This window comes from Nonlabens xiamenensis (assembly GCF_003865345.1).
Classification (GTDB): domain Bacteria; phylum Bacteroidota; class Bacteroidia; order Flavobacteriales; family Flavobacteriaceae; genus Nonlabens; species Nonlabens xiamenensis.
In genome coordinates, this window is the sequence record NZ_RMVE01000003.1 from 173,015 (window position 1) to 230,685 (window position 57,671).

The 57,671-nt window shown below is 41.2% G+C and carries 50 protein-coding genes and 1 riboswitch (1 of these 51 cut by a window edge); of the genes, 28 read left to right on the forward strand and 22 right to left on the reverse strand.

Annotation, left to right across the window (positions count from 1 at the left end; translation table 11 throughout):
* From EGM47_RS09230 to EGM47_RS09250, 5 genes are all read right to left on the reverse strand, one after another.
* Window positions 1-91, reverse strand: partial view of an OmpA family protein gene (locus EGM47_RS09230; RefSeq protein WP_124980522.1) — the start only. The gene continues 596 nt to the left of window position 1, outside the view; only the first 91 of its 687 coding nucleotides appear in the window; it begins with the start codon at window positions 89-91; the stop codon falls past the left edge of the window.
* A 32-nt stretch (window positions 92-123) separates the two neighbouring features.
* Window positions 124-603: a lipocalin family protein gene (locus tag EGM47_RS09235; protein ID WP_124980523.1), complete on the reverse strand. Its 480-nt coding sequence runs from the start codon at window positions 601-603 to the stop codon at window positions 124-126.
* A 325-nt stretch (window positions 604-928) separates the two neighbouring features.
* Window positions 929-1,123, reverse strand: a complete 195-nt coding sequence (locus EGM47_RS09240) for a cold-shock protein (RefSeq protein ID WP_124980524.1) — start codon at window positions 1,121-1,123, stop codon at window positions 929-931.
* Window positions 1,124-1,428: 305 nt separating this feature from the next.
* Window positions 1,429-1,857, reverse strand: coding sequence for an Hsp20/alpha crystallin family protein (locus tag EGM47_RS09245; RefSeq protein ID WP_124980525.1), 429 nt, complete (start codon window positions 1,855-1,857; stop codon window positions 1,429-1,431).
* 108 nt (window positions 1,858-1,965) lie between these two features.
* Window positions 1,966-2,376, reverse strand: coding sequence for a tellurite resistance TerB family protein (locus EGM47_RS09250; RefSeq protein WP_124980526.1), 411 nt, complete (start codon window positions 2,374-2,376; stop codon window positions 1,966-1,968).
* A gap of 76 nt (window positions 2,377-2,452) precedes the next feature.
* Here EGM47_RS09250 and EGM47_RS09255 point away from each other — a divergent pair, with 76 nt between their 5' ends.
* Together EGM47_RS09255 and EGM47_RS09260 are read left to right on the forward strand one after the other, a co-directional pair.
* Window positions 2,453-3,757 carry a DUF2254 domain-containing protein gene (locus EGM47_RS09255; RefSeq protein WP_124980527.1) on the forward strand — a complete coding sequence of 435 codons (1,305 nt, stop codon included), beginning with the start codon at window positions 2,453-2,455 and terminating at the stop codon, window positions 3,755-3,757.
* A 101-nt stretch (window positions 3,758-3,858) separates the two neighbouring features.
* Window positions 3,859-4,131: a hypothetical protein gene (locus tag EGM47_RS09260; RefSeq protein ID WP_124980528.1), complete on the forward strand. Its 273-nt coding sequence runs from the start codon at window positions 3,859-3,861 to the stop codon at window positions 4,129-4,131.
* 70 nt (window positions 4,132-4,201) lie between these two features.
* Here the strand turns inward: EGM47_RS09260 and EGM47_RS09265 are convergent, their stop codons facing one another.
* The 4 genes from EGM47_RS09265 to nadC all read right to left on the reverse strand — a co-directional run bounded on the left by EGM47_RS09265 (window position 4,202) and on the right by nadC (window position 7,189).
* Window positions 4,202-4,633: a DUF2147 domain-containing protein gene (locus EGM47_RS09265; RefSeq protein ID WP_124980529.1), complete on the reverse strand. Its 432-nt coding sequence runs from the start codon at window positions 4,631-4,633 to the stop codon at window positions 4,202-4,204.
* Between the two features lie 169 nt (window positions 4,634-4,802).
* Window positions 4,803-5,369, reverse strand: a complete 567-nt coding sequence (locus tag EGM47_RS09270; RefSeq protein ID WP_124980530.1) for a chalcone isomerase family protein — start codon at window positions 5,367-5,369, stop codon at window positions 4,803-4,805.
* A 28-nt stretch (window positions 5,370-5,397) separates the two neighbouring features.
* Entirely contained in the window at window positions 5,398-6,330 is a 933-nt protein-coding gene (locus tag EGM47_RS09275) for a YihY/virulence factor BrkB family protein (protein ID WP_124980531.1), read from the reverse strand.
* Entirely contained in the window at window positions 6,323-7,189 is an 867-nt protein-coding gene (gene nadC / locus EGM47_RS09280; protein ID WP_124980532.1) for a carboxylating nicotinate-nucleotide diphosphorylase, read from the reverse strand. The genes EGM47_RS09275 and nadC overlap by 8 nt, the downstream gene beginning before the upstream one ends.
* A gap of 58 nt (window positions 7,190-7,247) precedes the next feature.
* Here nadC and rlmH point away from each other — a divergent pair, with 58 nt between their 5' ends.
* From rlmH to EGM47_RS09305, 5 genes are all read left to right on the forward strand, one after another.
* The gene (gene rlmH / locus EGM47_RS09285; RefSeq protein WP_124980533.1) at window positions 7,248-7,721 is read left to right on the forward strand and encodes a 23S rRNA (pseudouridine(1915)-N(3))-methyltransferase RlmH; all 474 of its coding nucleotides are present in this window, start codon (window positions 7,248-7,250) and stop codon (window positions 7,719-7,721) included.
* Window positions 7,722-7,800: 79 nt separating this feature from the next.
* Window positions 7,801-9,978, forward strand: coding sequence for an endonuclease MutS2 (locus EGM47_RS09290; RefSeq protein ID WP_124980534.1), 2,178 nt, complete (start codon window positions 7,801-7,803; stop codon window positions 9,976-9,978).
* Window positions 9,979-10,383: a thiol-disulfide oxidoreductase DCC family protein gene (locus EGM47_RS09295; RefSeq protein WP_124980535.1), complete on the forward strand. Its 405-nt coding sequence runs from the start codon at window positions 9,979-9,981 to the stop codon at window positions 10,381-10,383. It begins immediately after the preceding gene.
* Window positions 10,384-10,572: 189 nt separating this feature from the next.
* The gene (locus EGM47_RS09300; RefSeq protein WP_124980536.1) at window positions 10,573-11,241 is read left to right on the forward strand and encodes a hypothetical protein; all 669 of its coding nucleotides are present in this window, start codon (window positions 10,573-10,575) and stop codon (window positions 11,239-11,241) included.
* A 9-nt stretch (window positions 11,242-11,250) separates the two neighbouring features.
* A complete protein-coding gene (locus EGM47_RS09305; RefSeq protein ID WP_124980537.1) occupies window positions 11,251-11,790 on the forward strand; it encodes a hypothetical protein in 540 nt (179 codons plus the stop codon).
* Here EGM47_RS09305 and EGM47_RS16320 read toward each other — a convergent pair.
* Both EGM47_RS16320 and EGM47_RS09310 read right to left on the reverse strand, forming a co-directional pair.
* Window positions 11,784-11,957 (reverse strand): hypothetical protein, encoded by a 174-nt coding sequence (locus tag EGM47_RS16320; RefSeq protein ID WP_164510853.1) that lies wholly within the window; start codon window positions 11,955-11,957, stop codon window positions 11,784-11,786. The genes EGM47_RS09305 and EGM47_RS16320 overlap by 7 nt on opposite strands.
* Window positions 11,958-11,981: 24 nt before the next feature.
* Window positions 11,982-15,704: a metallophosphoesterase gene (locus EGM47_RS09310; protein ID WP_124980538.1), complete on the reverse strand. Its 3,723-nt coding sequence runs from the start codon at window positions 15,702-15,704 to the stop codon at window positions 11,982-11,984.
* A gap of 41 nt (window positions 15,705-15,745) precedes the next feature.
* Between EGM47_RS09310 and EGM47_RS09315 the strand changes: the two genes are divergently transcribed.
* Window positions 15,746-16,945, forward strand: coding sequence for a Pycsar system effector family protein (locus tag EGM47_RS09315; protein WP_124980539.1), 1,200 nt, complete (start codon window positions 15,746-15,748; stop codon window positions 16,943-16,945).
* Here EGM47_RS09315 and EGM47_RS09320 read toward each other — a convergent pair.
* A complete protein-coding gene (locus tag EGM47_RS09320; protein ID WP_124980540.1) occupies window positions 16,926-19,307 on the reverse strand; it encodes a GAF domain-containing protein in 2,382 nt (793 codons plus the stop codon). The two genes, EGM47_RS09315 and EGM47_RS09320, sit on opposite strands and share 20 nt — an antisense overlap.
* 115 nt (window positions 19,308-19,422) lie before the next feature.
* Here EGM47_RS09320 and EGM47_RS09325 point away from each other — a divergent pair, with 115 nt between their 5' ends.
* Entirely contained in the window at window positions 19,423-20,556 is a 1,134-nt protein-coding gene (locus tag EGM47_RS09325) for a TlpA disulfide reductase family protein (protein WP_124980541.1), read from the forward strand.
* A gap of 21 nt (window positions 20,557-20,577) precedes the next feature.
* On the opposite strand, the gene EGM47_RS09330 is transcribed toward EGM47_RS09325, so the two are convergent.
* A complete protein-coding gene (locus EGM47_RS09330; protein ID WP_124980542.1) occupies window positions 20,578-21,213 on the reverse strand; it encodes a rhomboid family intramembrane serine protease in 636 nt (211 codons plus the stop codon).
* 48 nt (window positions 21,214-21,261) lie between these two features.
* Between EGM47_RS09330 and EGM47_RS09335 the strand changes: the two genes are divergently transcribed.
* Entirely contained in the window at window positions 21,262-22,173 is a 912-nt protein-coding gene (locus EGM47_RS09335; protein ID WP_124980543.1) for a lysophospholipid acyltransferase family protein, read from the forward strand.
* Here EGM47_RS09335 and glmM read toward each other — a convergent pair.
* Window positions 22,133-23,527, reverse strand: coding sequence for a phosphoglucosamine mutase (glmM, locus tag EGM47_RS09340; RefSeq protein WP_124980544.1), 1,395 nt, complete (start codon window positions 23,525-23,527; stop codon window positions 22,133-22,135). The two genes, EGM47_RS09335 and glmM, sit on opposite strands and share 41 nt — an antisense overlap.
* Before the next feature lie 58 nt (window positions 23,528-23,585).
* Between glmM and EGM47_RS09345 the strand changes: the two genes are divergently transcribed.
* Window positions 23,586-24,191 carry an acyl carrier protein phosphodiesterase gene (locus tag EGM47_RS09345; protein ID WP_124980545.1) on the forward strand — a complete coding sequence of 202 codons (606 nt, stop codon included), beginning with the start codon at window positions 23,586-23,588 and terminating at the stop codon, window positions 24,189-24,191.
* 144 nt (window positions 24,192-24,335) lie between these two features.
* Here the strand turns inward: EGM47_RS09345 and EGM47_RS09350 are convergent, their stop codons facing one another.
* Together EGM47_RS09350 and EGM47_RS09355 are read right to left on the reverse strand one after the other, a co-directional pair.
* Window positions 24,336-25,442 (reverse strand): OmpA family protein, encoded by a 1,107-nt coding sequence (locus EGM47_RS09350; protein ID WP_124980546.1) that lies wholly within the window; start codon window positions 25,440-25,442, stop codon window positions 24,336-24,338.
* A gap of 156 nt (window positions 25,443-25,598) precedes the next feature.
* Window positions 25,599-26,606: a threonine aldolase family protein gene (locus EGM47_RS09355; protein ID WP_124980547.1), complete on the reverse strand. Its 1,008-nt coding sequence runs from the start codon at window positions 26,604-26,606 to the stop codon at window positions 25,599-25,601.
* Window positions 26,607-26,774: 168 nt separating this feature from the next.
* Here EGM47_RS09355 and prfB point away from each other — a divergent pair, with 168 nt between their 5' ends.
* The 3 genes from prfB to EGM47_RS09370 all read left to right on the forward strand — a co-directional run bounded on the left by prfB (window position 26,775) and on the right by EGM47_RS09370 (window position 31,053).
* Window positions 26,775-27,881 carry a peptide chain release factor 2 gene (prfB, locus tag EGM47_RS09360; RefSeq protein ID WP_124980548.1) on the forward strand — a complete coding sequence of 369 codons (1,107 nt, stop codon included), beginning with the start codon at window positions 26,775-26,777 and terminating at the stop codon, window positions 27,879-27,881.
* 118 nt (window positions 27,882-27,999) lie between these two features.
* Window positions 28,000-30,459: an outer membrane beta-barrel family protein gene (locus EGM47_RS09365; RefSeq protein ID WP_240642378.1), complete on the forward strand. Its 2,460-nt coding sequence runs from the start codon at window positions 28,000-28,002 to the stop codon at window positions 30,457-30,459.
* A gap of 96 nt (window positions 30,460-30,555) precedes the next feature.
* Window positions 30,556-31,053: a hypothetical protein gene (locus tag EGM47_RS09370; protein WP_124980549.1), complete on the forward strand. Its 498-nt coding sequence runs from the start codon at window positions 30,556-30,558 to the stop codon at window positions 31,051-31,053.
* 136 nt (window positions 31,054-31,189) lie between these two features.
* On the opposite strand, the gene EGM47_RS09375 is transcribed toward EGM47_RS09370, so the two are convergent.
* A complete protein-coding gene (locus EGM47_RS09375; protein ID WP_124980550.1) occupies window positions 31,190-31,372 on the reverse strand; it encodes a hypothetical protein in 183 nt (60 codons plus the stop codon).
* Between the two features lie 212 nt (window positions 31,373-31,584).
* Between EGM47_RS09375 and fumC the strand changes: the two genes are divergently transcribed.
* On the forward strand, window positions 31,585-32,979 hold the full coding sequence (fumC, locus tag EGM47_RS09380) for a class II fumarate hydratase (protein ID WP_124980551.1): 1,395 nt from the start codon (window positions 31,585-31,587) through the stop codon (window positions 32,977-32,979).
* Window positions 32,980-33,471: 492 nt separating this feature from the next.
* Here the strand turns inward: fumC and EGM47_RS09385 are convergent, their stop codons facing one another.
* Entirely contained in the window at window positions 33,472-35,508 is a 2,037-nt protein-coding gene (locus tag EGM47_RS09385; RefSeq protein WP_124980552.1) for a dipeptidyl-peptidase 3 family protein, read from the reverse strand.
* 198 nt (window positions 35,509-35,706) lie between these two features.
* Between EGM47_RS09385 and EGM47_RS09390 the strand changes: the two genes are divergently transcribed.
* Genes EGM47_RS09390 through EGM47_RS09400 form a run of 3 tightly spaced genes read left to right on the forward strand, consistent with a single transcriptional unit; the run spans window position 35,707 to window position 39,025 of the window.
* On the forward strand, window positions 35,707-37,458 hold the full coding sequence (locus EGM47_RS09390) for an ATP-binding protein (RefSeq protein WP_124980553.1): 1,752 nt from the start codon (window positions 35,707-35,709) through the stop codon (window positions 37,456-37,458).
* Window positions 37,455-38,090, forward strand: coding sequence for a response regulator transcription factor (locus tag EGM47_RS09395; protein ID WP_124980554.1), 636 nt, complete (start codon window positions 37,455-37,457; stop codon window positions 38,088-38,090). The genes EGM47_RS09390 and EGM47_RS09395 overlap by 4 nt, the downstream gene beginning before the upstream one ends.
* The gene (locus EGM47_RS09400) at window positions 38,087-39,025 is read left to right on the forward strand and encodes an alpha/beta hydrolase (protein WP_124980555.1); all 939 of its coding nucleotides are present in this window, start codon (window positions 38,087-38,089) and stop codon (window positions 39,023-39,025) included. Before EGM47_RS09395 ends, EGM47_RS09400 begins: the two co-directional genes overlap by 4 nt.
* 60 nt (window positions 39,026-39,085) lie before the next feature.
* On the opposite strand, the gene EGM47_RS09405 is transcribed toward EGM47_RS09400, so the two are convergent.
* Window positions 39,086-41,050, reverse strand: coding sequence for a TonB-dependent receptor plug domain-containing protein (locus EGM47_RS09405; protein WP_124980556.1), 1,965 nt, complete (start codon window positions 41,048-41,050; stop codon window positions 39,086-39,088).
* Between the two features lie 127 nt (window positions 41,051-41,177).
* A riboswitch (cobalamin riboswitch) is annotated at window positions 41,178-41,380 on the reverse strand.
* 173 nt (window positions 41,381-41,553) lie between these two features.
* Between EGM47_RS09405 and EGM47_RS09410 the strand changes: the two genes are divergently transcribed.
* The 3 genes from EGM47_RS09410 to EGM47_RS09420 are packed head-to-tail and all read left to right on the forward strand — an operon-like array spanning window position 41,554 to window position 44,483.
* Window positions 41,554-42,705: an ABC transporter substrate-binding protein gene (locus EGM47_RS09410; protein ID WP_124980557.1), complete on the forward strand. Its 1,152-nt coding sequence runs from the start codon at window positions 41,554-41,556 to the stop codon at window positions 42,703-42,705.
* 9 nt (window positions 42,706-42,714) lie between these two features.
* The gene (locus tag EGM47_RS09415; RefSeq protein ID WP_240642380.1) at window positions 42,715-43,722 is read left to right on the forward strand and encodes an iron ABC transporter permease; all 1,008 of its coding nucleotides are present in this window, start codon (window positions 42,715-42,717) and stop codon (window positions 43,720-43,722) included.
* Window positions 43,722-44,483, forward strand: coding sequence for an ABC transporter ATP-binding protein (locus tag EGM47_RS09420; protein WP_124980558.1), 762 nt, complete (start codon window positions 43,722-43,724; stop codon window positions 44,481-44,483). The genes EGM47_RS09415 and EGM47_RS09420 overlap by 1 nt, the downstream gene beginning before the upstream one ends.
* 73 nt (window positions 44,484-44,556) lie before the next feature.
* On the opposite strand, the gene EGM47_RS09425 is transcribed toward EGM47_RS09420, so the two are convergent.
* The 3 genes from EGM47_RS09425 to EGM47_RS09435 all read right to left on the reverse strand — a co-directional run bounded on the left by EGM47_RS09425 (window position 44,557) and on the right by EGM47_RS09435 (window position 47,445).
* Entirely contained in the window at window positions 44,557-46,014 is a 1,458-nt protein-coding gene (locus EGM47_RS09425) for an aminoacyl-histidine dipeptidase (protein WP_124980559.1), read from the reverse strand.
* Between the two features lie 196 nt (window positions 46,015-46,210).
* Window positions 46,211-46,891, reverse strand: a complete 681-nt coding sequence (gene mnmD, locus EGM47_RS09430) for a tRNA (5-methylaminomethyl-2-thiouridine)(34)-methyltransferase MnmD (RefSeq protein WP_124980560.1) — start codon at window positions 46,889-46,891, stop codon at window positions 46,211-46,213.
* On the reverse strand, window positions 46,891-47,445 hold the full coding sequence (locus EGM47_RS09435; protein ID WP_124980561.1) for a DUF4920 domain-containing protein: 555 nt from the start codon (window positions 47,443-47,445) through the stop codon (window positions 46,891-46,893). Before EGM47_RS09435 ends, mnmD begins: the two co-directional genes overlap by 1 nt.
* An 88-nt stretch (window positions 47,446-47,533) precedes the next feature.
* Here EGM47_RS09435 and EGM47_RS09440 point away from each other — a divergent pair, with 88 nt between their 5' ends.
* The 7 genes from EGM47_RS09440 to EGM47_RS09470 all read left to right on the forward strand — a co-directional run bounded on the left by EGM47_RS09440 (window position 47,534) and on the right by EGM47_RS09470 (window position 57,413).
* Entirely contained in the window at window positions 47,534-48,595 is a 1,062-nt protein-coding gene (locus EGM47_RS09440) for a branched-chain amino acid aminotransferase (protein ID WP_124980562.1), read from the forward strand.
* A gap of 216 nt (window positions 48,596-48,811) precedes the next feature.
* Entirely contained in the window at window positions 48,812-51,775 is a 2,964-nt protein-coding gene (locus EGM47_RS09445; protein WP_124980563.1) for a T9SS type B sorting domain-containing protein, read from the forward strand.
* A 133-nt stretch (window positions 51,776-51,908) separates the two neighbouring features.
* A complete protein-coding gene (gene uvrB / locus EGM47_RS09450; RefSeq protein ID WP_124980564.1) occupies window positions 51,909-53,909 on the forward strand; it encodes an excinuclease ABC subunit UvrB in 2,001 nt (666 codons plus the stop codon).
* Between the two features lie 189 nt (window positions 53,910-54,098).
* Window positions 54,099-55,439, forward strand: coding sequence for a hypothetical protein (locus EGM47_RS09455; protein WP_124980565.1), 1,341 nt, complete (start codon window positions 54,099-54,101; stop codon window positions 55,437-55,439).
* A gap of 138 nt (window positions 55,440-55,577) precedes the next feature.
* Entirely contained in the window at window positions 55,578-56,492 is a 915-nt protein-coding gene (locus EGM47_RS09460; RefSeq protein WP_206052155.1) for a septum formation inhibitor Maf, read from the forward strand.
* Window positions 56,489-57,046 carry a mechanosensitive ion channel family protein gene (locus tag EGM47_RS09465; RefSeq protein ID WP_124980567.1) on the forward strand — a complete coding sequence of 186 codons (558 nt, stop codon included), beginning with the start codon at window positions 56,489-56,491 and terminating at the stop codon, window positions 57,044-57,046. Before EGM47_RS09460 ends, EGM47_RS09465 begins: the two co-directional genes overlap by 4 nt.
* A gap of 43 nt (window positions 57,047-57,089) precedes the next feature.
* The gene (locus EGM47_RS09470) at window positions 57,090-57,413 is read left to right on the forward strand and encodes a translation initiation factor (RefSeq protein ID WP_124980568.1); all 324 of its coding nucleotides are present in this window, start codon (window positions 57,090-57,092) and stop codon (window positions 57,411-57,413) included.
* Window positions 57,414-57,671: the final 258 nt, after the last annotated feature.

The window sequence follows — 57,671 nt, forward strand, 5'->3', positions numbered from 1 at the left end:
TTCCACGTTGCTGTTTGTTTGTATTCTGAAGGGATTGACAACTTGTTGCCAGTAATATAGATAAGGCAAATATTGCTATTCTAGTTTTCATAAGTTTTGATTTAATATTATATAGTTTTTGGTTTACTCAGAGACCTTAATAAAATTCATATTGACATTGATTGACTTTCCGTATATGCTGGCTGGAATGGTCCATGTCATAGCATATTCAGAAAGGTTCGACACCTGAACACTATAACCAGCATTAGTTTCAGATTTGTAATCATCACCGGTAACTTTGATCAGTAGGTTTCCTTCAACAAAGTCCTCATTACCAGGAACAGTCCAGATGAATTTACGTTCTCCGGTATTGCAATTGATGTCATTAATTGTATAGGTACCACGATTATTATTGGCCACAAAATACCAGTCGCTGCCTTCAAAACAGTCGGCAGACACATCCTGTAATAAAATGGTTTCTGCATCTTCTACACCATCATAAGTGACACTTTGGATGGTCCAGTTCCCCCTAACGGTTCGTTCTTTTTGCTTAACTGCATTGGTAGTACTTCCACAACTTATGAGAAATAAGCTTAGCACAATTCCAAATATTGATTTTTTCATGATTAATATAATTTTCAATCAAAATTAAATAGGTGTAGGAAAGAAAAATGAGATATTAACCAAGTTTAACTAAAATAGGTTAAGATATTGTAAATTAAAGAGAGTTCAAATACGCATTTGAAAACCTGGCGGTGAGACTGACCAACCTTGTAAGAGTGAATATATTTTTATACCTCCAGATGTGACGAATTATCGGTAAGAAATTGTAGCTTAAAAGAATGAAGCAACCATCAACCTACCTGCCAATGAAGAAATGTAGAAGATTTAGGGCAAAAAAAAGACCCATCAAATTTTGATGGGTCTTGAAAATGATATAATGGTGACCTTAGTCGATCACTCTTACATTAACGGCATTAAGCCCTTTTCTTCCTTCTTTAAGTTCAAATTCTACTTTGTCGCCTTCACGGATCTCGTCGATAAGACCTGTTGCGTGAGCAAAATGCTCAGTTCCGGTTTCTTCTTCAGTGATGAACCCAAAACCTTTGGCGTCGTTGTAAAATTTTACGGTACCTGTACTCATGATAAAAATTTATAATTAATTAAGGTACAAAGATAGTTTTTAATAGATCAGCATCAACATTTTAACTCAATTATTTGAAAATATATTTCAAATCGTTAAATTCCTTTATAAATCTTAGCCATTTTACGCCATCTAATGATACCCTTTAAAATTTAACGCTTCGTTTGAAAATAGCTAGACATCCATTGGAGCAAATATCTCTCTGTTATCGTTATTCCCATTTTTTGCGTTTATCTGAATTGCTTTTAAAAAAATAAGTCCAATCCGCACTGGCGAACTGGACTTATCGTATTGGTGATTTCGTCTTATTTAAGAGATATCATCCTTTTAGGTTGAGGTAAGGCTTCTTCTTTTTTAGGAAGACTAATACTCAAGATTCCATTTTCATAAGAAGCGTCAATCTTGTCCTGATTAATGCTCTCAGGCAGGTTAAAGCTTCTTTTAAAAGATTGCTTGTGGAATTCCTTACGAGTAAATTGCTCGGTTGTATCCTCATTAGTAGTCTCTACTTCAGAAGAAATGGTCAAAAGATCTTGATCAACCTCAATTTGAACATCTTCCTTTTTAAAGCCTGGAATACTCATTTCCAACACAAAAGATTCATCCTTTTCAGAAATATTGACGGCTGGAACAAAACTTTTTGCAGTGACAGTTCCACCCAAAAAGTCATTGTTAAACATCTCATCAATCAAAGTTGGCAACCAATTGTTTGTTGTTCTATGTGCAAGTTTCATGATATTAATTTTAAAAGTTATTTGACTTGTACCAGACAAATAAAATACCATTCACAAAACAAGACATAATGTCGTTAAATCAAGCTTGAACGCATGACAAGATGACAATTAGTTTTGATTAGATACATGAATCTGCATCAGTTCAGAGGGAGGAATATCTCCGTGGGGATATTTGGACATCGTTTTTAACAAAGCATCAATAGTAGTCTTTCGGAAACCAAATTGAAGACCGACTTCATGTAACAACTGCAATTCCTGATCATCCACATGACCATCAATATGCATCATCAACATCATGCGGTGAAAATGAACAATACGCTTTGTGTAATCTTGAGGTACTACAGTTTTTAAATTTTCTGGATTCTTCAGCATATGCTGAACTTCCTGACCACCTATTTCCATGCGTTTTGCCACACTCGTAATGAAGGCAATTTCCTCCTTTTGAAGTTGCCCATCCGCTAGTGCCATCTGTATAAGCGCACCTAAAATCTGCTTTCTTTCTTCCGTAGTATAGGTCATAAGATATATAGTAAGGACCGTGAAAATAAGAATAACTTAGGATTTACTTACTCTGCTGGATCGTACTTTTAAGCCTATGAAGGCACTTTACCTAAGAATTAAATCATTTTTCAATACCCTAACCAGCAGCATCGCGTTCTACCCTACCTTTTACGCCATTACAGCCATTTTGTTTGCTTTGGTCATGAAATGGGCAGAAGGACAAAATATTTCTGGTTTCCTACAAGAAAATGTCCCCACCTTGGTCATCGATGATATCGAGACGGCAAGAAATATCCTCACCACCTTAATTGCCAGCGGGGTTTCAATGTTGGTATTTTCCTTCTCTATGGTAATGCTGTTGCTGAGTCAGGCGGCGGCCAATTACTCTCCTCGTGTCTTACCTAGCTTGATCTCTAATCGCAGGCATCAATATATTCTAGGAACTTTCCTCGCTACTATTCTTTATAACATTATCACCATCATCAGTATAGAGCCTGATGGGAAAGATTATCAATTACCAGGTTTTTCGGTACTTCTAGGTATCTTGAGTTCGATCACTGCTATCGCAGCTTTTGTGTACTTTATTCATAGCATTTCCACTAGCATTCAGATCAACAGCATACTGAAAAATATTTATCACATGTCTCGCAATCGCCTGGAGCAGCTGATTACTTCTGACAAAACAGACAATGATTTTCCAGCCACTTCTGATTGGTTTCTTTACGAGACAAGAAAAAGCGGAACGATCCAAAATATCAGTATCCCAGGATTGCTAAAAATGGCTGATCAATTGGACAACCGATTCGAAATCCTCATCACCAAAGGTGAATACATCCTTGAAAAATCTGAGATGTTTAAATCAGAGAAAGAACTCAACGAAAATGAACTAAAAGAGGTATATAAAAATTTTAATTATTCCGAATCTGAATTAGTCCGTGACAATTATGTGCTCGGATTCAAGCAAATTACTGAAATTGGCGTTAAGGCCATGTCCCCTGGAATAAATGATCCAGGCACTGCTATCGATACCATTGACTACCTCACCGACTTAATCGCCTTACGCATGCTCAAGCAAGACTATGATGTAGTGGTCAATAAAGACGATCAGCCTACTTTAAGTTTGGCCGTGGTGAATTTTGATCATTTGCTCTATAATTTTTTGGCCGCATACCGCAATTACTGCAAACACGACTTGAATGTGATGCACAGGTTGCTGTCTATGTTATTAAAGTGTTTAAACAAGCAGAGCTGCGACGCAAGTTATTATAAGGTCCTGCATCGGGAAGCCTCTTTAATGATCAAGGATGCCGAAGACTCCGTGGGGAATAGTTTTGATCTTGAAGTTCTTCATTCTATTTATGACTCCATTGAACTCACCTACCAATCGCTTCAAAAATAGAATCTTGTTCATTCATGCGTTAAAACATTAAAAAGAAGATGATAAAGGCTGTTAAATCAACCCATTACTAATGATCAATCGCTTATCTTTAAAAGAAAACCATGAAAAAAGATAAGAAATACCAATCCGATGTAACCGAACAGGATAAAGAAATTTTAGGAGATCGTTCTGGAAATCTGAGAAATGACGGTGGGGATGATCGTTTATTGAAGCATAGAGAGGAAGAAACAGACTTTGCCGCCGAAGGTTTGGACATAGCTTCTAGAGCCAACAGTGCTACAAAAAACCCGAATCCAATTAAAGATGAAGAAAATAAACACTACAGTGTTTCTGGAGAACGCCATCAAAACCTAGAAGAACGCGAACGACCGTAAATAAAGGTTATTTAATAAAAAAAGTGGAGCTATCATGCTCCACTTTTTTTTATAGATCTGTAAAATAACACTAGACGCGCTGCCAGGTTTGCGTGCGATACAAAAACAGCACATATCCTCTGACCATCAATAAGTCTGGATTGTCTTCATTGAGCCATATTTTACAATCGTATTTCTTTCCATTCTCAGGGTCAATGATCTCGCCATTTTTATAGGAACTACCTTTTTTCTCCAAACGGCGGATAATCTCTAAGCCTAATATGGGTTGATCCTTTAAGTCACCAGGACATTCTCTACAAGTTGCATTTGCTGGAGCGTCAGGATCAAGGATTTTAACCACCTTCCCATAGTATCGATTTCCTTTCTTATAAATCTCAACGTGGGATTTTACCACGCCAGTTTCATCATCAACCGTCTTCCATGTTCCAGTTATATCTTGTTGTTGCGCTTTCGCGAAAGCAAAAACCAAGGCCAACAAAATAAAAATATATGTTTTTTTCATCACCCTAATATTATATAGAAGCCGTCCAAAAAGAAACTTTTTAATGTCGAACTGAACCTGTCGATATTTTTAACTTCTTGTAATTCAAGACGTATTCGACAAACTCAGCTGGAGAGCATTAATGTTAGTGAACTTTCTAGACGGCTTCGTATTTTTTTTTACGAAGGGCTTATTGACCCAACATACCTTCTTTCAAGTCATCATCAGCCGGATCGTTGCCTAACCAGATACCAAAAAGTCCTTTTTTGAAGTCCATTCCAGCAATGGTTCCTAATTGTTTTCCATTCTTGGAAATCATTGTTCCTTTCCCTGGAGCGTAGGCGATCTCAAAATGATCTCCTTCCACAATAGCTTCACTAAATAATCCAACAAATGTATTGATCTCTGATTTAATGGCTGCTCTTTCAGAATCGGTACAGCTGTCTTCAAAGCCATCTTCTACGGCCTCTTTCATTCTTTTTTGGGTAACCTTGCTATCAGTGATATCCAAGGTGATGGCCATGGCCTCATCAGCTTTGACCAACATATTACCATCACTGTATTTTTTTGTAGTGTACAATGCTCCCACATAAAGATCAAACCAAAGTTTTTCCCTCATACCAGCACCATTCAAACTTAATTCCTGTCCTGCGACAGTCAAGTTCTTTTCTACGGTTACACCATTGATTGTTTTTTGAGCCGAGCTAAAGGAAAAAGTCCCGATTATCGCTACGACAAGTAAAAGTATTTTTTTCATCTTTTCATTGAATTATGGATTAAAGATACTATACTGATTTCAAATTCCGTGCCTTTAATGCTCTTAAGGATGCATTTAATTCAAAACCCAATAATAATAAATTGGCATTCAGCCATATGTATACCATTAATATCAATAGTGCGCCGATCGATCCATAGATCTCATTGAAACTCGAAAAATTATCAATATAGATCCCATACAGATATGAAAATAGAATAATTAATAAAGTAGTAAATGCTGCGCCAACAGAAAAAAACTTGGTTTGACGGCCATCGCGTGTACCCGTATAATACAGGGTACATATGAATAAATAGAGCATGAAGATCAACAGTACATAACGAATCAGGCTGAGCCAAACGGTCATGGAATCTTCTGTCATAAAATCTCTGGCACGTAATTCGGCTATCCAGAATTCTACAACGCCGGTCACCACTACACCAATAAAGAGAAAGAGCACCAAAATAACTGAGACTCCCAGCGCCACTACATACTGTCTAAAAAAGCCCCTGTTGATCTCTGCATGATAACTGCGTTCAAAGCCATTGAAAATGGCATTAATACCGTTAGACATTAGGAATAAGGAAGTCAAGAAGGCCAGCGTCAATAAACCCGTGTTTTCCTGAAGTGCAATTTCTTTAAATATGTTGTCAAATGCACCAGCCGCCTGTGCCGGAAGGAGTTCGTTGACAAAGAGCAACACCTCTTCCTGAAAGTTCTCAATTTGAATGAATGGAATGAGGTTGAGTATAAAAAGAATAAATGGGAAGAGCGCCATAAAGAAACTATAAGAAATAGCACTGGCACGCGCCGAAAATGCCCCCTGAAGAATACCCATGGAATAAGTTTCCCATAGATCCCAGGCCGTCATCCCTTCAAATCCTGGGAGCTTGTACCTATTGGTGATGGCCACAAACCATGACAAGACGGGTATGCGATCCAGTATTTGTTTGAGCTTACCCATGAACTGCCTTCAGGCTCAGGTCCATATTATAGACACTGTGGGTCAGTGATCCACTGGATATAAAATCAACCCCACATTCTGCATATTGCCGGGCAGTGTCCAGGGTAATACCTCCACTACTTTCTGTCAGACATTGATCTCCGATCAGTGCTACTGCTTTTTTAGTTTGCTCATAATCAAAGTTGTCAATCAGGATACGATAAACTCCATCGTGTTCTAATATTTGTTCAATTTCCTTTAAATCTCTCGCCTCTACAATGATTTTCAGGTCTCGTTGGGTTTCTTGTAGGTAGGCTTTTGTTTTTTCAATAGCAGCTCCTACTCCACCGGCAAAATCTATATGATTATCCTTGAGCATGATCACATCGTACAAACCAAATCTATGATTAACTCCGCCCCCAATATCAACTGCCCATTTTTCCAAAATCCTTATTCCGGGTGTTGTTTTTCTAGTATCCAGTATGCGGGTCTTGGTTCCCTCCAGTATATCTACAAAGGCCTTGGTTTTGGTAGCAATGGCACTCATTCGTTGCATAGCGTTGAGCACCAGCCGTTCTGCCTTGAGAATTGATCGAGAAGGACCGTTCACATAAAATGCCTCGTCACCATACTGGACTTGATCCCCATCATTTTTAATCACCTGGATCTCTAATTGGGGATCCACTTGATGAAATACCGCTTTCGCGAAAGCGACTCCCGCCAGCACACCATTGTCCTTGACCAACAAACGCGCTTTTCCTTGTGCGGCTGCGGGAATACAGGAAAGGCTACTATGGTCGCCGTCACCTACATCTTCTCTTAAGGCGTTGTCGATGATACGATTGATTTCAAGTTGCGCTTCTGGTGAGTTATAATCCATTAGGTAATATTTACCTTCAAAAATAAGCAAACACAAAGAATGATTTTACATTTGCAACATGAACATAAGTCTTCTCGTTGTAGGAAAAACCGACGATTCACGTATCCAGGAATTGATTAACATCTACGTTGATCGTTTAGGACATTACATCAATTTTGATCTAGAAATCATTCCTGACCTCAAAAAAACTAAACACTTGAGTGAGGAGCAGCAGAAGGAAAAAGAGGGCCAACTCATCCTGGATCGATTGGAAAAGAGTGATTTTGTAACGCTGCTAGATGAAAAAGGCAAGCAATACACCAGCATGCAATTTGCCGACTTAATTAATAAACGTAGTGTTTCTGGCCTTAAACGTCTGGTGTTTGTCATTGGTGGTCCTTATGGCTTCTCGCCTTCTGTCTATGCAGCAGCCCAATCAAAACTTTCTTTGAGCCAGATGACTTTTTCACACCAAATGGTGCGCTTATTTGCGGTCGAGCAAATCTATCGCGCCTTTAGCATTTTGCGCAACGAACCTTACCATCACCAGTAGTGGATAACTGCTGAGACGCTAATTTCTTCCAAAAACCAGTACCGGCCCGAGATTTCAATGTTATTTTTGTGATCATTCTATGAAGAAAATTTCCCAAAAAACCATCCAGGACCTGGAGTTTCATGTTGTGCGTGATCAAGCAGCTGCTTATTGCGTCACGGAAGATGGAAAGGCAGCTATGACAGAATTGGTTCCCTATCGCGGGAGGGAAAACATTCTGAAGGAACTGGAATCTACGCATGAATACCTTTGGTCTTTTGGTAGCGAACATCAAATTCCCAATCATGGATTTGATGCGATCGACCGCGAGCTACAACTATTGGATATTGACAACAGCACACTGGAAAAAGAAGGCATTCGTCGGTTGGCCCACCTACCTCGTACTGTCAACAAACACATAGTTTTTTTCAAGAAACTACAAGAGCAGTTTCCCAGGCTACAAGAGCGCTTGGAAGATATACCGATGGACAAGAGCATTCCAGACCGTGTGGATCAGGTGCTGGATCGTTTTGGCGAGATCAAGGACGATGCTTCTCCCATTTTGAAACATTTACGTGCCGAAATGAATAACGTGCGTGGCCAACTCAACGGGAGTTTTGGTCAGGCCTTGAGCCATTATGGCCAATTGGGATACCTGGACGACATTCGTGAGAGTGTTGTTGAAAATAGACGTGTTCTTGCCGTTAAAGCCATGTACAGACGCAAAGTCAAGGGGAAAATCATGGGGAGTTCCAAAACAGGGAGCATTTCCTATATAGAACCTGAACGGGTATTAACGCTTTCGCGAAAGCTTTCAGAACTAGAGCTGGAAGAACGGGAAGAAATACTACGTATTCTCAAAGAATTGACGGATTTTATTAGACCCTATATTGCACCATTAGAGGAATACAGGGCGTATCTCACCCATACAGATCTGATTTCTGCCAAGGCCAAATACGCCAGGAAAATCAAAGCTTTACTTCCCATGATGGTCGAGCATCAGGAACTAGACCTGGTAGATGCCTATCATCCGCTCTTGTGGATATCTAACAATGAACGTGGAGAAAAAACCCATCCCCAAAGTATCAGACTGGCTCCTGACAATAGAATCATTGTCATTTCAGGACCCAATGCCGGCGGGAAATCCATTACCCTGAAAACCATAGGTCTATTGCAACTTATGATACAGGCGGGAATGTTGATTCCCGTGCATGAAAAAAGCCGGGTTTGCCTTTTTGAACAGGTACTTACGGACATCGGAGATAATCAAAGTATCGATAATCATCTGAGTACATACAGCTACCGACTAAAGAATATGCGCGGATTCTTGCGTAGTGCCAATGAAAAGACGCTGTTTTTAATTGATGAATTCGGTACTGGCTCGGATCCAGAACTGGGAGGGGCTTTGGCAGAAAGCATGTTGGAAGAACTCAATGAGCGACAGTCTTATGGTATCATCACTACGCATTATACCAATCTAAAAATGCTGGCCAACGAACTACCAGAGATGACCAATGCAAATATGCTTTTTGACGCCAGGTCGCTAGAACCTGTGTATCAATTACAATTGGGTGAAGCAGGTAGCTCTTTTACTTTTGAAGTAGCACAAAAAAACGGTATTCCTTATTCCTTGATCAATAAGGCCAAAAAGAAAGTCGAGCGAGGCAAGATCAGATTTGATAAATCCATTGCGGCACTTCAAAAGGAAAGATCAAATCTAAGGAAGAATAATGAAAAACTCAGGGATAAAGAGGTTCGGGCAACCCAAAAAGCCAATAAATTAGAGGACACGCAAGAACGGGTGCAACAGAAACTCGAAGACTTTCAGGAGCTGTATGATTCCTATCAGAAATATATCCAGCTAGGGAAAAAATTTGACCAGTTGGCCTCAGATTTTGACAAAAACAAAAAAAAGAAGCTCCTATTGGACGAACTGATGAAGTTGGTCATCACAGAAAATGTCAAGAGAAGACCTCCTAAGAAAAAGGTGGACAAGGTCGTAGAAAAGCGTCAGAAAGGTAAGGCAAAGCAAGTCGAGAACGAAGTGATCCAAAAAGTAGAAAGAATACGTTCGGAAAAAAAGAAAAATAAAGCAGCACCAGCCGTCAAGACTCCCGAAAAACCCAAAGACATTTTAAAGGTCAATGATCGAGTGAGACTTACGGATTCCAAGTCGGTTGGAACTATTGACCAAATTGAAAAAGGAAAGGCGACTGTGAATTATGGTTTCTTTACTACTTTGGTAGACGTGGACAGGTTGGAAAAGGTAGGGAAATAAATGAAAGAGTCAGATATCATACTATTTGATGGCGTGTGCAACCTTTGTAATTCTGCTGTTTTGTTTATCATTAAACGAGATAAAAAGGATCGATATAGATTTGCCGCACTTCAAAATGACATCGGTGGTAAACTGCTGGCTCATCACCGAATCGATCCCGATAAAACAGATTCAATCGTTTTGATTCGCGATGGTAAAGCCTATACAAAAGCAGGTGCCGCGCTGCGTATTGCTCGATATCTTTCTGGAGGCTGGCCCTTATTATCTGCTCTTTTGATATTACCAAAGTTTTTGACCAACACGGTTTACGACTATATAGCGCATCATCGATACCAATGGTTTGGTAAAAAGGAACAATGTATGATTCCTACTCCAGAACTGAAAGCCAAATTTCTGGATGCTTAGCCTTAATGATTAATCGCGCTTATGAGGTTTCAAGTTTTCTTGTAGCTGGATGAGTTGACATAGAAGTTGATCTGATTCAACAAGCATTATAACGTATCTGCCACGTATATGTCGGTGACTGTCACCTCAAAATGCTGATCTTGGCCAAAATTTACAGTTTCGTATTATCTTTAATGCAAATTATTGTCTGTGCATCGTTTCGGTTCTGCTTTCGTCGTGTTTGTGCTCTATGCCTGCGCCTGTATTTTCTTGATTGGATTCTTGTTCTTGGATGATTTGGAGGTTACTCCGGAAAAAACCGACTTGGATCTTAATTACAGTAGTGGTATTTCTACCACTGTTGATCGGCAGGCGGACTCCAGTAAAACAAGTTTTTCCAATCGTAATGGCATTGTCGCAACTCCGGCTGATACTCTTCCAGAAAGTGATTCGGCCGACAACAACTTTGAAAAAACGGTCATCAGTCCTATGTCTACCTCAAAAGTAGACTCGTTGCCCATACCATTTAATGTGTACCGCAATTCTGGTGACACAGGTCTCTTAAATTGCCAAGCCTATGCAAGGGTTTATTTTAACAGAGCAAGAGTAAAAATACCCTATTATTGTTCGGACTATGGCCTTCAGATTAAGGCGCTTTTGGAAAAAGAACAAAATTCAACTTTGATGATTACCGGGTATACCACAAAGGATGAATTGGAAGGCATAGGGTTACAACGTGCCACCTACATTCAAAAATTATTAAAAAATGTTGGGATACCGTTGGAACGTATGCGCACGAATAGCTCTTATAAACCGATAGAATTTGTCAACGGTACAGCTAAAGGTGGAATTCGAATGAGTATACAAACAACCAATTAATTTGATGGCATGGAAATTTTAAACCAACATACTGCATTAATCATCATTTTATTTTTCATGTTGTTTGGGGCATTCATGATCGGCTATTTTTTTGGTAGGCCTAGGCGTATAGTCGACCGCAGAAAGGTAGAAAAAGCCTCAGAAAAGATGGAAGAAGTATCAACAAGGGAAGCACCGGCTGATGAGGTAGACGAATTAGTCATACAACCAGGAAATATCAGAGCCACAAAAACACGAGAGCGGGCTGGGAAATTGAGCAATGCTTCTCAGCGAAAAATTGCTGATCAAGGCATAGACTTCACTCATATGGGTAATGGCTCCCCTGATGAGGCTGATGATCTCAAGCAAATAGTAGGCATAGGAAGGGTGGTTGAAGCTAAATTAAATTCGATTGGAATATACAATTACTCGCAGTTGGCCCGTATGTCTGACAGCGATATGCAAACAATTTCCAAAGTCATCGAGTTTTTTCCAGGACGCATACAACGGGATGATTGGAAGGGTCAAGCCCACGGACTCATGCAGAAATCAGATTTTCACAATCATTGATTGGATTTTTTATTGCGCCAGTAAAAATAGATACCAGAAAGTTCAGTAGCGACGCCTATCAGAATCAAACCACTGGCTCCCATAATCGCCATCAGGTATAGTACTACTCCGATTATCGCAATTATACTACCTAAAACTACCATGACAATTGCGCCTTGTTTATTCATATATCATCGATTTGTAACCCAGCTTTAGAAACTGAACCCCACCTGAAAACTAAATCGAGGTCCATCTGCGCCAGTGAAAAGATTAAAAGTCGCGCCAATAGCGTCTGTACTATTTACCCAAAATCCGCCGCCCACATCATTATGCCATCTGCTGCTATCTTCTCCATCCAACCAAACTCTTCCTACATCACCGCCTGCAAAAATACCCATCTGTAATGGAATCAAACCAGTTTTAAATTCCTTGAAACTAAAACGAACATCAGCGCTGGTAGCAAAAGAAGATTCCCCAGAGAATCGTTGACGGCGATAACCTCTTAGTCCAGTGTCCTGTCCAATTTGCGCACTTTGATAAAATTGAAAATCATCTCCAAAATTTACGGTAGCTTGAGCCAGCGTGCGTAATACCAGATTACGTTTCCTATTCAACGCATTGTGAAACCCTAGCTTAGGTTTGAGGTAGGCAAAGAAGTCATCTGTCTGATCTGTATTGATGTTAAATCCGCCAAAGAATTCAAAAATCATTCCTCGGGTAGGATTGAGCTTGTTGTCATAGCTTTGGTAGAAATAGCCTCCATTGATATCCACGAACCATTTGCGATCGTAGAAATCTGGATTGGTGGATTCATCACCAAATAATTCGGTGATAAACCTGTCGCTGTCGTCCTCGACCTCAAACCCTTGGATTTCAATACCACCTCTGATATTAGATCCATATTCACCAACATAGCTAACGCCTAAACCTCCAGAATATTCACTGATACGCACCCTGTTAAAATCAAAATCGATCTCGTCATCGTTGTTCACGGTTTCATTTCCGAAACCAAAAAAGTTTTCTGCAAAAGTAGGTGCCGCAAATCTGGCTTTGGCCGTCAGATTCATATGATTGAAAATTCCAGCAAAAGTACCCTCGTAGTTGATATCAAAACCTTGAGTAGCAAAATAATAACCAGCAGTGAGTTTGTGTACACGGGTGTTGGGATTTCTATTGAACCCATTGACCGTATAAATATTTTGTACACCTATTTTAAATCCATCATCTGGATTAAATCCAAAAGCAGGAGTCAGAATATTAGAATTGATTATACTCTTTTTGGGGTTGTAAAGATTACGGTCATAATCATCAGACAATCTTATTCTTGCACCTTTGACGTTTTTAAAGGTATTGTCTTTTGTTTTATGATCATAAATAGAAATACCTTTTCCATTTTCTAAATCGTAAATGTCGTTATTCTGACCACCGATGATACGAATCTTGATACGATTTCTACCGTCACCCATGGCTTGAATAATATCATCATCATCAAGGGCATAAATCCAAATTTCGTCGGTTTCCTCGGCCAAAAAAGTACGCTGGGAAACGATTTCGGCCTTCTCTCCCCCTTTATTCCTGTATATAGTCACCTTGGTTTTCCCGTCAGCTATGCGGTCAATGATGACAAAATCATCCTTGTCCGTTCCAGTCATGATGCCCAATTGCGCCAAATAATCGTAGTAGCGATCAGCGATATCTACCAATTTGTCCCTACGAGCCTTCATACTAGTGATAATGGTTTGGGTAGTTGGGTGCGGGTAGATTTCTTCAGGCAGCTCTCTGAACGCCTCTTCAATCACTTCATCCGTTAGGTTTTCCTGAATGTGCCGGGCTTGACTGAGCCAAATTTCTCGATCAGCTCCCTGTGCGATACTCCGGTCTAAATAAGCTGCAGCAGTATTGAACCATTTAACATTGTCCAGGTCTTTATCATAGGTAGCAAATTGGTTAGTCAAGCCTACCATGACTCTCAGAGTGGCAAATATGGCTCCATCAAAATTAGAATAGGCCTGATCTCTATCCCTGGGGATTGCTTTGAAGGTACTGTTACCTTCCTCGTCTTTAAATTGGGCCCAGCGCCATTGATCCTGGTGGCGGTCCCAGTCACCGATCAGCATATCAAACATACGGGCACGAACGTAAAATGGCTGATCCACCTTGAATCGTTCATCCTCGCGCAATTTGGCAAATAAATCAGATGTTGACTCAATGTCTCCCGGTTTTCCAAAGCTGGCTAAATCATCATGATTTTCTTCTGGACGTTCTACCAACATGTAGAGTTCGTCACCATAATTCCTATTGTATTGTCCCAGCGCTTTTTGTTTGGGCAGGTAGTATATTTCTGGGTTGGTATGATAGACCCCAACAGCGTTACTTAATGTAGGTAATGTTGTGAAAGCATAAGGATGAGCAGCGGTATAAAAATCAAAAAGCAAATCTTCGGCGGTAGTGTCCTCAAAACCTTCTGCCACATCATTTTCCTTAAACACCGTAGTTTGTAGGAATTGAACCGCACTTTTTTTCAAGGCCCTGAAATTATATTCCCTGCCTTGTTTATCGGTTACCCTCAATGATCTTGTTTGGTGACCACCACCAGCACGTTCCACAGTGAGACCTCCTTTCAATGTATCCAGTAAAGCTACTTTGGCGTTGATCTTGGTCCCGTATAAATCTCGGTATTTGGTTCCCCAAACGGATTCAAACACATCTCCCTTCTCTACTCTTTCTTGGTCGTATACACTCGCTTTCGCGAAAGCGGGATACTCTTCTGGCAAGCTTTCCATATCAAAGGACTCGGGCGTTTCAATCGCTTTGTGGGTAAATAAAAGTTTTTCTTTTCCTCCCTCAAAACCGTAGTACCGTACCCAACTACTTCCATCTTCCATAACGTCTAAACGTACAAACCCATTTCCTCCGTAGGAAAACAGACCGTCGTAACTTAAGGAGGCATAGCCTTTTTTAGAACCACTTCCGGAAACGATCTGACGAATTCCGTCATTCTCAATGTACTGTAAAGTATGTTCATGACCGCTGGCGAAAATAAGTCTGCTGGCCGTAGAAGCCCGAGCCAGTGCCGTGATGCGATTCACCATCTCCTGATAACGCTTATTTTGCTTATCCTGTGCACTTACTCCGCCACTGGTTCTGATCTGGGACACTAGCGAACCGAGAATAGGAACAGGAATACCTTCTTGTGAAGGATACAGATGCTTAACGGCGGCGTATTGACCTCCATGAATACCATTGGTGTACAACGGGTGATGCAAGGCAAAAACAATGGTTTTGTCCTGATTTTTTTTCAGCTCACCTTCTACTTCCAGAAAGAACTCTTCCCGGGTTTTTATTTCCTCACAATCATCATTAATGGTGGGGTGCTGGTTCCACTGGGCCAGGTACCACTGACTGTCCACAATTATAAGTTGAACCCGTTTGGAAAGGTCGATACTTTCTATGGGGCATCCTACTTTAGGCTTCCAGATGTCTTTATCATCCAGCGCTTTTTCAATGTATTCTTTTTCTCGCTCAACGTTATCCAACCCTTCATCGTACCAGTCGTGATTCCCGGGAATGAAAACCGTGGTACCGTTAAAGATTTTGGCCACTTCAATTTGGGCGTTGAGATGATTTTCTGCGATTGGTCGATAATCTGAATCTTTTTTAGGCATTCCATTCGGATAGATGTTGTCTCCCAAAAAAATTAAATGATCCTTTTCAGTACTTTGGTTTTGCAGATAACTTTCTAGTGCTAATAAACCATCGCTTTTACCACCCATAGGGGATTTACCCACATCACCTATCAAATAAAATGTCTTGAGGATTTTCTCCTGATCGGGGAAATCCTTCTGCTCGATACTCTCTTTGTATTGAGGTTTAAAACTGGCACAACCAGCGATAAAGAGGACGAAGAGTAATAAAAGAATGTTATTTTTATTCATATGTAGTTGAATACTTTTTATTTTAGCAGCAAATCAAATAAATGAGCGATATCTATAAAAAAGCTGATGATTTTGTATTAAATCTGTTAAAAAACGAGCTTGATGATAAATATGTGTACCATAATTATACACATACAAAGCGTGTTGTTAAAAGTACACAGGAAATCATTGACAATTCTGAAATCGATGTTAAAGAGCAAAAGGCGCTGATTTTGGCAGCCTGGCTGCACGATACCGGCTATATTGAAGGTGCGGAAGGACATGAAGAAAAGAGTGCCGAGATAGCAGATTCATTCCTATCTGAACAAGGAGAAAATCAGGAATTAATTCAGCTGGTAAAGCAATTAATTTTAGCGACTAAATTCAACGATATACCCAAGGGAAAATTAGAGGAAATAATCCGAGATGCAGATGCCTCGCATTTTGCCAAAGATTATTATCAGGAGACCAGCGAACTTCTTAAGCAGGAATATAAATTAAGAGGTAAAGAATATACCAACAAAGAGTGGAGGAATGAAAATATCAAAGTTTTTACTGAAAAGCATCGTTATTACAGTGAGTATGCCATAAAAAACTGGAATACGAACAAAAATGAGAACCTGCTCAAGTTGATCAAAAAGAAAAAGAAGAAAAAGAAGAAATATGACAAGGAAAAAATTAAGGTTGATCTAAAGAATCAAAGTCCAGAACGTGCCATTCAAACCTTGTTCCGTACAACCTTGAGAAACCACATCAAGTTAAGTGATATAGCAGATACCAAAGCGAACATCTTATTATCTGTCAATGCTATTATTATTTCGCTTGCCTTGGCCAATATAATCCCTAAATTGGATCAACTGTCTAACAGGCATTTGTTATGGCCTACCTTGGTGCTAATTCTCTTTTCTGTTGCCAGTATTATTTTATCCATCATGTCCACGAGACCTAATGTGACCAGTGGAGAATTCACGGATGAGCAAGTGGAAAAACGCGAAGTCAACCTTTTGTTCTTCGGAAATTTTCATAAAGTCCCTTTTAAAAGGTACCAAAAAGCTTTAATGGGTTTGATTGATAGCAAAGAAGAAGTCTATGAATCCTTGTTGAAAGATCTTTGGTTACTGGGGGTAGTCTTGAATAGAAAATATACTTTACTTAGATGGACCTATACCATTTTTATGGTTGGAATCATTACAAGTGTTTTGGCTTTCGTCATCGCATTTGCAACCACCGACTTTCAACAGATTACAGATGTAATTCCTTAACGAGATCGTCGTATGATAAAGTACCTTTAGAAGACTCTGTGTTATAGAGTATGTTGACCCGAAGGGCTTTCAGCCCTACAACTCCTTGAACGTCCTCAAGTTCAAGATTTTCTACCTGAGCCCCCAACATTTTCTTATGTTGTAGGAAGTTGATATAACGCATATACTCACGTTCTGTCTCCTTATTGGTATAAATAATGGCAATTTTACCTTTTTGGGTAATGCGCTCATTGGTATTTTTGATATTCGCTTTATCAATTCGCTTCTTGATCACCTCGTATCTGGCATTGTAAGTTCCATCCACGTCAAACCTTTTCTCATCAATGCGATATCTAATGCTCAAAGTGTTATCAAATACCAATATCATGGACGCAGCCTCGATGACAGTCGGCAAGTCTTCCTGTATGGTATAAAATTGATTTTCCATCTCAATCATCGTCTGCAACTGCCACAACCTAAGATTGTACAGATAAACGATGTTGAATTCCATTTCATTGGCGATGCTGGGCCCTACATAGATGTTATGCTCCACCCCATCAGTTTTAAATCGTTCAAAGTAGTGTGGAAAAATTTGTTGCGCCTCCTTTTGACGTCTATCTATAGTGGTCGATAAGGCCTCATTAATAGATTGTACTGTTCTATCGTAATTGTTTCTGTTGGCATAAATCACCCCAGATGTCGGATCTAAGTCCTGCTGATAGACGTAAACCATCTCCTTGATTTCTGGAGACAAGCCTACCAAATGTTTCATTATCGGGTTGATTTCTTCAGTAAGCAATTTGATGATTTCCCGTTCAGAATTGGCATCGATAAAGCCGTCTTCCAACTCTTTGTAATATTCTTCAACTCTATAGGAAATCTGATCGTAGATCGGTAGCGGCTCCACCTCTTTTGATTGTGCAAATATTTGGCTTACAATCTTCAACTGATTGATCAAGTCTTCCTTGATACTATTATTTCGCGCATCGCTACTCCCTACAATATCAATCTGACCGTAAAGCGGGTGAATATCTGGAAACCTTACATCTTTAAAAGTTTCAGTGGCTTTGTTTTTATTTCTGGCTTTGATGAGCCTTCTGGCTTCTCTCTCAAATTTCCACTGAACACTAGGATGGATAGAAGTACATTCTGTTTGAATCAGTGCCTTTATCCTATTTTCATTTTCTTGTTCCGTACGCACGAGAGCAGCCTTAATATAATTGGCGACCGCATCAATTTTCATGGCATTAAAACTATTCAATGCAAATTTCTTTCTGCTCACGATTTCGAGCACTCCTATTAATTTAGTGCCTTTAGCGATCGGATAAAGTATGGCACTTTCAACCCCTTTCCGCTGTAGATTGTCCGTTAAAAATTTATTCTCAATATCGGCTGCATAAGATGCCACGTCAGTAATAACTAATGGCTCGTAGTCTTCGATTAAATGTTTATAGCTATCGGCGCAAAGTGCATTTTCACAAGTCTTCTCATGACTTTCTCCCAAAATAAAACTTTCAGGATTGTTATATACCATTGTCTCAAATGTCCTGTCATAATTATCAAAAGCAGTAAAACCGACTCGCAATTGATCCAGATTGAACATATTCTTAAATATGGTTTCAATCTTTTTGGTTTGATCATTCTTGGTATTGTTGTAATCCAATAGGATTGTTTTAAGGTCAGAAATTGCCTTATCCATGGTCACATCGGTGAAGGAGATGATACCGAATCCTTCAAAGGTATAAGCGTTTTCAGGAAAATATTGTTTCCATAGGCTTTCGTTCTCTGGTTGACGCAGTAGATTTTTAATATCTGAATCCGTCAATAGTAGCTTCTGATCGTTGAGCAAAACATCAACAAAATCTGCATTATATGTGATTCTATAGGTACGTAAGGCACCAGTAGCGTCTGGAATCTCGCAGAACATTGGCCTGGAGATGTCTATGATTTTACCGTAAAACTTATTGAGAATAATACCGCACTTCATGCGCAGGAGGTCAAACCCATCTTCCATTTTACGGATACTGAATTCAAAATCCGGACCTGCAGCATCAAGAATATTTTCTAATCTTTTGGTTTTATTAAAGAGGAGATCGGAAAATGGTACCGTCGCCGCCTTGATTTCGTTCATGGTCAGGGCTGCCGGAAATAAATCAGACAGCAGTACACTTACACTTTCCTCGTATTTAAAAATATCCTCAGGGAGAATACCATCTACTAAGGCTTCATGATCTTCTGCATACCTAAGCACTGATGATATATACAGCTTTTTGAAATTGCTTTTCTCGTATTCCAGGCGCTTTTCATACTGCTCTACTACCTTTTTGAAGGTCAGTACCACCTTCATGTCAACGGTATTGGTATTTTGATTTGTGCCCTTCATACTTTAAATATAGGAATTTTCTTCCCTTAGATTTTTGAGCTGACTAGAATTTTGAAAAGTTTAACCCAAAAAAGCAGGCTAAAACCATTATTTTAGCAGCAAAAGTACGTTTTTCATGAAGTATATAATTGCTTTGCTATCTGTTTTGGTCATCAATTCTTGCCAAGACAAAACAACCGAAACCTCTTATCTGATTTCTGGAGAAGCCCCTGGGGTAGCCAATGGCTTGCGACTCTACTTAAATAAACTGGATGAAAATAGAAAAACAGTGGTGTTGGACACAAGTATAGTCATGGATGAAAACTTCCATTTTGACAGCGCACCACGTACTGAAAATGAAGAATTGAGGTTTATTACCCTGGATGGTAGTAATTCCAATCTGATCCTGTTAACAGCAAACGAGCCTATTAGACTTACCATAGAAAAAGACAGCCTGCACTACAGCCGCATTGAAGGAAGCCCAAGCAGTTCTGCATTGCAAGCCTTCAAACGAAAGCAAGCCGAGTATATGAAAAGGGTAAATGAATTCAACCAAGAACGAATTCAAGCCATGAAGAGTAAGGAGAACAACAAGGTGATGGCTGCCAGTGCCAAATGGCAAGCTGCAGAGGAACATTTTGTAGAAAAATCAATGGAAATGATTAAAGCTAATCAACAAAATCTTGTTTCCATCATGATCTTGGGCGAACTCCTCAATGCTAAAATAATGGACGCCACAGAAGCCCGTGTTCAATTTGATGAAGTGAATCCAACTATCCAAAACACCAGTCTTGGTCAGAACGTTAACGAATTCCTAAAGAAATCTGAATCGGTAGCAGTTGGATCCAAAGCACCTTATTTTGAAGGTAAAAATCCTGAGGGAAATATCTTGAAGTTACCAGAAGTTTTAGGTAAGGTCACCTTGATCGATTTTTGGGCCTCTTGGTGCGGTCCTTGTCGTCGTGAGAACCCGAATGTAGTGGCAGCTTATGAAAAATACCACGACAAAGGCTTTAATATCATAAGTGTTTCATTGGATAGACCTAACAATGAATCTGCGTGGAAACAGGCCATAGAAAAAGATAAAATGACTTGGAATCATATTTCTAGGCTCCAATATTTTGGCCCTATTGCCAAGTTGTATAACGTCAGTGCTATCCCAGCCACATTCTTGCTCGATGAAGATGGTGTGATCATAGACACTAATTTGAGAGGCCAAGCTTTACATGAAAGACTCGAGGAGCTATTGGGAGACGCTAAAAAGTCATAACGCCCTCAACAGAGTAGACCGTTAGATTTTGCCTAACTTGATCAAAACAAAAAGTGCTATGATAGGCAGTAGTAAAGCAATCACTGTTATTGTATTGGTATAGATTAATTCATAATCATAAACGATGGTCATCAAGTAGCCTGCGACAGCACCTCCAAAATGTGCATCGTGACCAATATTGTCATTGCGTTTCTTCATGCCGTAAATAGAATACACCAAATAACCGATTCCAAAAATATAGCCGGGTATTCCAAAATAGATTTGCATATTCGGATCCAAGAGTATTGCGCTGTATAAGATTCCTGAGACCGCTCCACTGGCTCCAAGCGCTGAATAGTGGTACTCATTTTTGTGAAATAAATAACTCAAAAAGTTACCACCCAACAAGCTCACTAGATAAATAATAATGAACTTGATATCACCCAGTGCTCGCACCACTTCGTCAGCAAAAAAGAACAAAGTGACCATATTAACAAAAAGGTGATTGATATCAACATGTAAGAATCCGCTGGTGAAAAACCTATATTGCTCACCTCGTTGTATTCCAGCGATGTTAAATAAGTATTTACCCCTAAAGGCATAGTCCTTAAATCCTTTGATGCTAATAATGATATTGGCCACGATCACGGCCACGGTGACAAGATCCAAACTGTACATAGGTCATTTTGTTGCCGACAAGATAGTATATTTGCCTAAAAACACGACATGCAAGCCATTGCTTTTTATGCGCTATATCCCCTACTCTGGGTCCTTTCAAAGCTTCCCTTTTTTGTCGTCTATCGCATCAGCGATTTTTTCTATTTTATTCTTTGGTATATAGTAGGCTACCGCAAAGAGGTCATTAAGAATAATATACGAACTGCCTTTCCTACATATACAGAGCAACAAGTTCAGCGTACGGCCAAGGATAGCACCAAGCATTTTTGCGACATTTTTATAGAAATGATCAAATCCATGGGTATGAGTAAGAAGTCCATGAGGAAAAGATTTACCTGCAGCAATCCCGAATTGGTCAACGCTTTCGCGAAAGCGGAAAAACCTATCATCGCCATGTTTGGACATCAGGGAAGTTATGAATGGACCATGGTGTTGGATGAGGTCCTGGATTATCACGTCTATGCGATCTACAAACCCCTTAAGAATAAATATTTTGACGCTTTGATCAGGAAGATTCGCAAGAAGTTTGGCAGCTCCATGGTAGCCATGAAACAGGCCACAGCGGTTATGAGCAAAAAAGTGCAGACAGAGGCAGCTCTCTTTGCCCTAGTGGCCGATCAATCTCCTAAGGCCTCGCGCGCCCAATTCTTTACCAACTTCTTTGATCAACCCAGCGCTGTATTCAAAGGAGCAGAAAAAATAGCTCGCGAATTTGATTGTGCGGTTGTCTTTTTGAAGATCTCCAAAGTGAAAAGGGGGTATTACTCCACGGAGTTCGAATTGATTACTGCCGATGGCTCAGCGACGGACGAGTGGTACATCACTGACCAATTTTTTGAGCTGCTTGAAACTCAAATCCGTAAACAACCACAGTACTATCTTTGGTCCCACAAACGCTGGAAAACCACTTTAGATAACGCTAGACGTGCCGTTGAGCTATCTCCTTCAATTCGCCAATAAAACGATCAGCCAATTGATCTGCCGCCTCTTGGCTTTTGGCTTCGGTATAGATTCGAATGATGGGTTCTGTATTAGATTTACGCATGTGTACCCACTCGGCGGCAAAGTTAATTTTGATACCGTCAATATCGGTTAAGTCTTCTTGGGCATATTTGTGGGCAATATCACTCAAAATCGCATCTACAGGCATGCCTTGAGTCAACTCGACTTTTTTCTTACCCATAAAATAACTAGGATAGCTGGCCCTCAACTGGCTTACGGGCATTTGCTTTTCCGTCAACAAAGACAGGAACATCGCCACACCTACTAATGCATCCCTTCCATAATGTGAATCTGGATAGATAATACCTCCATTACCTTCCCCACCAATGACTGCGTTGACATCTTTCATTTTCTGGACTACATTGACTTCACCGACTGCAGCGGCATAATAAGTTCCTCCGTGCTTTTCAGTCACATCCCTCAAAGCTCTGGAGGAGGACAAGTTAGAAACAGTATTCCCTTTTTGGTGACCTAAAATATAATCAGCACAAGCTACCAATGTATATTCCTCGCCAAACATTTCTCCGGTCTCGTCCACAAAAGCCAAACGATCTACGTCAGGATCTACCGTGATACCAAAGTCGGCATTATGCGACCTAACTGCCTGACAGAGATCTCCCAAATGTTCTTTTAAAGGCTCTGGATTGTGTGGAAAATGTCCTGTGGGGTCACAATACAATTCTACAACCTCTACCCCTAACGCACGACATAAGGACGGAATAGCTATGCCACCGGTACTATTCACTCCGTCAACAACTACTTTGAATCCAGCTTCTTTTATGGCCTGAATTTTAGTAACAGGCATATCCAGCACCATTTGTATGTGTTGATCAATATAATCTTCTATCTGATGTACATTTCCCAAAGCGTCCACTTCTACGTAATCAAAATCCTCCTTCTCTGCGGTATCCAAAATTTTCTGACCTTCGACACCATCCAAAAACTCACCTTTGTTGTTCAACAACTTCAGCGCATTCCATTGCTTGGGGTTGTGGCTCGCGGTAAGAATAATTCCGCCATCTGCTTGTTCATTGGGTACGGCCAGCTCCACGGTTGGCGTGGTACTTAGACCAAGATCGACTACGTCGCAACCACAACCGATCAATGTGTTTTGGACCAATGACTGGATCATAGACCCACTGATTCTGGCATCACGACCGATAACTACCTTTGGCGCTGACTTCCCGGTAGCTTGCTTGATCCAAACCGCATAGGCGCTAGCAAATTTAACGGCATCAAGTGGTGTCAGGTTATCTCCTGGTTTTCCTCCTATGGTTCCACGTATTCCAGAAATCGATTTTATGAGAGTCATTGAATAAAGGTTACATTTACGGCAAAGGTACAAGTTTAGAGCAATTTCAAAGGCATTTATGAATTATCTGGCCCATATATTTTTATCCGAAAAAGAGTCTCAGTTGCGTATAGGCAACTTTATTGCGGACTCCGTGCGTGGAAAAGATTTTTCTATGTTTCCAGAGCCCGTAGCCGAAGGTATTATTCTGCATAGATTGATCGACACTTATACAGATCAGCATCCTATTGTAAGACAAAGCAAGGATCTGATCAGGAGGGAATACGGGCATTGGAGCAGTGTGATTGTTGACATCTATTACGATCACTTTCTTGCCGCCAACTGGTCAACCTATCACTCCGAACCTCTTGAAAGTTATGTAGATAAATTTTATCAAGATCTGGTGGATCATTACGATATCTTGCCTGAACGGGTTCAAAACTTTCTACCGATCATGATGGAGCAGAATTGGTTAGTGAGCTACGCGAGTATTGAAGGCATTTCGCGTATATTCTACCAAATGAACCGGCGAACCAAAGGTAAAAGCGGTATGGATTTCGCCCCCATGGATTTGATTAAGTATTATGATCAACTACAACAACACTTCCATTTGTTTATGCAAGAATTGATAGCATACGTCAAACTTGAGCGTGCCGAATTGACAGAAAGACGGAACAAATTCTAGAAACGTAATACTCATGCTCACTGTGCGATAGCCAAGATTGTAGGAGTTGTTGGATAACTGTTACGTTCTTGCTTTAACTTCAAGTTAAACCATAAAAAAATCGCCCCATTAGGGCGATTTCTTAACAAGTTAAAGATGTAAATCTTAATTGTTGATCAAACGGAATTCTGTCCGACGGTTAGCTCTATGCTCACGTTCAGTACAAGAAACACCATCTGCACATCTATTCTTTAATCTGGTTTCACCATAACCATTGGCTACAATTCTGGAAGCATTAATTCCTTTAGATATCAAGTAATTAGCTACCGCTTGTGCACGTCTTTCTGACAGGGCTTGGTTAGAGCTTTTAGAACCTCTGGAATCTGTATGTGAAGCTACCTCTACTTTAGAACCAGGAGTTTGATTTAGGGTAGTCAGCAATTTTGCATCAATCTCTGCCTTATCGGCTGCGGTTAATGTTGCACTACCTAAATTCCAGTTAATGGCAAGACCATTGTATTCTACCAATTTACAATCTACCTCACTCCAAACAGTCAGACCACCTTTAGAGACCAATTTCTCTCTAGAAACTGATTTGCTCGTCGATGGAACGATCTCTTCAGTGGTTGTAGCATCTGCACTTAATACTGTTTTAGTAATATTGGCATATTCAGCTGGTACTTCAATTTCTTCTACTCTTGCAGGCTCGTCAATAACACGTACTGTATAGGTAGCAGTTTGCTCTGGTACTGGCGTACGCTCAAAGCTGGCATCATTAGCCAATGTGGTTACGGAAACAGTAGTAAACTCAGCTGGGTATCCTTTGTAACACCAGTAACGACAATCATCTGGATTAGAAGATGTACATTCCGCTGGTGGTACTGAACTCATTTCCCATTGCGCATAGGCTGGCTTAACTTCAACGGTCTCGGTGGATTTACCGAACGTTGCAGGAGTGATACTAATGGTTGAACCTGCTTGCTTCTTAATATAAGTTCTGGTTTCCGTTTTATAGGTGGCAGGAATAACACGTAGTTTTTTGGAAGCTTCTTTTACCAAAACACGTTCAGTTACGGTTTCGTACTTGGCTGGTACAACTTGTAATTTTTTGTACGCCGGCGTTGCCTCAAGGGTAACTTCTTCATTCTCATAAACATCAGGCGTGGTACAACGCACATAGCATTTACCTGGCTCAGGGTTAGATGGTAAGTCTTGCGCTGTCGCAAAGCCAGTGGCGGCAAGGGCTATTAGGGATAAGATAATTTTTTTCATTTGGATTGAATTTTGTTAGTTATTTTACAAGTCAAAGTTCCATAAAATTACCGCTATAGATGATAAAATAATAATAAAACCTATATTATTTATGTTAAAGCCCAATGGATAGAGGATTAAATTCTCAAAATTTCGATCATCTACACCACCTTAACATCAGAAAGATCTTAAAATTTTATTCATTTGACGATGGAGACCCTCATCATAGTCTAAATGAGTGACTAACCTCAATTTCCCCTGCCCCATATTACTGATAATAACCTGGTTGCTTTCCATATATTCCATGACCGCAGCTTCATCCTTTACTTCAAAAATCACGATGTTGGTTTCTACGGGCTCCACTTTTTCCACCCAAGAACAGCCTGCAAGAACTTCGGCCAGTTCAATAGCTCTCTGATGATCATCTTGAAGTCTTTCTATGTGATGGTCTAGTGCATACAATGCTGCGGCAGCAACATAGCCTACTTGACGCATCCCGCCGCCCAAGACCTTACGCACGCGCATTGCTTTATCCATCAATTCTTTTTTTCCGGTCAATACGGTACCCAATGGCGCACCCATCCCTTTACTAAAGCAAACGGAAATGGTATCAAACATTCTTCCATATTCTTTTGGATCCTGACCTGTGGCTACTAAGGCATTCCATAATCTGGCTCCATCCAGATGATATCCCAGTCCGTGCTTTTTACATACCGCATGAATTTCCTTGAGGTCCTCGATGGCATAACAGGCACCACCTCCTTTATTTGTAGTATTCTCTACACACACCAAACTAGTCAGCGGACTATGATAAAAGTCGTGTGGGTTGATAGCTGCTTCAACTTGTGCTGCCGTAATCATTCCCCTATTCCCGTCCAGTAATTTGCAGGACACCCCACTATTAAAGGACACTCCCCCACCTTCATAATTATAGACATGGGCATATTTATCACAAATCAACTGTTCGCCTGGTTGGGTATGCATTTTAATAGCAGCTTGATTGGCCATACTCCCGGTAGGAAAAAACAGGGCTTCATCTGTACCAAAAAAATCAGCTACCCGGGCTTCTAATTCATTAACCGTCGGGTCCTCCTTATATACATCGTCGCCTACTTCTGCGCTGAACATTGCTTTCAACATGCCTTTGGTAGGTTTGGTTACGGTGTCACTACGTAGATCTATCATTTGTAAGTAATTTATCGTGAATTATTTAGGGTTCGCTTTCGCGAAAGCGGATCCTCCAGCAAGCTTCAAGGCAACAACCATCACCAGTCTGCCTTAAATTTCATTCAAACATAGGCTTTAATCACCAAAGAAATTAATGATACTTTTGCAATTGCCCAAAACAACACTATGATAACTGCAGACCAGGTCAAAGAATTACAGGAACGCGTCAAACAGCTCAAGGATTATCTACAGATCGAGGCCAAAAAAATCGAGATTACCAATCTTGAAGAGAAAACTTTTGCCCCAGATTTCTGGAATACTCCCAAGGACGCAGAAGTCGTAATGAAGCAGTTAAGAAATAAAAAACAATGGACCATTGATTATGATACAGCGGTGACCCTTGTGGAAGACCTTGAGGTCCTCTACGAATTTTACAAGGAAGATGAAGCTACCGAGGGAGATGTGACAGCAAAATTCCAAGCGGCTACCGATTTGATCGAGAAACTTGAGTTTAAAAACATGTTATCCAATGAAGGAGATGACATGAGTGCCGTGCTACAGATTACTGCCGGAGCTGGTGGTACGGAATCCTGCGACTGGGCTGAAATCCTGATGAGGATGTATATGATGTGGGCCGAAAAAAGCGGTTTCAAGGTGAAGGAACTCAACTTTCAGCCTGGAGACGTGGCTGGAATAAAGACCGTTACTTTAGAGATTGATGGAGATTATAGTTTTGGCTGGCTCAAAGGAGAGAATGGCGTCCATCGATTGGTCCGAATTTCCCCTTTCGATTCCAATGCCAAAAGACATACCAGTTTTGCTTCGGTCTATGTTTATCCGCTCGCCGATGATTCTATCGAAATCGACATTAATCCAGCTGATATTTCCTGGGATTTTGCTCGCTCAAGTGGGGCTGGTGGTCAAAACGTGAATAAAGTGGAAACCAAAGCTATACTCACCCACCATCCTTCTGGTATCGTCATCCATAATTCTGAAACGCGCTCGCAATTGGAAAACCGAGAGAAAGCAATGCAGATGTTGAAGTCCCAACTCTTTGAAATTGAATTGCAAAAACGCAATGCCGCCAGGGATGAAATTGAGGCCGGCAAGATGAAGATTGAATGGGGTTCACAAATTCGCAACTATGTACTACATCCGTATAAACTGATTAAAGATGTACGTACCGGGCACGAGACAGGGAATACGGATGCAGTACTGGATGGTGATCTGGATGCCTTTCTCAAAGCCTTTTTGATGGAACAAGGACAGGAAAAGCCCAGTGACCAGCTTTAAAATTCTATACGTCTGCTTGTAGCACGATCTTAAATGACCGGCCAGGCTTTAACTTAACTTTAGCTAACCTTCTTTAAACCTGCTGGTAGTTTTGCGGTCGAAAAGAAAAACGACTGTTATGAAATTATGGATATGGAGTAGTATGCTCCTTTTGGGTTGTCTTGGATTCGCCCAACAAAAAGAATCCGCCAACTCTAGCATCCAAGTTACCGGAAAACTGATCGACCAATCTACTGAAGCTCCACTGGAGTTTGCCACCGTATCCTTTTTAAGTACAGATGATTCAGTTCCTCCACAAGGTGGGGTGACAGATCTTAATGGTAATTATAAGTTTAATATCTCACCAGGAACTTATAACGTACGATGGGAGTACATCACTTTTAAAAGCATCGTTCGCAACAATGTAACCCTCACCTCTGATAAGGATTTTGGTGTGATGATGATGGAATTGGATGTAGCCGAGCTTGATGCAGCCGTGGTCATTGCCGAAAAAACTACCGTAGACATAAGGTTAGACAAAAAAATCTACAATATTGGTAAGGACCTAACGGTTAGAGGAGGTAGTGCCAGCGATGTGCTGGACAACGTTCCATCCGTCTCCGTCGATGTTGAGGGAAATGTAGCCCTGCGAGGAAATGACAATGTCACCATTTTAATTGATGGACGTCCCAGTGCCTTGGTAGGTTTTAATGGCGCAGAGGCCCTACGGCAGATTCCTGCTGACGCTATAGAGAAAGTTGAGGTAATCACCTCTCCCAGTGCGAGATATGATGCAGAAGGAACCGCAGGTATCTTAAATATTATTTTACGTAAGCAACGCTTGCAAGGATTTAACGGATCAGTTCAATTGGACGCAGGTTATAATCCGCAGGCAGGTATTTCTCTCAACGGAAATTACCGCACAGATTCCTGGAACTTTTTTACCAATACCGGGTTGAGATATAGGGAACGTCCTGGAAACGCCTCATCGAGCACCGAATATTTTTCTAGCAACGCTCAAAATGACTTTGTTGATGAAGAACGGAATTTTGACCGTATTGGACGTAACCTATTTACCAGTTTAGGAGCAGAGTATTTTATTGACGAGCAATCCAGCATTGTCGGGAACGTTGTCTTTCGCTTAGGAAATGACGATGACCTGAATACCAATGTAATTGACAGGTTTGATGAAAACAGAAATTTGAATGAGCAAACGATCAGAACTGAACAAGAAGGGGAAGATGAAGAAGATATTCAGTTTTCTTTGGATTATCAAAACGACTTGGATGATAATGGACAAAAGTTAAAAGCCAGCTTGCAGTATTCTACCAGCATAGAGGAAGAGTTGGCCAATATCTTGGAAAGAGAAACTACCCAAAATGAGATCAACGATGTTGAGCGCTCCTTGTCCAAAGAAGACGAAAGAAATGCTTTACTCCAAGTGGATTATGAATTACCTGTGGGTGAAGACGAACAATGGGAAGCGGGTTACCGAGGGAGTTATCGGGATATCAGCAATTCATTTTTTCTAGAGGAAAGGTTGGTATTCCCCGACGGGCCATTGGTTCCAGATGCAGGTTTGAACAATACTTTTAATTATGACGAATTGGTCAATGCCTTTTACGGTCAATATGGTCGTGAGATCAATAAATTTTCTTTTTTAGCTGGTCTCCGTTACGAATATACCAATGTAGATATCAGTCAGGCTACCACAAATATTGTCGATGAAAAGAATTACGGCAGCCTATTCCCTACCCTGAATTTGGGATATGAACTACAACAAGGTGAAAATATTACGTTGGGTTATAACCGTAGGGTACGACGACCCAGGGGTAGATTTTTAAATCCATTCCCTAGCAGATCTAGTGAATCTAACGTATTTCAAGGTAATGTAGATTTGGATCCAACTTTTACCCATGCGTTGGATATGGGGTATTTAAGAAGATGGAAGAAAATAACTCTCAGCACTTCTGTTTATTACAATCAAAGTGACGAGAATTGGGAATTCATTCAAGAGGAGTTGCAGGATGCGAATGGCGACCCAATACTAACAGATAACGGTGATCCTATTATCCGGCGTTTTCCAGTCAATTTATCCACTCAATACAGACTAGGCTACGAGTTTACCTTAACTTATAGACCTTTTAAGTGGTGGACCATTAATTCTGATTTTAACTTGTTTAGAAATGAAACAGATGGAGATTTCAACAACCAAAGCTTTGATTTTGTCAATGTGAGTTATTTTGCCAGGCTTAATCAAAAGTTTGACTTACCAGCGGGAATTGATTTTCAGGCCAGGGTCAATTATAGAGGAGCTTCAGAGGATGCTCAACGCACACAGAATGGCATAGCGACGGTCAATCTGGCTGCCAGTAAGGATCTTTTTGGTGATAAGGCTACCATTTCTATGAATGTAAGTGATTTATTCAATAGCCGCAGACGTGAAAGCACTACCGTAACACCTCAATTTATTTCTGACAGTTCTTTCCAATGGCGTGAGCGTCAAATTAATATGAGTTTTATTTACCGATTCAATCAGAAAAAGAGCCGTGAACGAGGTGAACGTGGGGATGACGATGATTTTGAATTTCAGGGTTAATTAGGATTTTTTAAGATAATCTGATAATTATTAACACAAAATAAAAACAATTAACCAAGCCTAAAGCCAATATTTGCACCAAACATTTAACTAATTATGAAAAAGCTATTATTGGTTTTGGCGATCGCTCTAGGAGCAGCCAGCTATTCAACTGCACAGGAAATTTCAGGTAACGCTTTAGGTATCCGTATCGGTGATGGGGATGGACTTGGTACTGAGCTTTCCTATCAACGGGCCCTTGGTGGTAACAATCGCCTAGAATTGGATTTAGGTTATGAAGATGGAAGAAACTTCAATGCCTTTAAGTTGACCGGAATGTACCACTGGGTGTGGAACATCGACGGAGGCTTCAACTGGTATGCTGGTCCTGGTGGAGGATTTGCTGTCGTAAGCATTGATGATGATTTTCCTGGAAGACTTGATTCTGATGACGACTCAGAAACCTCGGTATTTGTAGGTGGTCAGGTTGGTATTGAATATAATTTTGATATACCCTTGTTATTATCATTGGATGTAAGACCTGAATTCTATTTTGGAGAATTTAGGGATGGTAATGATATTGATATCGCCTTAGGTATCAGATATCAATTTTAAGATCCTTAAATACAATATTCAAGCGATGTCAGATAGGCATCGCTTTTTTTTTGCCATATATTTTCACTTATTGTGATTGGTGCATAAAAAAACCAGCCCTTGGGCTGGTTAATTATATAATTCAACAGAATCTGTCTTAAGCGTTTAAGGCTTCTTTCTCTTTCAGCTTAGCTTCTTTTTTCATCTTTCTTTTTTCCAACGCCGCTCCAGTAATCCAATAAGGGATTGCAAAAGCCGTTAAAAAAATCATGAGCCAAAATCCTATGCCAAGGATTCCAAGAAATACCAAAAAGCCAAAATATTGATCAAATTCAAACATGGTGGTGTACAATTTTCAGCAAAGATAAGGGCTTTGAACCAAAAATAAAATATACACTCACCATTTATCCACAAATTTATGTTGATTACATGGATGAACAATAATTTTGGGGAGTATCGCTTTCGCGAAAGCGCATACTATAACAATTTTATCTAAGGTGGTATTTTTTACAGAAGACGTAGGAGTTTATATTTGTACAAACAAAACAAACTATGGATTTCAGGATAGAAAAAGATACCATGGGACCAGTAGAAGTTCCAGCAGACAAACTATGGGGAGCCCAAACCCAGCGATCACGCCTGAATTTCAAAATTGGCCCAGCCGCCAGCATGCCGTTGGAAATCGTATATGGTTTTGCCTACCTTAAAAAAGCGGCTGCACATACCAATCATGACTTAGGGGTATTGAGCGCTGAAAAACGAGATCTGATCTCCCAAGTCTGTGACGAAATCCTGGAAGGCAAACATGACGATCAATTCCCATTAGTGATCTGGCAAACCGGCTCTGGAACTCAATCCAATATGAATGTCAACGAGGTCATCGCCAATCGCGCCCATCAAATCGCTGGAAAAACTATTGGAGAAGGTGAAAAAACTATACAACCCAACGATGATGTCAATAAGTCACAATCATCAAACGACACTTTCCCGACGGGTATGCATATCGCCATCTATAAAATGATTGTAGAGGATACCATTCCGGGTATCAAACAATTGCGCAATACACTTCATGAAAAGTCTTTGGAATTTACTGATGTAGTAAAAATCGGTCGTACCCACTTGATGGACGCTACGCCTTTGACCTTGGGTCAGGAGTTCAGCGGTTATGTTTCTCAACTTGATCATGGAATCATTGCCTTAGAAGCCACCTTATCTCACCTTAGTGAGCTGGCGCTGGGAGGAACAGCAGTAGGTACTGGTCTGAATACCCCAAAAGGTTATGACGTCAAAGTAGCAAAATATATAGCTGACTTTACTGGATTAGCCTTTCAAACTGCTGAAAACAAATTCGAAGCTTTGGCTGCTCACGACGCTTTGGTCGAAACCCACGGTGCCTTAAAGCAATTGGCAGTTAGTATTAACAAAATCGCGCATGATATACGTATGCTGGCCAGCGGACCGCGTAGCGGGATTGGCGAACTCATTCTACCAGCCAATGAGCCTGGGAGCTCGATCATGCCAGGTAAAGTAAATCCTACCCAGGCCGAAGCCATTACCATGGTTTGTGCCCGTGTGATGGGTAATGACACCACGGTTACAGTCGGTGGAATGCAAGGTCATTTTGAATTGAATGTATTCAAGCCTGTGATGGCAGCTGCCGTCCTGGAAAGCGCTAGATTACTGGGTGATGCCTGTAGAAGCTTTGATGAGAATTGTGCTGTAGGAATTACACCAAATCACGATAAGATCAAATCGCTGTTGGATAATTCCTTGATGTTGGTCACTGCTCTCAATACCAAAATTGGTTACTACAAAGCAGCTGAAATCGCCAATAAGGCCCATAATGAAGGAACAACTCTAAAAGAAGCTGCCACATCATTAGGCTATCTAACCGCCGAAGAATTTGACGAATGGGTGCGCCCTGAGGATATGACAGGTCACCACTGATGTAAAAGCATCCTATACAAGACTAGCCTCTATCGCATGATAGGGGCTTTTTTATGGTTTTGTTATAGGTCTTGCCTGGCACAGGAAGTTTATCTAGGTTGGAACTGGTCAACTATTTTGTCTTTAATAGCCTTAGATGTAATCTTGATTATATGTTGGATAGGAGATTAAGGACTACCCATCACTTGTTTATAGCCCGTTCCACCATTGCTGCGGAATGCTACGGTACAATTTACCCAACCTGTTGGAATAACCAGATGGATTTAATTTTGATAAGGAGGGTACCTGCTATTCCAACCAAACCAACATTTTCAATGCAGAAGTCTTGGGACATGCTGTGATGTTCAATATGAAGAAGAAGGCATGTGAAAAATTAGAGTGACACGCTGAATGCAAAAAATGCAAAACAGTACGCCACTCTAAAAAAAATTGATCCTCAAAATAAGAAGGTTACTTATTGGCTAAATGACCTTATAAGACTTTGAGCGATGCTTAAGGTGTATTTGAGTTGGACAGAAAACCGTATGCCGTGGAATAATGTAACATTTGTTCGGCAAAGCTTCCCGGTTGTTCTATATTGAATGAACTTATCGTATCCGCTTTCATCATTGGAACGATCATTGGGTTGACAAATCCGCGGTAAGCAGGAGTTTTAAATTTGCTGTTGCGATCAAGAACTTCTTTGTGGATGGCAGGATCGACTTTGACGCCGTAATTCTCTACAAGATCCTGTGCTGCCTGAAAATCCCCTTCACTAGTAATGCGCTGGGTCTCTCTAAGTAATTGACCAAACAATTCTCTGAGTTTGTCATAATCTTTAATATCATAATAGGTTTTATCGTTTTTGGTCACCTTTTCTATCACATTTTGTTCCTTACCTTTTTCATAAACCCAGGCGCTTACCCACTGTCGGTTTCGCATATGAGCCTCTTCTACCTCCTGACCTAATTCTAGCCTGGTCAACTGGGAGAGTAAACCATTTCTGATATAGCCATCATAAGCAGCCATACCGTATTTTTTCCAATCTTCTACCAATCCCAATTCTTCCAATTTTGGATCCATCAGGTAGTAAAGACCGAATAAATCGGCACGTCCCTCTTCTATGGTAGACTTATAGCTACCCAAAGTTTCCTTGGGGGTTCCCACCCCAGGATTGATCTGACCACTGGCATGTCCGACTACCTCGTGTAATGCGGTGTGTAATTTATCAGCTTTAGCACCGTATTTTTTTTCGAGTTCGACCTCAGTCTCATCATGCGCAAATTCCTCTAGTTTCCCAGAGCTCCCACCCTCTTCATAGGCAGCAATGATATTTCCTAAGGAGACCGATTTACTACCATGAGCCGACCTGATCCAGACATTATTAGGAAGGTTGACACCAATTGGGGTTGCCGGACTGGCGTCACCAGCTTCTCCAGCTACATTTACTGTTTTATAACTGACTCCTGTTACCTTTGGCTTTTTATGTTCCTCCATTAAAGGCGAATTGTCCTCAAACCATTGGGCGTTTTCACTCAAGACATTCATTTTTCTTGACATGTCAAAATCTTTGATTTGAACAATGGTTTCATAGCTACCTTTATAAGCTATAGGATCATTGTATACTTCAATAAATCCATTGATCCAATCTACAGCTCCTTCCGTACTAGTGCTCCAGGCGATGGCATACTCATCCCAGGTTTCAAGGCTGCCTGTTTGATAATATTCAATCAATAAGCCTAAGGCTTTTGCTTGCTGCGGAGTTTCTGCAACAGATTGAGCTTTTTCTAGCCAAAAAATTATGCGATCTATAGCTTCACCATACAGCCCACCACTTTTGTAAACCTGATCAACCAATTTTCCATCTTTTTTGATCAATCTGGAATTTAGGCCTATTTCAACAGGTTCTTCTGCATCTACCGGCATGCTTTTATAATGGCGGTAAGCCTCTTCAGTAGTTACATCTGGACCATAAAAATTGACCGCACTGGCCAATACAATATCCTTGTCTTTATCCAGAACTACTTTCTTGGCATCCTCTTCGTTAAACATCACTTGCCAAACCTCATCTTCGATTTCTACGCCCGTAGCGTCCATCAATTGAACAAAATAGTCCCGACTGAATTCAGGTTTCATTTTGTCCATACTGTAGTGATGATGGATACCATTGGCAAACCAAATCCTATTCAGGTAGGTCTCAAAGGCCTTCCATGAATCTTCATCTTTGTCACCCTCATATTTTTGATAGATGGCTTCAAGTCCTTGTCTAATAGCGAGATTATGCCTATAGTTTTGGTCCCAGATGATATCACGACCACTCAAGCCTGCCTGGGTGAGATAATAGACCAGTTTTTGCTGTTGTAAGTTCAACTCTTCCCATCCTGGAATTTTGTATCTCAACACGCCTATGTCGGCAAATTCAGTGACCTGGTAGGAAAAATCATCGGACTGCTCAACTTCAGTACCTACAGGTTCAGGTTCCTGACCATCATTACAGGCAACTACTAATGATAAAGCTATAGCGCAAGCTAAATATTGGAAATATTTCATGAATATGTTGGTTTTATCTTGGGAGCGATTGAGGCTTCCAGCATTGCTCTCAAAAATACTAATTATTCTGCGTTACAAGAATACTTGATTCTTCCTACATTAAACAATAGTGTATAAATCATGTAAAAAATTGATTCACTTTTGTTCACGAATTGTGGTATTTTCTATTTCTTTGTTTTATTCCTACATTCAATAAAGATGTTGCGTCTATTTCTTTTCTTCCTGTTCAGTATGATCTGCTCCTTTACTCAAGGGCAGGAGTCATTGGACAGCGTTTTGGTTTGGCTTGAACGCGGCGAGACCAAATTGGCCAAAACCTCCTTAGAAAAGTACGAGCTGAGTCAACTCCAAAAATCTTCACTGGGTCAATACCTGTTAGCCGAAGGGATCATCTTATACCGAGAAGACGAGCTAATTGAAGCCTATGAGCGATTACAGGAAGCCAAAGGACTTAAAGAACACCTCAGTACAGCACAGCTATACCTAATCAATGATTATATGATGCGAATAGCCAACGGTGCATCTGAATTCAGTACCTCTGCAGAATCGTTGGTTCAAGAAAACTGTAGTATTGCCAAGTTATTAGACGACCCCTCCATGAAAATCAAATGTATTTATGAATCATCTTATAAAGATATTGTAGGTGAAAATTATGAGTTGGCCTTACAGCTCAACTACCAAATGCAGAAAATAGCGCTGGATAATGAATTGGAGGAAGAATTACTGGATATTGAAAATAATATAGGTACCCTACACTATTTTCAGGGCAGGTATGACTCTACCTTATATTATTTCGAACGTAATTTAGAACGCTGTCGTATTTTAAAAGATACATTAAGTATAGCCGAGCGATTGAACAATATGGCTATGTTACGCGCGGCCTTGGGACAACACGATCTGGCGATCAACAATATAACTGAAGCTGAAAACCTTAGCCGAGTAGTGTCAGACAAGCAATTCATCAGTTTATTAAAGAGAAATAAAGCTGATATTTTGGCCCAAGCGGGTAATTATCAGGAAGCCAGTAATTATTACTATGATCACCTGGCCATGAACGATACCCTCATGGCTGAAGAAATTAGTAAGAATATCGCCGAACTGCAAACCAAGTATGACACGGCGGAGCAGGAACGACTCAATGCAGAATTAAGGGCAGTCAACTCTAAAAATGAATCCAGGATCTATCTTTTGATTTCGGTTTTAGCCCTGGCAGGAGTCTTGGTTGTTTTTTTCGTGCAAAACCACATTAAAACAAAGAATGTAATGGCAGCTCAACAAGTTGCCCAACAGGAAAAAGAGAAAAAACTTTTACTGGATCAGGAATTAGCCAGTATTGATGCCGTGATCGCTGGCCAGGAGCAAGAGCGCCTTCAGATCGCCAGTGACTTGCACGATGATCTTGGTAATTCGCTCACCACAATTCGATTACACCTGGAAGCAGCCTTGGATAAAAATCCGTCTCGGGAAGTCCAACCTCTTTCCCATGCATTACAAATGCTCCATCAAGTGTATACCAAAGTGCGCCGCCTAAGTCATACCCAACACAGTCGAGTGCTCAGCGAAGAAGGATGGTTAGACAGCATTAAAGAATTGGCACACCAGATCAATCAAAGTCAACAACTAGAAGTAGAAGTCTTGCATCATGGACTGGAAGGTCGACTGGCACATAGCACAGAGTTAACTCTTTTCAGGGTCATCCAAGAATTGCTGAACAATATCATTAAACATTCAAAGGCTACAAACGCCAGTATCAGTATTACCGGCGGTCCTCAGTCATTGGATATTATGGTAGAAGACAATGGTCAAGGTTTTAATTATTCCACTGATTTCAAGAACGGTATGGGCTTATCTAGCATTAAAAAGAAGGTGGAAAGCCTAAATGGCAGGTTTTTTGTGGATAGTTCGCCAGGAAACGGCACCACTATCAACCTAGAAATACCAACCATATGATTGCAATCGCCATAGCCGACGATCACCTTGCCTTAAGTGAAGGCCTCGAATTATTTATTAACCAGCAAGATAGCATGCGTGTGTTATTTAAGGTAACCAACGGTAAGGAATTGCTCCACCAACTGGAACAATCCCTACCTGATGTAGTACTGACCGATATCAACATGCCAGAAATCAACGGTGTTGAACTTTGTCGCCGCATAAAGACCGAAAAACCCCATATCAAAGTCATTGCCTTGAGTATGTTTGACAACCAGGGTGCCATTGACGATATGTCTGCAGCAGGCGCAGATGGATATGTTTTAAAAAGCAGCCCCTTGATCCAACTTAAACAAGCCATTTTGGAGGTCTGTGCAGGTCAATCCTATTTTGATCCTCAATTGGAATTTGAACTGAAGGAAATACGTACATTTAAGGAGCAAAAAAACATTCTTTCCCGCAGTGAAAGAGACATATTGGTTGCCATTGCCAAAGGCAAGACCAGTCAGGAGATTGCGGCAGATCGTGGTACAGCGGTCAGTACCGTTAATAAACACAGAAAGAATATCATTAATAAATTGGGCCTGCAAGGCAAAAAAGAATTGATGGAATATGCCTTGGAACGCCACGGCCACACTAACTCCAACTCATGAAGCATTTCCTCCTTCTTTTTCTATTCTTATGTGTTTTCAGCAGTTGCCAAAACAAGGCAAATAACAACAACACTTCTGAAGATTACTCTATCACAGTCTCTCCTGATGCGATACAACCAATTGCGCAGGATAGTATTGCCTACTTTGATGATTTTCCATCCGAATATGTGGACCAAAGAAATGTGGAGGTATGGCTTCCCAAAGGCTATCCGCAACCTAATCTGGACTACAAAGTGTTGTATATACACGATGGTCAAAATGTGCTCAATGCCAAAACAAGTTATACGGGAATCGCCTGGGAAGTAGATGAAAAACTGGATTCCTTGCTTCAAAAAAATGCAGTTGAGCCCACCATCGTCGTTGCGATTTGGAACAATGGTAAGAAAAGATTCAATGAATACATGCCCAAGTTTCCCGCTGAGGTTACGGAGTCCGCTTTCGCGAAAGCGGAATTAAAGCAATACTCAGGGTTTGACCGCTTGTACAGTGATGAATACCTCAAATTTCTAACCCAAGAATTAAGGCCTTTTATCAATGACAATTTCCAGGTCTCAGAGAAAGCAGCAGATACAGCAATCATGGGAGCTTCAATGGGAGCACATATTTCACTGTATGCGATGATGAAATACCCAGACATATTTGGTAGGGCAGGATGTTTCAGTACACATTGGCCTATTCCAGAGTTAGGAGCGCCTTTTATGGAAGCTCTTCCAGCGGCCATCCCATCAGCAGAAACACATAAAATTTATTTTGATCACGGCACCAAGACACTGGACAAAGTATATGAACCTTACCAACTAGAAGTCAATCAGATGTTTGCTAGAAAGGGATATGATTCCACCCGATTGATGTACCGAAAATTTGTAGGTCATGAACACAGTGAGAAATACTGGAAACAACGCGTGCAACATGCCTTGGTTTTTCTCTTACAATAAGTAGGATGTTCAACTGTAGATTAGCCGACCTGTAGCATATTTACCGAAAATGGGTGTGTACTATAGCCCTAACCTCACCCCCATTTTATAATTTCGCCCCCTGGTCTGAAAACCGGCTAGTTCCTGATAATCCTCATCCAAAATATTGCTGACCCCTAGGAACAATTGTAAGTTTTTTACTGGCACCTTATAGGTGAAGTCAAGATCCACCAATTGAAATGCATCCAGTTCTACCTGTTGAGCCATAAAAGTGGTATTGTCAAAATAAGCGTCTGCTCGCTGGTGATTATACTGATATCGGAACCTTACACGCAATTGTTCCAGAAGATCATAACCCATACTCACATTCACCTTATGTTTGGGAATCCTAATCAACTGGGGAACATTGTCCCGCTCTGTAAAAGTATAATTAGCCATCATATCCCATCGGTCCCAAAGCTGAGCCTGCGCTGCAACTTCAATACCTCTGGCGATAAGTTCTTCATCCACATTCTGGTATGCTGAGATGAAATTAGCTGGATCGATGGTTACAAACTGCACCAGTTGATTTTCTGAACGTCTGAATAAACTAACACTAATACTGGCCTGGTCGATGCTTGCCGATAGTCCAGCTTCCAGGGTTGCGTTCTCCTCGGGCTGTAAATCTTCGTTACCGAATTCCGCAGCATACAATTGAAACAGTGAAGGGACAATATAAGCAGTGCTGTAGCTAGCGTATAACTTATACACCTGATTTGTATTTTCCCACCTGAAAGAAGGGTTAAAATTATACACCCAGGTGGCATCATAATTACTATGCGCATTATATCTGGCGCCAGCATTTATATTCAAACCTGATCCGCTGATCCAAACCACATTAGCATAGGGATCGTAGACTTGGGCGTTGGCTTGATCTTTATCGGCATTTTGCTCAAAGTCAGAACTACCAAACGGAATACTGAAATCTTCATATTGATCTGATCGAAAGTTAAAACCTAGTATGGTTTTTAATTGCATCTGATCGGAGAGTTCAAAACTATATTTATGATAAAGATCCAGTGAGTATCCGTCTGCATTAAATATGGAAGGAAAACTACTTCTCGTATCTCTACGTGTGTGAGTGCTTACATCAGTATAAACCAACTCAGCTTTTGCCGAGTATTTCCAATTCATATTTGTGCCCCATCGCCATTGCCGATTATAGGTTTCATTATCGGCATCAGCAAAGGCCCCCTGGTCAAAATGAGTAACAAATTCATCAAAAGACAAATAAGAATTAATCATAAAATCCTTGTGGTTGTCATATCCGATCCGTCCCAATAGATTCACTCGGTTGAATGGATCGGAGTCAAATTCCTGGCCTCCGTCCTCGTTTCTTGCCGCACTGAGACCATCCACACTGGTATGGTTAAATCCCAATCCGTAGGTCAGCCCGTTTTTAGCTGCTCCTCTCATTTGAATCGAGTTATTGAATTCGTCAATACCATTGATAGCTCTTCCAGCTGCCTTATTTGTCCCCACAGAGGAAGATAAACTCCACTTGTTTCCGTCAGCGGGCGAATTCCGCAGCTTGATATTTACAACAGCGGTACTGGCATTTGCCCCATACAAGGTGCTGGCTGCGCCTTTTAGTATTTCGATTTCTTCAATCTGCTCCAGATCAATCAACCTTAAGTCAAATTCGCTACTGATATTACTGGGATCGTTAACTTGGGCACCATTGATCAAAAAGGCGGTGTGCCGGGTACTCCCTCCCCTGACCAGATAGCCTAGATTTTGTCCTGCATTACTTCGCGCACCGTTGATTTCGATTCCAGCGTATTGGTTGAGCAAGTCAGCGAGGCTCGCGGAACTTTGACTCGCTATGACATCCCTAGTGATTTTAATCACTGGCTTCCCGCTGTCTTTTCTTTTCAGGTCAAATTTGGAAGAGGCCTGAACCACTACTTCTTCCAGAGCGGTAGGAATGGAATCCTTTTGTTGTTGAGCATAGCCGTAAAATGCTCCATAAAGTACCGCCAAAACTGCGATCAATTTTCTTTTCATAGTCAGATTTAAAACCCGGAGCAAAAAATGGAAGGAAATTGTGGCCACATCATACTCATCAATCTACCTTGGAAAAAGGTATATTGCCTACCACAAAAACGCTTACATCCCTATCCCGGAGATGAACGATAATGTATGAAAATAGGCAGGTCTCCTGACTTCAAAGTAGCTACGCCTTCCCGGAATTATACCAGTGACATCATGCATCTACTCTTTGGCTTATCCACCAAAGACCACCTTTCAGGTAGTTTGTTTACAGTTGCGGGAACAGTTCTAGAATTACACTAGATTCCCTTTTAATCCCGATACACCATCATTCCAAGAGTAATCATCTTAAAATATGGCTTCATCGAAAACCTTTTTCCGCTGCGAATGTATTACAATAAAGATTTTGAAGGAGTAAATTTCTTAAAATTATTTTGCTTTCACTGGAACCAGTGAAAATCCGATCATCTTATCATCCAACTTCCCATCATATCATTTGGATATGGTATTTTTGGGCCATGGTCAAAAGGCTATTGTATACCTTATTTTTATTGTTGCTGATTTGCAGCTGCGTCGATCAGCCCAAAAAGCAAGGGCAACTTGATGTTGGTAAAACATCAAAATCTTCGGACATCAAGGTAAAGTATGCCAAGGGTTTTCAAATCCAATCTACCCAAACCGGTTACATCATCAATGTTAAAAACCCCTGGCCTGGCGCTGAAGACACTTATCAATACCACTTAAGATTTTCTGGTAGGAACTTGGTACCTGAACCTGACGTGTCTCAACCTATTGAAATACCCATCAATCGGCTGATCCTTACCTCTACTACACAAATACCGCCGCTGGTGATGTTGAATGAATCAGCATCCTTGATCGGATTCCCCACGACCGATTATATCAGTTCGCCAGCCATTCGCCAACTCATTGAAGCTGGAAAAGTAGAGGAACTGGGAGCCAATGAATCCATCAATGTTGAACGCAGTATCAGTTTACATCCGGATCTGGTGATGGGATTTGGTATTGACGGTAACAATCCCACTTACGACCAACTGCAAAGAGCGGGAATACCAGTCTTGTATAATGGAGATTGGACAGAGTCACATCCTTTGGGAAAAGCAGAATGGATCAAGGTTTTTGGTGTGCTATTGGGTAAAGAGAAAGAAGCTCAACAGATTTTTGATCGAATAGAACGTGATTATTTAAATACGTTGAAAAAGGTAGAAAACTTAAACCAGCCGAAAGTATTGGTCGGCGCTAGCTGGAAAGAAATTTGGTACTTGCCTTACGGAAATTCATGGCAAGGAAAAATTTTAAAAGATGCTGGTGGTTCTTATGTTTATGCACAAACTAAGGGGCAAGGTTCTCTGGCCTATAATATAGAGCGAGTGTTGACTGATGCTAGCAAGGCAGATTTTTGGATTGCACCAGGTCAATACACCAGTTACAGCAGCATGATACAGGATCAACCTGCCTATGCACAATTTCAGGCGTTTCAAGAAAAAAAGATCTATACTTTTGCGTTAAACAAAGGCGCCAGAGGTGGTATTACTTATTATGAAGAAGCGCATATGAAACCCGATGTTGTGCTTAAAGACTTGGTAAAAATCTTACATCCAGAATTGGATTTAGATCACCAGTTATATTTCTTTCATCCTTTAGAACCATAAACCAGAATCTTGAAGTCAGCACGAATTCTTTTACTGGTTTTACTTCTCTTGCTACTTTTTGTGGCTGATCTCTGTTTAGGTACGGTGCAGATTCCTCTGGCTGATTTTTGGAACATTCTGTCTGGTCAGGCAAATGAAGTGGATGCCTCTACCCGATTCATCATCACGCAATTGAGGCTGCCACGAGCGATCATGGCCATTCTTACTGGCGCTGGTTTATCCATGGCTGGTTTACTGATGCAAACCCTTTTTAGGAACCCACTGGCTGGTCCTTTTGTTTTAGGTATTTCCAGCGGAGCCGGACTGGGTGTTGCTTTGGTCATCATGGGTGCTGGAATGATAGGTTTATCCAGTCTATCGGAAACCGGTATTATCGCTGCCAGCATTTTTGGTAGTTTAGGGGTGCTTATTTTAATTCTTCTTATTTCGGTTCGCATAAAGGATACGATGGGATTATTAATTATAGGTTTGATGATGGGAAGTTTGAGTAGTGCTATAGTGGGGATTCTTAGTTATTTCAGCAGTAGTGAGCAATTGAAGCGATATGTTTTTTGGTCCCTGGGAAGTCTTGGAGGTATGCAATGGACTGAAATAGCCATATTAGCTGGAATAAGCATCATTGGATTAGGCTTGATTTTGTTGATTATTAAACCACTAAACGCACTATTACTGGGTGAATCCTATGCTTTGAGCCTAGGAATCAATTTAAAGCGTACCCGATGGATGATCATCCTGATCACAAGTTTGCTGGCGGGAGGAATAACAGCCTTTGCCGGTCCCATTGCCTTTATTGGTTTAGCAGTACCACATTTATCCCGCTTGCTATTACCGACGGTAGACCACCGTATGTTAATACCCACAGCCTTGTTGATGGGTGCTTGTCTTTTGTTGGTCTGTGATTTGGTCAGTCAGTTGCCATTGACCAATTACTCTTTGCCCATCAATGCGGTAACCTCTCTATTAGGTGCTCCAGTGGTCATCTGGCTCATCATGAAAAAAAGAAACCTTCATTTCTAATGCTGACGATTGATAACATTCAGGTAGGTTACGGTTCTTGTGTGGTGGCAAGACATGAAGGTGAGTCCGCTTTCGCGAAAGCGGAATTAACTGCGATATTGGGAACCAACGGAGCGGGAAAATCCACCCTATTGAGATCTTTACATAATGGCAGCCATTTATTGAACGGAAATATAAGGCTGGAAGGTCTGGACATCAATAATTGGAATCCCACTGAAAGGTCTAGAAAGATTGCCGTTGTTTTAACTGAACGGCACTTCTCCTACTTTCTAAAGGTGCGTGAGCTGCTAGAGTTAAGCCGGTCGCCCTACACTAATTTTTTGGGAAAGCTACAACCGCTGGATCACGAGCGCATTCATGCGGTGATGCAAAGTTTTGATCTGGAGTCCCTGTTTGACCGCCGATTGGGAACCTTGAGCGACGGACAATTACAGCGTGTTTTGATTGCTCGGGCGATGGTGCAGGATACAGAGTATTTATTGATGGACGAGCCTACCAGTCATCTGGACATCAACCACAAAGCGGATTTAATGTTTGAACTGCGGGAATATTGTCATGAAACAGGTCGAAGCATGATTTATGCCTCCCATGAAATACAGCTGGCCCTTGCCTTATCCGATAAAATCTTGACAATACATCAAGGACAGATCGATTTCTTTGAGCGCAAAGAATTGACAGCATCCGAAAAGTTGGAAAAAATGTTTCCTTCAGATTACCTGGCATTTCAGCGCGGTGATATCAAATTTAATTTCCCGAAATAAAAGGATTGATTCGTTGGTCAAACGTATAACTTGAGTCGGACTTACGCTTAAAGTTATCGTTTTCAGACTGTCATCAATTCGCTGGAATTTCTTCTAGTATTTCCAATAAAAATTTCCAGAATTTCTGGACGGAACTTATCTCTACATGCTCATCAGGACTGTGAGCACCTCTGATGTTTGGTCCAAAGGATATCATGTCCAAACCTGGATAACGCTCTCCTAGAATACCACACTCTAAGCCGGCGTGACAAGCCACCACTCTGGGCTTTTCTTCAAACATTTCCTGGTATTTTCTTTTGGCCAGATCCAGTACTTCACTTTCTGCGTTGGGTTGCCATCCTGGATAATCGCCGCTTAGGCTTGTGGCCAAGCCAGCAAGATTCATCACTCCCAGGATACTACTGGCTAGGTCCTCCTTTGAAGAATCTACAGAGGACCTTGTCAAACAAGCGATTTTTAATTCAGGTCCATATAATTGAACCCTGGCCAAATTGTTTGAAGTCTCTACTAATCCGGGTATATCCGGACTCATTCGATAAACTCCGTTATGAATTCCCAAGAGAACAAAAACCAAATTACGACTCTCTCCGGCAGGCACTACTGTTCCACTTTCTCCCTCAGATAAATCAATTTTAAGCTGAGGTTCCAAGCTTCTGTATTCATTGTAAATAGCTTGTTTACAGCTTTCATAGGCTTCCAGCAGGATCTCAGATTCACTTTTTCTAAAAGCTATGGTTACCACAGCTTCTCTCGGAATGGCATTGCGCAAACTTCCTCCTTGGAATTCCCTGATGTGAACATCTCCTTTTTTCTGCATGGCATCCAGTAGGCGTGCAGCCATCTTATTGGCATTCCCTAACCCTTTGATAATATCCATGCCACTGTGGCCACCTTTCAATCCTTTGACGGTGATTTTTTTATAAATGTATTCCTGATCCAATTCCTGTAGCAAATAGGTATGGGTTGCGGTAATATCCACACCACCGGCACAACCTATATCGATTTCGTCATCTTCTTCGGTATCCAGGTTCAATAATATGCTCGAGGTTAAAATGGTAGGATCCAATTCTTTGGCACCTGTCATTCCAGTTTCTTCATCAATGGTAAACAATGCTTCAATGGCAGGATGAGCAATGTCTGTGGAGGAAAGAATAGCCATGATGGCGGCTACACCTATACCATTATCGGCTCCCAATGTTGTTCCTTTGGCTTTGATAATATTTCCATCTACCTCCATTTGGATACCTTGGGAAAGAAAATCAAAATCTGTGTCGTTATTTTTTTGGTGCACCATGTCCAGGTGGGACTGAAGAATGACAGCTTTACGATCTTCCATACCTGGCGTTGCAGGTTTTTTGATAATTACGTTTCCGATCGTGTCTTCCAGCACCATAAGTTGGTGTTTCCTGGCAAAATCCATCATAAATCTCCTAACCCTTTCTTCTTTTTTGGAGGGCCTGGGCACTGCATTTAAATCGGCAAAATGATTCCATAATGCTTTAGGCTCCTGTGCTCGTACTTCTTGGGACATAAAAATTTTGATTTGTTGCAAAAGTAATGTTCATCTGATGGTTTGATACTAAGTCTATATTAAAATATCCCTGTAGGAACAAGCCTTAAAGAAGTTTCCGTGCAGAAATTTTCCATTTCTTATGAATAATGAATTGTAGATGTTCCGGCTCGAACTTTTTTCTCCAATCAGCTGAACGATATGTAATTGTAGAGGATTAGTACTTTTTTGTGCCACGCAGCATTTCGCGTTTTCCAGGAGGTCCTGGAAGCCGTTCTACCGCAAAACCTATTTCCTGTAAATTGCGCCTGACTTGTCCCGCAGCGCAATAGGTGGTCAAAATACCACCGGGCTTCAATGCTCGATAGGCCACCTCAAAAATAGGCAAGGTCCAGAGTTCCGGCTGGGTACGAGGGCCAAAAGCATCAAAGTAAATAATATCAAAAGTGTCTTGAAAATCTATATCTTGGAAGGTAGCTTGAATTTTGGTGAGCACGAATTTTTCTGTGATTGCTACCTTTTCACCCCAAGATGCCTGATGAACATTTTCATAGAGGATTTGATCTCCCAATAGCTCACCGTAGGTCATGGCTTTCATCTCTTCCTCAGAAATTGGAAAAGCTTCAATACCTGTATAGTGAATGGTTTGTGGTGTATCATATTGGGCAGTAAGCATAGCATTGAGTCCGGTACCTAGCCCATATTCCAGTATGTGCAATTCCGACTTGTCTGAAGCTGATTCTGCCGCTAGTCGATTGATAAAATACGCTAAACCCTCTTGTATAAAAACATGAAGCGCCTCTTGCAAGGCGCCGTGTTTAGAATGATATTGCTCATTGAGCTGTGGCATATGAATGGTTTTGGAACCATCTGCCGTTGTTATGATTTCTCTTTTCATTAATCCTCCATCTCCGATTCTGGAACGTTCACATCAGGATTATCAAACTTTTCTACCAAAGCCCCGTTGGCCAAAAAACTTAAAGTTACTTTGTCTTTATCAATGGCATCAATTTCAGCCTGACTTTTACCAGCATCCTCGGCATAATGTTTTAATTCGTCTACCGGAGTTACTGATTTGTAAGCAACACCTTCCAGCACTACTTCCTTTCCCTGACCGTTTTTTGGTAAAAAGAAAGCATAGTCTTTAAACTTCACGAAAGCAGTGTCTTGGCCTACCGGTAACTTTACCCAGCAACCTTTATTAGGACATACGTCGGCGATAGTTCCTTTGACGGTCACTGAAAGTGTATCCCCTTCTTTCATCTGCGCGTATTTTGAAGCGAGTTCTGAACTGGTCATGGCTGGATCTGCCGACAATTCAGCCCCATAATTCATATAGGCTATTTCTTCTACCTGTTCATCGTTAATAGCAGGCATTTCTTCCTCTTTATTTTCTTCTTTACAAGAGGTAAGTAGGGTCATTACTAACAAAACTGATAATAAGCTTCTCATAGTTAATTGGTTTTGTGGCAAATTTAAGGATTTGTTCACTTTCAAGGCATGGCTCAATCGAGTATATTTGCAAAAACTTTAAAACAACATGACCAACACTCACGAAATCGTTATAGAAAAGGTGAAAACATCTAAAATCAATAGCATCAACTTTGATCAATTGACCTTTGGAAAAACCTTTACAGACCATATGCTTGAATGCACCTGGCGTGATGGTGGGTGGCAAGAGGTACAAATTAAACCTTATGGCCCTATACAAGTGGAGCCCAGTTGTAAGGTCTTTCACTATGGTCAAGCCATTTTTGAAGGAATGAAAGCTTTTAAAGATGCCTCAGGGGATGTCTTCCTGTTTAGACCTGAAGACAACTGGTTGCGTTTTAACGCCAGTGCCAAAAGATTGGCCATGCCTGAAGTACCAGAAGAGGTTTTTATGGATGGTTTGAAAAAGCTGATTCAATTGGACGAGCAATGGGTAAGGTATGGTGAAGGACTCTCTCTTTATTTGAGACCCTTTATGATCGCTAGTGAAAACGGCGTCGCAGCAGCTCCTGCTACAGAGTATAAATTTATGATCGTAATGTCACCGGCCTTTGCTTATTACACAGGAGACGTGAGAGTAGTTATTGCGTCTCAATTCTCTCGTGCAGCTGATGGTGGCGTAGGATATGCCAAAGCCGCAGGTAACTATGCTGCCAGTTTTTACCCAAATAATTTAGCCCTCGAGGAAGGTTACCAACAAATCATATGGACTGACGCTGCCAGCCACCAATATCTGGAAGAAGCTGGAACCATGAATATTTTTGTTCGTTTTGGAGACACTTTGGTCACCGCGCCACATAATGATAGAATTTTGAATGGAGTAACCCGAAGAAGTATCATCCAATTGGCCAAGGACCATGGTATTAAAATGGAAGAACGCCGCATTTCAGTTAGCGAATTGGTGGAAGGAGCCAAGGATGGTTCGCTGAAAGAAATTTTTGGTACAGGAACCGCAGCCGTTATTGTTCCAATCAAAGGTTTTAAATCAGAGGAATTTACCTGCGAACTGCCCGTATTGGATCAACCTTATGCCAAGACATTGAAAGAGGCTTTGAAGGATATTCAATACAATCGCGCTGATGATCCACATGGGTGGAGGATGAAAATCTAGAAAAGTCTAGATCTTTAAACTTGGTTGAAAATGGCTCACAAGGATTGATTATTCATCGAATTATCCCTCCTTCATTACCATCTCGATCATGTAATTTAGAGGATCACCTGTTTGGTACGTAAAAACAGTATGGTATAAGTTAGAAAATCAGATGGTTTGCTTCACGTGACAGAAACATTTTTGGGTCAGTTGTGATACCTAGAGTATATTTACGCAGTGAGACTCATTTTATTGATAGCGGCTTTTTTTGTATTCCAGTTTGGCTTTGGACAAAATCAGGCCAATTGGTGGTTTTTTGGAAGTAACGCTGGATTGGATTTTAATTCAGGTGCTCCTGTAGCTACCGCAGTAGGGCAACTGAATACTATTGAGGGCTGTGCTGCCATATCTGACGCTTGTGGTAATTTGCTGTTTTATACGGATGGAATAAGTATTTGGAATAGCAATCATACGATCATGCCTAACGGATTTGGTCTCCTAGGTAATCCGTCCAGCACACAGTCGGGTATCATTCTTCCGCTGCCAGAAAGCAACAACTTTTATTATGTGTTTACAGTCGATTTAAGAGGATCCAGCGGTTTAAATTATACGATCGTAGACATGAATCTGGACAATGGCAACGGTGATGTAGTTCCAGGATCAAAAAATATCAATCTGCTGCCCAATTCAACAGAAAAGATATTTGCTGGCCAGGCTTCAGATGGTCGGGACGCCTGGATTGTAACCTTTGCCGAAGAAAACATAGGAAGTTTGAGTTTTAATCAATTTTACGCCTTTCGACTCACTCCCAACGGTATTGACCTTTCCGCTACCGCCACTTCACGAAGCAATAACACTCGGACCACTGATGCCCGAGGCTATCTCAGGGTCTCACCCGATGGCAGTCATGTCGCCATGATGACACAAAATGAAGTCCAACTCAATAACCCTGATCAAGCTGGTTATGGCGCCTGGCTTTTCGATTTTGATTCACAAACTGGAATAGTTGACAACCCGGTTCGATTGGAATTTCCATCAGGTTATCAGGCTTATGGAACCGAATTTTCTCCGAATTCGCAATTGGTATATGTAGATTTAAACCGCAGGGGCAGCGGACTTGTACCAGACGACCGGCTTTTATTGCAATATGAGCTCACCGCAGCTAACTTTCAGACGAATCCGATTACGATTTACGCCTCAGACCCTAGCGATTCAAGTGATGATACCAATCGCGGTGCGTTACAGATAGGACCTGACAAAAAAATCTACTACGCCCGGGACCAGGAACCCTGGTTGGCTGTAATCAATAATCCCGATGAGGTGGGAGCCTTGGCAAATTTCCAATACGATGGTCTAGCTTTGGCACCTAACACCAATTGTAATGAAGGTCTCCCACCCTTTTATAACGCTTTTTTCAACCCCTCTTTTGCTGTGGAGGAAGGCTGTGCGATGTCTCCCAGTTCTTTTAGGGCAGACGAACTAGCTACTTGCGCCAATACCAGCGTTGTTTGGGATTTTGGAGATCCTACCAGCGGCACCTTAAATAGTTCGCAAAACATCTCCCCTACCCACATTTATCAAAACCCAGGAATCTATACCGTCCAATTGACCATCACTACCCCCATGGAGACTTTTACTGCCTCCCGTGATATTCAAATTGTAAACACGCCGCAGTTAAATCCAGTAGTGGATCAACAAATCTGTGACGATTCTATGAATGATGGATTGATTCCGATTGATCTAAATATGATCCGTAGTCAGGCCTTGGGTAACCAAAATCCTACCGAATTTGAAGTCAGCCTGCATTTTAATCAACAGGACGCGGACGCGGATTTTAATGCCTTATCTGATGGCAATTCTGTTCCGACGGGAACATACGTTTATCGAATAGATAGTCGCACATCTAATGGCTGCTATGTTACAAGTAGCTTTGACCTAGTTGTCCTTCCCTCGCCCAGTCCCACAGTGATTAACGATTTAGTACTTTGTGATGACTATTCTAATGACGGGACAGAGGAATTTGATTTAAGCATGGCTGGTGATCAAGGTTTGGGCACTATGGATCCCGCTATCTTTGAGTATGACTTTTTTCCAAGTCGACAGGAGGCCTTGATGGACCAGAACCAGCTGCCCGTTTTATTTGAAAATACCGCTAATCCGCAAGAGATTTTTGTCAGGTATCGCAATCGGCAATTCCCACAGTGCGAACTCATCCAATCTTTCTTTCTCAGAGTGAGTCGACAGCCCGAAATTCCATTGCTTGATCGATTTACTATCTGTGACGATGATCAGCGGGACGGTGTAGAAAACTTTGACCTGGGAGTACTAGAAACACAGTTGATCAATAATCCTGCATCTCAAAATCTGAGCTTCCACCCCAGCCGAATTGATGCAGAAAATAATCAGAATCCGCTGCCATCTATCTATAATACCAGCTCTACTGAGATCTGGATAAGACTCGAGGAGCAAGATATTACCAATTGCCTGGACATTGCGCCTCTTGAGTTAGTGGTTTTTGAAAAGCCCACCGTAGATCTAGGTCCAGATCTCATAAAATGTGCGAGAGAAGAAATCATTCTCAGCGCTACACCTGGCTTTATCAATTATCGTTGGAGCACAGGTGAGAATACTGCCGATATTTCAGCGATTGCAGCAGGTACTTATACCGTAGAAGTAACCGATGCCAATGGCTGCACAGCTACTGATAGTATTGAGATTGAGCACTATGCACCCACCCAAATCAATGATGTCGAGGTGCGACAATTTACACTACGCGACAATCGCATTGAGGTCTTTGCCAGTGGCGAACCCGGCTTGGAATACAGCTTAGACAATTTCATCTATCAATCCAGCCCGGTATTTACAGATTTGTTGCCGGGATACTATACGATTTACGTGCGCGATACCAATGGTTGCGATGTGGTGGAAGCTCCTGCCACCATCATCGCCGCCCCAGCCTATTTTACGCCCAATCAAGATGGTTTTCATGATACCTGGCAAGTGACCGCCATCGAAACAGAGCCTGATGCTGAAATTTTTATTTTTGATCGTTTTGGAAAACTTCTTAAGCAGCTGAGTCCGCTGGGACCAGGTTGGGATGGTACCTATAATAACAATCCCATGCCCAGCACTGACTATTGGTTTAGCGTGCGATTAAACGATGGCCGAAGCTTTAAAGGACATTTTAGTTTGAAACGATAGATACCAGGCGCTAAGAATGGATCAAACACGTACAGCTTCTTTGTGAGTAACACCAGTTTTTTGGTTGAGTCCCCTTTGATTTTAACCTCTCTTTCGCGAAAGCGGAGACCCAAAAAGTCTATTTTTACACCACATGGATTTTAGAATTATTTCGGATTTTAAGCCCACGGGAGACCAGCCCGAGGCGATCCAAAGATTAGTAGAAGGCATCAAGGCCGATGAACGTTACCAAACCCTACTCGGAGTTACCGGAAGTGGTAAGACATTTACGGCCGCCAACGTGATTGAACGCACCCAGAAACCAACTTTGGTACTTTGCCATAACAAAACTTTGGCTGCACAACTCTATTCGGAATTCAAGGATTTTTTTCCGGAAAATGCGGTGGAATATTTTGTAAGTTATTACGATTACTATCAACCAGAAGCCTTTATTCCTACCAGCGGAACTTACATCGAGAAAGATCTGTCAATCAATGAGGAGATTGAAAAGATGCGATTGAGCACCACCTCTTCTCTCTTGTCGGGAAGAAGGGACATTATAGTGGTAGCGTCCGTCTCCTGTTTGTACGGTATTGGAAATCCAGTCGAATTCCAAAAGAATGTAATACGACTTCACCAAGATCAGGTGATTGCGAGAACCGCCCTACTGCAGAAATTAGTGCAATCGCTTTATTCCAGAACCACAGCCGACTTCAATCGAGGGAATTTTAGAATTAAGGGAGATACGCTGGATGTATTCCCCAGTTATGCAGATACAGCATTTAGGATTCATTTTTTTGGGGATGAGATTGAGGAAATAGAACGCTTTAACCCCACAGATGGGAAAGTGATTGAAAAATTTAAACAAATTACGATCTATCCGGCCAATATGTTTGTGACCTCTCCAGATGTCTTGCAAAACGCCATTCATCAAATCCAGGAAGACCTAGTCAAACAAGTGGACTATTTTAAGGAAATCGGCAAACCGCTTGAAGCAAAAAGACTGCAAGAGCGCACAGAATTTGACTTGGAGATGATCCGAGAGCTGGGATATTGTTCAGGTATTGAAAACTACAGTAGATACTTAGATGGCAGGTTACCAGGTACTCGCCCATTCTGCTTGTTGGATTATTTTCCCGATGATTATCTCATGATTATTGATGAAAGTCATGTAAGTGTTCCGCAAGTGGGCGCCATGTATGGCGGAGACCGGTCCAGAAAGGAAAACTTAGTAGATTATGGATTTAGGTTACCCGCAGCCATGGACAACCGACCTTTGAAGTTTGAAGAATTTGAAGCTCTTCAAAATCAGGTACTTTATGTGAGCGCTACTCCAGCAGATTATGAGTTGGCTAAAAGTGAAGGTATCGTGGTCGAGCAAATCATACGACCTACCGGTTTATTGGATCCTATAGTAGAAGTACGTCCGAGCCAAAATCAGATCGATGATCTCGTAGAGGAAATCAGGATACGTGAGGAACGCGACGAGCGGGTATTGATCACGACGCTAACCAAGCGGATGGCAGAAGAACTGACCAAATACTTGACCCGGATCAATGTGCGCTGCCGTTACATCCATAGTGATGTAGATACCCTGGAGCGCGTAGAAATCATGTCGGATTTAAGAAGAGGCTTGTTTGATGTATTAATTGGTGTGAATTTATTGCGCGAAGGATTAGACCTGCCTGAAGTATCCCTGGTGGCTATTTTGGATGCAGACAAGGAAGGTTTTTTAAGGAACAATCGCTCGTTGACCCAAACCATTGGTCGGGCGGCAAGAAACGTAAACGGACTGGCCATTTTATACGCCGATAAGATCACCGAAAGCATGCAAAAAACCATTGATCAGACCGAGTATCGCAGGTCTAAACAAATGGCGTACAATCAACAACACGGACTGGAACCAACAGCGATCAAGAAAAAACTCGAAACGGCGCTTTATCGCAAGAATGCTGCTACTTATGCTATTGAAGAAACATTGAATCTCAAGGCGGCAGAAGAGGAAGCCGAATATCTATCCAAAAACGAACTCGAACAAAAAATCAGGGATACTCGTAAAAAAATGGAAAAGGCCGCCAAGGAACTTGACTTTATGGAAGCAGCGAGACTTCGGGACCAAATAAAAATGATGCAGGAAAAGGTCAAGGAAGCCTGAGCAATTTACCACAATCCTTAGATGCGGAAGATCAACCATGCAGTTGAACGGCAACGACATATTAAAGAAATGCTAATGATTGGATGAACAGTTGATAATACCGTCAACATGAATGTTTATGGTAATATTTGCTCAACTGGAATGATTATTGGCCTTTATTTTCCGTATTTTTAATCAAATTACCCCCTTATGAAATATTGTTACTTACTTTTAATACTTTTTAGTTTTTCGGCTTTTGCTCAGGTAGGAATAAATACCGCAGACCCTACCGCAGACCTTGAAGTGATTGCCAACCCAACTCCTGGTGCAGGAGAATACAATGGTATAGTTATTCCCCGGGTGACCACTTTACCAACCGGCGCCGACTTACCCACAGCTGCCCAGAAAGGGCTGATTCTTTATCTAGAAAGCGGAACTGCAACAGAAGGTTTCTATTTTTTTAACGGTACCGTTTTTCAAAGCATTAATGACATAGCGGGAGGCACTGGTTTTTTTGAGGAAACAACTACCACTCCAGCCAGCTCAACAACAGTAAATGCGTATAGAACAGGTCGTACCGCTTTTGGAAATGATTCAAATAACGCTGCAATAGTTACCATGGAAAATACGGCCACCAATGGGTCAGACAGGAGACTCTTGGATCTAGAGCAACGTAACACGGATGTTTCTGCAACGAGCAATACTACAACCATCAATTCCCGAAATTTTAGTACGCCTGGTGGCCAGAAAGCTGGAATTTTAATTGATGTGACCAACTCGGGTACGGGTAGCCATGTGGGTATTGAAAATAGCGTTTCTATTAATAATGGTAGTACCGCAGATAATTACGGGATACATAACATTGTGGATAGTAATTCCAATACCGCTGCCACAGTGTATGGCATCAGATCCGTTACGGGAAATCCCACAAGTACAGGTATCAGGTATGGCGTGTATTCCGAGGTTATCAATGACGGATCCTCAAACGCCTACTCAGGCTACTTTAGAGGTGATCGATTTGCCATAAAAAACCAGGATGACACTGATGGTTATGAATTGCCGACCGTTGATGGAACAGCTAATCAAGTATTGACTACCGACGGTACTGGAACGGCATCTTGGCAGAATGCAGCTAAGTCAGTACCCGTACAATATGGCATGTTTCAAGGAGACTTTTATAACATGAACAGCATTGCCACCTATTCTAATTTAGATGGGATACAAACTGTATTCGATCCTTCACAAATAGATCCGAATGGAATGCTTGAAATTAAGCTTTTCATCTACGTTACGGATTTTGCTCAACAAACGGATTTTGAACTCCAGGCAACTGACGTTAATGGAACGGTAAGCTTGCCTATACTTCATCCAGATCTAACTTATACTTTCCTCGCTCAGGGTGCAGCAGTAACCAGTGACTGGATCGATTACAACGCTGGTACAGGGGGATCAGGAATCGCCCAATTAATCCTAAGAGGCTTGATTGATGGTACGCCCAATAACGATGCCCAGATCACCAATGTATACGTTTTAATCAGAGCGGACCAGTAATTGCTATTTAGCGAAAGCTTTTGATGCTAAATCTTGGTGGTAGACAAAGAATCATTTCGGTTTTATTCGATAGGCTTTATCACAGTTTTAGTAAGCATCCACACTTATAAATATACCTTTGTAAAAAATATGAGGTCGATGAAGTATTTGTGGTTAATGATTATTCTGTCCATAAGTTCCTGTAGCACCAACTCCAGTAAAGAGGATGAGGAGCCAATCACATCAACAGCGCCTTCCTTCAAAGATTGGGAAGATAGAAATCTTTCTAAAGAGTTTGAAGACTACTGGTATAGCGGTACATCAGAAATTTCAAGTTACGAACTGAGTCAAGCGAGATACGGAGAACTCAGAAGTGGAACGGCGGTCATGGTTTTTGTTACTGAACCTTTTGATATGGTTCAACAGGTTAAAGCCGATCAGGAAGATGGAAATGTTCAATCTGTTCTGAAGTTGAATGCCACACGTAATTTCAACACAGGGATTTATCCATATACGTTGATGAGCAGCACTTTCTATCCGCTAGAAAAGGATCAGAATGCGATTAAGATAGCTGGCAGTATTCAAGAATGGTGTGGACATACTTATATGCAGTTGAACCAGCGTGATGATCGTTATCAAGCTGTTCTCCACTCCTATTTCCAAAGTGAGGGCAATCGCAATTTTGATATTGGCCTGACCATGACTGAAAATCAAATCCCGATACAATTAAGACTAGGACCTCAAAACATGCCTGTCGGCAGCTTTGAAATGATTCCCAGTGTGGAGTTTTTGAGGCTGAAACATCATGAAGCAAGAGCGTATAGCGTTAATGCTCAATTGGATACGCTAGATGATGAATTTGTCTATAGCGTGAAGTTCCCAGCATTGAAACGGACCATTTCATTCAGGACCCAAAAAACTTTCCCTTTTAAAATTCTATCATGGAAGGACAACTATGAGGATGGTGGTTCTCCCATGGTTTCTAGTGGTACATTAAAGAAAACCATTAAAACAGATTATTGGAATAAAAATTCCAACGCAGATCAAATTCTTAGAAACAGCCTAGCATTATGACAAATTTCTTTTCCAAACCAGAGGTAATCCTGACCATTGCGTTATTGGTCTGTACCTTTATCGCCCATCGCATTATCATTTGGAGCGCCGCAAAGCTGTCGCGTAAGGTCTCCCGTTCAGAATTGCGAAAACAATACCTGAATCGTTATACGGGATATGTAATATGGACGATTTGCGCTATCGCTATTATTTTGGTTTGGGGCTTCACTACAGAAGGTTTTTGGGTAGCCTTGGGTTCGACTTTTGCAGTGATCGGTGTAGCGTTGTTTGCCAGCTGGAGTATCCTGAGCAATATCACCGCCAGTTTTATATTATTCTTTTCCTTTCCTTACAAAATTGGGGACAGGGTGCGCATTCACGACAAAGATCTACCAGTTACAGCCACCATAAGCGATATAAAAGGTTTTTATGTGCTCTTAGTGACCGATGAGGGCGAGATCATCACCTATCCCAACAATCTTCTGCTGCAAAAAGGTGTATCTATTTTGAACGAATCCCAGGACTCTATTTTTGATCTGCCTGCCGAAGTAGAGGAAGTGGATCGAACTGTATAACGAACTGTATAACGAACTGTAAAAATCCAGAAAAAAAAGTATTATGGACTTGAGCGACCAACTTAAAAATGCATTTCCCAATCACGAATTCAAAGAGGAAAAGCCCGAAGAGAAAAGTAACATCTGGTTACAGGAAGATCCCTTATTGTGCAAATTTGAAAAGCGCAAGGGCAAGGTGAACACGATCATCGCCGGCTACACTGGTGCGACTGCTGATTTTAAGACGCTGGCCAAAGAACTTAAAACAAGTTTAGGCGTAGGTGGGAGTTTTAAAAATGACCAAATCATTATCCAAGGCGACTACCGGGAGCGTATTATGGAGATGCTCAAGGAAAAAGGATTTAAAGTCAAACGTGTGGGCGGCTGATCTTTGAAATAATTTTTCTTGATTGACTTCAATGATGATTGTAGCGCTTTCGCGAAAGCAGAATTTCACCACAAAGCTCAATGCCTGTTTAGTAATCGCAAATAGTCTTTACGCAGGAGAAATAAATGAAATAATAATTCTCAACTCGAGAGTTCAATGAGCCTGTAAGTCCAATTTTCATTCAATTACTGCGCCAGCACATACGAGTATGCGCGACAAATCAATACCTGTATACCTATCTGCACATTCCAATAGGAT

Bases quoted from the DNA above. Each gene is read 5' to 3' on its own strand.
- EGM47_RS09440 (WP_124980562.1), top strand. From the start codon at position 47,534: ATGACCAACACTCACGAAATCGTTATAGAAAAGGTGAAAACATCTAAA.
- EGM47_RS09275 (WP_124980531.1), bottom strand. From the start codon at position 6,330: ATGGGTAAGCTCAAACAAATACTGGATCGCATACCCGTCTTGTCATGG.
- EGM47_RS09405 (WP_124980556.1), bottom strand. From the start codon at position 41,050: ATGAAAAGAAAATTGATCGCAGTTTTGGCGGTACTTTATGGAGCATTT.
- EGM47_RS09310 (WP_124980538.1), bottom strand. From the start codon at position 15,704: ATGAATAAAAATAACATTCTTTTATTACTCTTCGTCCTCTTTATCGCT.
- EGM47_RS09420 (WP_124980558.1), top strand. From the start codon at position 43,722: ATGCTGACGATTGATAACATTCAGGTAGGTTACGGTTCTTGTGTGGTG.
- EGM47_RS09370 (WP_124980549.1), top strand. From the start codon at position 30,556: ATGAAAAAGCTATTATTGGTTTTGGCGATCGCTCTAGGAGCAGCCAGC.
- EGM47_RS09435 (WP_124980561.1), bottom strand. From the start codon at position 47,445: ATGAGAAGCTTATTATCAGTTTTGTTAGTAATGACCCTACTTACCTCT.
- EGM47_RS09320 (WP_124980540.1), bottom strand. From the start codon at position 19,307: ATGAAGGGCACAAATCAAAATACCAATACCGTTGACATGAAGGTGGTA.
- EGM47_RS09235 (WP_124980523.1), bottom strand. From the start codon at position 603: ATGAAAAAATCAATATTTGGAATTGTGCTAAGCTTATTTCTCATAAGT.
- EGM47_RS09260 (WP_124980528.1), top strand. From the start codon at position 3,859: ATGAAAAAAGATAAGAAATACCAATCCGATGTAACCGAACAGGATAAA.
- EGM47_RS16320 (WP_164510853.1), bottom strand. From the start codon at position 11,957: ATGAATAAACAAGGCGCAATTGTCATGGTAGTTTTAGGTAGTATAATT.
- EGM47_RS09315 (WP_124980539.1), top strand. From the start codon at position 15,746: ATGAGCGATATCTATAAAAAAGCTGATGATTTTGTATTAAATCTGTTA.
- EGM47_RS09400 (WP_124980555.1), top strand. From the start codon at position 38,087: ATGAAGCATTTCCTCCTTCTTTTTCTATTCTTATGTGTTTTCAGCAGT.
- EGM47_RS09265 (WP_124980529.1), bottom strand. From the start codon at position 4,633: ATGAAAAAAACATATATTTTTATTTTGTTGGCCTTGGTTTTTGCTTTC.
- prfB (WP_124980548.1), top strand. From the start codon at position 26,775: ATGATAACTGCAGACCAGGTCAAAGAATTACAGGAACGCGTCAAACAG.
- EGM47_RS09470 (WP_124980568.1), top strand. From the start codon at position 57,090: ATGGACTTGAGCGACCAACTTAAAAATGCATTTCCCAATCACGAATTC.
- EGM47_RS09355 (WP_124980547.1), bottom strand. From the start codon at position 26,606: ATGATAGATCTACGTAGTGACACCGTAACCAAACCTACCAAAGGCATG.
- EGM47_RS09455 (WP_124980565.1), top strand. From the start codon at position 54,099: ATGAAATATTGTTACTTACTTTTAATACTTTTTAGTTTTTCGGCTTTT.
- EGM47_RS09250 (WP_124980526.1), bottom strand. From the start codon at position 2,376: ATGACCTATACTACGGAAGAAAGAAAGCAGATTTTAGGTGCGCTTATA.
- EGM47_RS09395 (WP_124980554.1), top strand. From the start codon at position 37,455: ATGATTGCAATCGCCATAGCCGACGATCACCTTGCCTTAAGTGAAGGC.
- EGM47_RS09460 (WP_206052155.1), top strand. From the start codon at position 55,578: ATGAAGTATTTGTGGTTAATGATTATTCTGTCCATAAGTTCCTGTAGC.
- EGM47_RS09270 (WP_124980530.1), bottom strand. From the start codon at position 5,369: ATGAAAAAAATACTTTTACTTGTCGTAGCGATAATCGGGACTTTTTCC.
- uvrB (WP_124980564.1), top strand. From the start codon at position 51,909: ATGGATTTTAGAATTATTTCGGATTTTAAGCCCACGGGAGACCAGCCC.
- EGM47_RS09330 (WP_124980542.1), bottom strand. From the start codon at position 21,213: ATGTACAGTTTGGATCTTGTCACCGTGGCCGTGATCGTGGCCAATATC.
- EGM47_RS09305 (WP_124980537.1), top strand. From the start codon at position 11,251: ATGGAAATTTTAAACCAACATACTGCATTAATCATCATTTTATTTTTC.
- EGM47_RS09255 (WP_124980527.1), top strand. From the start codon at position 2,453: ATGAAGGCACTTTACCTAAGAATTAAATCATTTTTCAATACCCTAACC.
- EGM47_RS09385 (WP_124980552.1), bottom strand. From the start codon at position 35,508: ATGAAATATTTCCAATATTTAGCTTGCGCTATAGCTTTATCATTAGTA.
- EGM47_RS09295 (WP_124980535.1), top strand. From the start codon at position 9,979: ATGAAAGAGTCAGATATCATACTATTTGATGGCGTGTGCAACCTTTGT.
- mnmD (WP_124980560.1), bottom strand. From the start codon at position 46,891: ATGAAAAGAGAAATCATAACAACGGCAGATGGTTCCAAAACCATTCAT.
- fumC (WP_124980551.1), top strand. From the start codon at position 31,585: ATGGATTTCAGGATAGAAAAAGATACCATGGGACCAGTAGAAGTTCCA.
- EGM47_RS09465 (WP_124980567.1), top strand. From the start codon at position 56,489: ATGACAAATTTCTTTTCCAAACCAGAGGTAATCCTGACCATTGCGTTA.
- rlmH (WP_124980533.1), top strand. From the start codon at position 7,248: ATGAACATAAGTCTTCTCGTTGTAGGAAAAACCGACGATTCACGTATC.
- glmM (WP_124980544.1), bottom strand. From the start codon at position 23,527: ATGACTCTCATAAAATCGATTTCTGGAATACGTGGAACCATAGGAGGA.
- EGM47_RS09365 (WP_240642378.1), top strand. From the start codon at position 28,000: ATGAAATTATGGATATGGAGTAGTATGCTCCTTTTGGGTTGTCTTGGA.
- EGM47_RS09390 (WP_124980553.1), top strand. From the start codon at position 35,707: ATGTTGCGTCTATTTCTTTTCTTCCTGTTCAGTATGATCTGCTCCTTT.
- EGM47_RS09245 (WP_124980525.1), bottom strand. From the start codon at position 1,857: ATGAAACTTGCACATAGAACAACAAACAATTGGTTGCCAACTTTGATT.
- EGM47_RS09425 (WP_124980559.1), bottom strand. From the start codon at position 46,014: ATGTCCCAAGAAGTACGAGCACAGGAGCCTAAAGCATTATGGAATCAT.
- EGM47_RS09410 (WP_124980557.1), top strand. From the start codon at position 41,554: ATGGTCAAAAGGCTATTGTATACCTTATTTTTATTGTTGCTGATTTGC.
- EGM47_RS09345 (WP_124980545.1), top strand. From the start codon at position 23,586: ATGAATTATCTGGCCCATATATTTTTATCCGAAAAAGAGTCTCAGTTG.
- EGM47_RS09350 (WP_124980546.1), bottom strand. From the start codon at position 25,442: ATGAAAAAAATTATCTTATCCCTAATAGCCCTTGCCGCCACTGGCTTT.
- EGM47_RS09335 (WP_124980543.1), top strand. From the start codon at position 21,262: ATGCAAGCCATTGCTTTTTATGCGCTATATCCCCTACTCTGGGTCCTT.
- EGM47_RS09325 (WP_124980541.1), top strand. From the start codon at position 19,423: ATGAAGTATATAATTGCTTTGCTATCTGTTTTGGTCATCAATTCTTGC.
- EGM47_RS09240 (WP_124980524.1), bottom strand. From the start codon at position 1,123: ATGAGTACAGGTACCGTAAAATTTTACAACGACGCCAAAGGTTTTGGG.
- EGM47_RS09375 (WP_124980550.1), bottom strand. From the start codon at position 31,372: ATGTTTGAATTTGATCAATATTTTGGCTTTTTGGTATTTCTTGGAATC.
- nadC (WP_124980532.1), bottom strand. From the start codon at position 7,189: ATGGATTATAACTCACCAGAAGCGCAACTTGAAATCAATCGTATCATC.
- EGM47_RS09290 (WP_124980534.1), top strand. From the start codon at position 7,801: ATGAAGAAAATTTCCCAAAAAACCATCCAGGACCTGGAGTTTCATGTT.